Origin of the sequence: Motiliproteus sp. MSK22-1, from assembly GCF_001968815.1 — a bacterium.
In the GTDB taxonomy this organism is placed as follows: domain Bacteria; phylum Pseudomonadota; class Gammaproteobacteria; order Pseudomonadales; family Balneatricaceae; genus Motiliproteus.
On sequence record NZ_MIEQ01000017.1, the window covers coordinates 1 to 57,671 of the forward strand.

Annotated in this window: 50 protein-coding genes (1 of these 50 running past the window's edge); 20 read left to right on the forward strand and 30 right to left on the reverse strand. The window is 45.6% G+C overall.

What is annotated here, in order from left to right; all coding sequences use genetic code 11:
• A partial coding sequence (locus BGP75_RS27685) for a transposase (RefSeq protein ID WP_143820948.1) occupies nucleotides 1-92 on the reverse strand: 92 nt, incomplete at its 3' end.
• Nucleotides 93-246: 154 nt separating this feature from the next.
• On the opposite strand from BGP75_RS27685, the gene BGP75_RS00625 reads away from it, so the two are divergent.
• The 4 genes from BGP75_RS00625 to BGP75_RS00640 all read left to right on the forward strand — a co-directional run bounded on the left by BGP75_RS00625 (nucleotide 247) and on the right by BGP75_RS00640 (nucleotide 6,997).
• Nucleotides 247-1,599: a hypothetical protein gene (locus BGP75_RS00625; protein ID WP_076714012.1), complete on the forward strand. Its 1,353-nt coding sequence runs from the start codon at nucleotides 247-249 to the stop codon at nucleotides 1,597-1,599.
• Between the two features lie 9 nt (nucleotides 1,600-1,608).
• Nucleotides 1,609-4,143, forward strand: a complete 2,535-nt coding sequence (locus tag BGP75_RS00630) for an ATP-binding protein (RefSeq protein WP_076714014.1) — start codon at nucleotides 1,609-1,611, stop codon at nucleotides 4,141-4,143.
• Nucleotides 4,140-5,900, forward strand: a complete 1,761-nt coding sequence (locus tag BGP75_RS00635) for a hypothetical protein (RefSeq protein ID WP_076714016.1) — start codon at nucleotides 4,140-4,142, stop codon at nucleotides 5,898-5,900. Before BGP75_RS00630 ends, BGP75_RS00635 begins: the two co-directional genes overlap by 4 nt.
• A 308-nt stretch (nucleotides 5,901-6,208) precedes the next feature.
• Entirely contained in the window at nucleotides 6,209-6,997 is a 789-nt protein-coding gene (locus BGP75_RS00640; RefSeq protein ID WP_076714019.1) for a hypothetical protein, read from the forward strand.
• A 307-nt stretch (nucleotides 6,998-7,304) separates the two neighbouring features.
• On the opposite strand, the gene BGP75_RS00645 is transcribed toward BGP75_RS00640, so the two are convergent.
• Nucleotides 7,305-9,188 carry a TniQ family protein gene (locus BGP75_RS00645; protein ID WP_076714021.1) on the reverse strand — a complete coding sequence of 628 codons (1,884 nt, stop codon included), beginning with the start codon at nucleotides 9,186-9,188 and terminating at the stop codon, nucleotides 7,305-7,307.
• Nucleotides 9,185-10,129 (reverse strand): TniB family NTP-binding protein, encoded by a 945-nt coding sequence (locus BGP75_RS00650; protein WP_076714023.1) that lies wholly within the window; start codon nucleotides 10,127-10,129, stop codon nucleotides 9,185-9,187. The genes BGP75_RS00645 and BGP75_RS00650 overlap by 4 nt, the downstream gene beginning before the upstream one ends.
• A gap of 129 nt (nucleotides 10,130-10,258) precedes the next feature.
• On the opposite strand from BGP75_RS00650, the gene BGP75_RS00660 reads away from it, so the two are divergent.
• A protein-coding gene (locus BGP75_RS00660; RefSeq protein ID WP_143820942.1) for an IS3 family transposase occupies nucleotides 10,259-11,334 on the forward strand; the annotation gives its coding sequence in 2 pieces (ribosomal slippage) (nucleotides 10,259-10,508 and nucleotides 10,508-11,334; 1,077 coding nt in all).
• 437 nt (nucleotides 11,335-11,771) lie between these two features.
• Here BGP75_RS00660 and gyrB read toward each other — a convergent pair.
• The 4 genes from gyrB to dnaA form a co-directional block, all read right to left on the reverse strand.
• Nucleotides 11,772-14,195 carry a DNA topoisomerase (ATP-hydrolyzing) subunit B gene (gene gyrB / locus BGP75_RS00665; RefSeq protein ID WP_076714030.1) on the reverse strand — a complete coding sequence of 808 codons (2,424 nt, stop codon included), beginning with the start codon at nucleotides 14,193-14,195 and terminating at the stop codon, nucleotides 11,772-11,774.
• Between the two features lie 2 nt (nucleotides 14,196-14,197).
• Nucleotides 14,198-15,304 carry a DNA replication/repair protein RecF gene (gene recF / locus BGP75_RS00670; protein ID WP_076714032.1) on the reverse strand — a complete coding sequence of 369 codons (1,107 nt, stop codon included), beginning with the start codon at nucleotides 15,302-15,304 and terminating at the stop codon, nucleotides 14,198-14,200.
• 58 nt (nucleotides 15,305-15,362) lie between these two features.
• A complete protein-coding gene (dnaN, locus tag BGP75_RS00675) occupies nucleotides 15,363-16,469 on the reverse strand; it encodes a DNA polymerase III subunit beta (RefSeq protein ID WP_076714034.1) in 1,107 nt (368 codons plus the stop codon).
• A gap of 113 nt (nucleotides 16,470-16,582) precedes the next feature.
• The gene (gene dnaA / locus BGP75_RS00680; RefSeq protein ID WP_076714036.1) at nucleotides 16,583-18,301 is read right to left on the reverse strand and encodes a chromosomal replication initiator protein DnaA; all 1,719 of its coding nucleotides are present in this window, start codon (nucleotides 18,299-18,301) and stop codon (nucleotides 16,583-16,585) included.
• Between the two features lie 533 nt (nucleotides 18,302-18,834).
• On the opposite strand from dnaA, the gene rpmH reads away from it, so the two are divergent.
• From rpmH to mnmE, 4 genes are all read left to right on the forward strand, one after another.
• Entirely contained in the window at nucleotides 18,835-18,969 is a 135-nt protein-coding gene (rpmH, locus tag BGP75_RS00685; RefSeq protein ID WP_076714038.1) for a 50S ribosomal protein L34, read from the forward strand.
• A 28-nt stretch (nucleotides 18,970-18,997) separates the two neighbouring features.
• A complete protein-coding gene (rnpA, locus tag BGP75_RS00690) occupies nucleotides 18,998-19,396 on the forward strand; it encodes a ribonuclease P protein component (RefSeq protein WP_076714040.1) in 399 nt (132 codons plus the stop codon).
• 83 nt (nucleotides 19,397-19,479) lie between these two features.
• Nucleotides 19,480-21,168: a membrane protein insertase YidC gene (gene yidC, locus BGP75_RS00695; protein WP_076714042.1), complete on the forward strand. Its 1,689-nt coding sequence runs from the start codon at nucleotides 19,480-19,482 to the stop codon at nucleotides 21,166-21,168.
• 97 nt (nucleotides 21,169-21,265) lie between these two features.
• On the forward strand, nucleotides 21,266-22,633 hold the full coding sequence (gene mnmE, locus BGP75_RS00700; protein ID WP_143820943.1) for a tRNA uridine-5-carboxymethylaminomethyl(34) synthesis GTPase MnmE: 1,368 nt from the start codon (nucleotides 21,266-21,268) through the stop codon (nucleotides 22,631-22,633).
• Between the two features lie 109 nt (nucleotides 22,634-22,742).
• Here mnmE and yeiP read toward each other — a convergent pair whose 3' ends face one another.
• The 8 genes from yeiP to BGP75_RS00740 all read right to left on the reverse strand — a co-directional run bounded on the left by yeiP (nucleotide 22,743) and on the right by BGP75_RS00740 (nucleotide 30,557).
• Nucleotides 22,743-23,318: an elongation factor P-like protein YeiP gene (yeiP, locus tag BGP75_RS00705; RefSeq protein ID WP_076714044.1), complete on the reverse strand. Its 576-nt coding sequence runs from the start codon at nucleotides 23,316-23,318 to the stop codon at nucleotides 22,743-22,745.
• A gap of 270 nt (nucleotides 23,319-23,588) precedes the next feature.
• On the reverse strand, nucleotides 23,589-24,890 hold the full coding sequence (locus BGP75_RS00710; protein WP_076714046.1) for a TRAP transporter large permease: 1,302 nt from the start codon (nucleotides 24,888-24,890) through the stop codon (nucleotides 23,589-23,591).
• Nucleotides 24,887-25,564 carry a TRAP transporter small permease gene (locus BGP75_RS00715; RefSeq protein WP_083704546.1) on the reverse strand — a complete coding sequence of 226 codons (678 nt, stop codon included), beginning with the start codon at nucleotides 25,562-25,564 and terminating at the stop codon, nucleotides 24,887-24,889. Before BGP75_RS00715 ends, BGP75_RS00710 begins: the two co-directional genes overlap by 4 nt.
• 80 nt (nucleotides 25,565-25,644) lie before the next feature.
• On the reverse strand, nucleotides 25,645-26,664 hold the full coding sequence (gene dctP / locus BGP75_RS00720) for a TRAP transporter substrate-binding protein DctP (RefSeq protein WP_076714050.1): 1,020 nt from the start codon (nucleotides 26,662-26,664) through the stop codon (nucleotides 25,645-25,647).
• 241 nt (nucleotides 26,665-26,905) lie between these two features.
• The gene (locus tag BGP75_RS00725; RefSeq protein WP_076714203.1) at nucleotides 26,906-27,766 is read right to left on the reverse strand and encodes a LysR family transcriptional regulator; all 861 of its coding nucleotides are present in this window, start codon (nucleotides 27,764-27,766) and stop codon (nucleotides 26,906-26,908) included.
• A 299-nt stretch (nucleotides 27,767-28,065) separates the two neighbouring features.
• A complete protein-coding gene (locus BGP75_RS00730; protein ID WP_076714052.1) occupies nucleotides 28,066-28,794 on the reverse strand; it encodes an ABC transporter ATP-binding protein in 729 nt (242 codons plus the stop codon).
• The gene (locus BGP75_RS00735; protein WP_076714054.1) at nucleotides 28,794-29,549 is read right to left on the reverse strand and encodes an ABC transporter permease; all 756 of its coding nucleotides are present in this window, start codon (nucleotides 29,547-29,549) and stop codon (nucleotides 28,794-28,796) included. The genes BGP75_RS00730 and BGP75_RS00735 overlap by 1 nt, the downstream gene beginning before the upstream one ends.
• A gap of 18 nt (nucleotides 29,550-29,567) precedes the next feature.
• A complete protein-coding gene (locus BGP75_RS00740) occupies nucleotides 29,568-30,557 on the reverse strand; it encodes an ABC transporter substrate-binding protein (protein ID WP_076714056.1) in 990 nt (329 codons plus the stop codon).
• 276 nt (nucleotides 30,558-30,833) lie between these two features.
• Between BGP75_RS00740 and BGP75_RS00745 the strand changes: the two genes are divergently transcribed.
• From BGP75_RS00745 to BGP75_RS00760, 4 genes are all read left to right on the forward strand, one after another.
• Nucleotides 30,834-31,523 (forward strand): response regulator transcription factor, encoded by a 690-nt coding sequence (locus BGP75_RS00745; protein WP_076714205.1) that lies wholly within the window; start codon nucleotides 30,834-30,836, stop codon nucleotides 31,521-31,523.
• 241 nt (nucleotides 31,524-31,764) lie between these two features.
• Nucleotides 31,765-33,906, forward strand: a complete 2,142-nt coding sequence (locus BGP75_RS00750) for a NosR/NirI family protein (protein ID WP_083704548.1) — start codon at nucleotides 31,765-31,767, stop codon at nucleotides 33,904-33,906.
• 77 nt (nucleotides 33,907-33,983) lie between these two features.
• Nucleotides 33,984-35,147 (forward strand): alcohol dehydrogenase-like regulatory protein ErcA, encoded by a 1,164-nt coding sequence (gene ercA, locus BGP75_RS00755; RefSeq protein WP_076714058.1) that lies wholly within the window; start codon nucleotides 33,984-33,986, stop codon nucleotides 35,145-35,147.
• Nucleotides 35,131-36,819 (forward strand): NahK/ErcS family hybrid sensor histidine kinase/response regulator, encoded by a 1,689-nt coding sequence (locus tag BGP75_RS00760; protein ID WP_076714060.1) that lies wholly within the window; start codon nucleotides 35,131-35,133, stop codon nucleotides 36,817-36,819. The genes ercA and BGP75_RS00760 overlap by 17 nt, the downstream gene beginning before the upstream one ends.
• 39 nt (nucleotides 36,820-36,858) lie before the next feature.
• On the opposite strand, the gene BGP75_RS00765 is transcribed toward BGP75_RS00760, so the two are convergent.
• From BGP75_RS00765 to pqqA, 10 genes are all read right to left on the reverse strand, one after another.
• Nucleotides 36,859-38,790, reverse strand: coding sequence for a prolyl oligopeptidase family serine peptidase (locus BGP75_RS00765; protein ID WP_076714062.1), 1,932 nt, complete (start codon nucleotides 38,788-38,790; stop codon nucleotides 36,859-36,861).
• Nucleotides 38,787-38,996, reverse strand: coding sequence for a hypothetical protein (locus tag BGP75_RS27145; RefSeq protein WP_076714064.1), 210 nt, complete (start codon nucleotides 38,994-38,996; stop codon nucleotides 38,787-38,789). The genes BGP75_RS00765 and BGP75_RS27145 overlap by 4 nt, the downstream gene beginning before the upstream one ends.
• A complete protein-coding gene (gene pqqC, locus BGP75_RS00775) occupies nucleotides 38,996-39,838 on the reverse strand; it encodes a pyrroloquinoline-quinone synthase PqqC (RefSeq protein ID WP_083704549.1) in 843 nt (280 codons plus the stop codon). Before pqqC ends, BGP75_RS27145 begins: the two co-directional genes overlap by 1 nt.
• A gap of 30 nt (nucleotides 39,839-39,868) precedes the next feature.
• A complete protein-coding gene (pqqB, locus tag BGP75_RS00780; protein ID WP_076714212.1) occupies nucleotides 39,869-40,786 on the reverse strand; it encodes a pyrroloquinoline quinone biosynthesis protein PqqB in 918 nt (305 codons plus the stop codon).
• A gap of 200 nt (nucleotides 40,787-40,986) precedes the next feature.
• Complete coding sequence (locus tag BGP75_RS00785; protein ID WP_158070044.1) at nucleotides 40,987-41,895, reverse strand: hypothetical protein; 909 nt, start codon at nucleotides 41,893-41,895, stop codon at nucleotides 40,987-40,989.
• Nucleotides 41,896-41,971: 76 nt separating this feature from the next.
• Nucleotides 41,972-43,120, reverse strand: coding sequence for a 3-phosphoserine/phosphohydroxythreonine transaminase (gene serC / locus BGP75_RS00790; protein ID WP_233152810.1), 1,149 nt, complete (start codon nucleotides 43,118-43,120; stop codon nucleotides 41,972-41,974).
• Between the two features lie 51 nt (nucleotides 43,121-43,171).
• Nucleotides 43,172-43,672: a urate hydroxylase PuuD gene (locus tag BGP75_RS00795; RefSeq protein ID WP_233152813.1), complete on the reverse strand. Its 501-nt coding sequence runs from the start codon at nucleotides 43,670-43,672 to the stop codon at nucleotides 43,172-43,174.
• Between the two features lie 197 nt (nucleotides 43,673-43,869).
• Nucleotides 43,870-45,153 (reverse strand): pyrroloquinoline quinone biosynthesis protein PqqE, encoded by a 1,284-nt coding sequence (gene pqqE / locus BGP75_RS00800; protein ID WP_076714070.1) that lies wholly within the window; start codon nucleotides 45,151-45,153, stop codon nucleotides 43,870-43,872.
• A complete protein-coding gene (gene pqqD / locus BGP75_RS00805) occupies nucleotides 45,122-45,418 on the reverse strand; it encodes a pyrroloquinoline quinone biosynthesis peptide chaperone PqqD (RefSeq protein ID WP_076714072.1) in 297 nt (98 codons plus the stop codon). The genes pqqE and pqqD overlap by 32 nt, the downstream gene beginning before the upstream one ends.
• A gap of 133 nt (nucleotides 45,419-45,551) precedes the next feature.
• A complete protein-coding gene (pqqA, locus tag BGP75_RS27690) occupies nucleotides 45,552-45,626 on the reverse strand; it encodes a pyrroloquinoline quinone precursor peptide PqqA (protein ID WP_076714217.1) in 75 nt (24 codons plus the stop codon).
• 329 nt (nucleotides 45,627-45,955) lie between these two features.
• Here pqqA and BGP75_RS00815 point away from each other — a divergent pair, with 329 nt between their 5' ends.
• Complete coding sequence (locus BGP75_RS00815; protein ID WP_076714074.1) at nucleotides 45,956-46,429, forward strand: cache domain-containing protein; 474 nt, start codon at nucleotides 45,956-45,958, stop codon at nucleotides 46,427-46,429.
• A gap of 250 nt (nucleotides 46,430-46,679) precedes the next feature.
• On the opposite strand, the gene BGP75_RS00820 is transcribed toward BGP75_RS00815, so the two are convergent.
• The 5 genes from BGP75_RS00820 to BGP75_RS00840 form a co-directional block, all read right to left on the reverse strand.
• On the reverse strand, nucleotides 46,680-47,318 hold the full coding sequence (locus BGP75_RS00820) for a hypothetical protein (protein WP_143820944.1): 639 nt from the start codon (nucleotides 47,316-47,318) through the stop codon (nucleotides 46,680-46,682).
• Nucleotides 47,319-47,387: 69 nt separating this feature from the next.
• Nucleotides 47,388-49,166 (reverse strand): PQQ-dependent methanol/ethanol family dehydrogenase, encoded by a 1,779-nt coding sequence (locus BGP75_RS00825; RefSeq protein ID WP_304441967.1) that lies wholly within the window; start codon nucleotides 49,164-49,166, stop codon nucleotides 47,388-47,390.
• A 374-nt stretch (nucleotides 49,167-49,540) separates the two neighbouring features.
• The gene (locus BGP75_RS00830; RefSeq protein ID WP_083704550.1) at nucleotides 49,541-50,491 is read right to left on the reverse strand and encodes an ABC transporter substrate-binding protein; all 951 of its coding nucleotides are present in this window, start codon (nucleotides 50,489-50,491) and stop codon (nucleotides 49,541-49,543) included.
• A 36-nt stretch (nucleotides 50,492-50,527) separates the two neighbouring features.
• A complete protein-coding gene (gene pedF / locus BGP75_RS00835; RefSeq protein ID WP_076714078.1) occupies nucleotides 50,528-50,953 on the reverse strand; it encodes a cytochrome c-550 PedF in 426 nt (141 codons plus the stop codon).
• Nucleotides 50,954-51,122: 169 nt separating this feature from the next.
• Entirely contained in the window at nucleotides 51,123-51,596 is a 474-nt protein-coding gene (locus BGP75_RS00840; RefSeq protein WP_233152811.1) for a copper-binding protein, read from the reverse strand.
• Between the two features lie 214 nt (nucleotides 51,597-51,810).
• On the opposite strand from BGP75_RS00840, the gene BGP75_RS00845 reads away from it, so the two are divergent.
• From BGP75_RS00845 to mnmG, 6 genes are all read left to right on the forward strand, one after another.
• A complete protein-coding gene (locus BGP75_RS00845; protein ID WP_076714080.1) occupies nucleotides 51,811-53,034 on the forward strand; it encodes an ABC transporter substrate-binding protein in 1,224 nt (407 codons plus the stop codon).
• Nucleotides 53,031-54,002, forward strand: coding sequence for a YVTN family beta-propeller repeat protein (locus BGP75_RS00850; protein ID WP_083704551.1), 972 nt, complete (start codon nucleotides 53,031-53,033; stop codon nucleotides 54,000-54,002). The genes BGP75_RS00845 and BGP75_RS00850 overlap by 4 nt, the downstream gene beginning before the upstream one ends.
• A gap of 10 nt (nucleotides 54,003-54,012) precedes the next feature.
• Nucleotides 54,013-54,810 carry an ATP-binding cassette domain-containing protein gene (locus BGP75_RS00855; RefSeq protein WP_083704552.1) on the forward strand — a complete coding sequence of 266 codons (798 nt, stop codon included), beginning with the start codon at nucleotides 54,013-54,015 and terminating at the stop codon, nucleotides 54,808-54,810.
• Nucleotides 54,807-55,589 (forward strand): ABC transporter permease, encoded by a 783-nt coding sequence (locus tag BGP75_RS00860; RefSeq protein WP_143820946.1) that lies wholly within the window; start codon nucleotides 54,807-54,809, stop codon nucleotides 55,587-55,589. The genes BGP75_RS00855 and BGP75_RS00860 overlap by 4 nt, the downstream gene beginning before the upstream one ends.
• A 174-nt stretch (nucleotides 55,590-55,763) precedes the next feature.
• Nucleotides 55,764-55,988, forward strand: coding sequence for a hypothetical protein (locus BGP75_RS00865; RefSeq protein WP_076714082.1), 225 nt, complete (start codon nucleotides 55,764-55,766; stop codon nucleotides 55,986-55,988).
• 649 nt (nucleotides 55,989-56,637) lie between these two features.
• Nucleotides 56,638-57,671, forward strand: the 5' portion of a protein-coding gene (mnmG, locus tag BGP75_RS00875) for a tRNA uridine-5-carboxymethylaminomethyl(34) synthesis enzyme MnmG (protein WP_076714086.1). 862 nt of this gene lie beyond the right edge of the window; the window shows 1,034 of its 1,896 coding nt (coding positions 1-1,034); its start codon is at nucleotides 56,638-56,640; the stop codon falls past the right edge of the window.

Genomic DNA, 57,671 nt, shown 5'->3' on the forward strand with positions numbered 1-57,671 from the left:
GAAACTTCAGCTATCGATGCATCTGGTTGAAGCGCTAATGAAACGGCTTCGCGCTTGTACTCTTCGGAATATTTTCTTCGTGTATTAGACATGTAAAAACCTCGTTAAAGTAGATTATCTACTCTTAACTAGGTGTCCGACAAATCGGGGTAAAACCAATATTACCTTTCAGAATAGGTAAATAACCTGGTTTAGAATCAAAATAAAGTATATAGTAAACAACAACTTTTCAAGTACTGATAGCATATGGAACTTGCACTTCGCGCATACAAAGAAGACCCAATCATTGATAGCCTCATTGCAATACAGGGGCAGCAAGATGAAGAATTTTGGTCTTTCAAATCACATAGTCGTAGAAAGGGGGCTCACTCCTTAATTCACTATCCCGCAATGATGGTTCCTGCATTGCAAGGAACACTTATTGATGCCCTAAATCAGCATATGCCAATCCAGGAAGTTTTGGACCCTTTCGTGGGTTCTGGAACCGTGATGGTTGAATCGATGAACAGGGGCATGAATTTTACAGGTGTAGACATAAATCCTCTAGCAGTGCTCTCGTGTCTTGTGAAGTCAGGGCCGTACTATGACTCCTCTCTATCAAAAAAAGCAAATAGCTTACTTGCATCAATAAAGTCAGATTCAGGTACTTACAAAGTAAGAGAGTTCTTTGGTCGGGATAAATGGTTCCATAAGGAAATTTCGCAAGATCTTGAGAAGATATCTGCTAACATAAAAAAAGAAAAATCTTTATGGGCTCGGAGGATTTTTTGGCTTGCTCTATGTCGAGTTGTAAGATCGACTAGCAACTCCAGATTATCGACCTACAAGCTACATAAAAAATCAGATTCCCAAATATCTGAGAAAAAGCCTCCTATCCCACTATTTGAAAAATATTTAAAGGATATTTTTTCTTCGATTAGCGATCAGAAACACTGTTTTCAAGAGAACGGATTAATAAGCAAAGGGCGGCATTTAGGGAAAACGTCAATATACCTTTCAGATATCAGAGAAGCTCTAACAAAAAACAATAAAATTAAAGACTTTGATTTAATAATGACCTCTCCACCATATGGTGATAATCAAACAACTATACCATATGGACAGTTCTCATATTTACCGTTGAACTGGGTTGATTTAGAAGATATAGATAAAAATATAAATAAAGACATTCTTCTAAGAACCAATAGTATTGACAGCGCAAGCCTGGGTGGATCACTTAAAGAGTCAAAGGAAAAAATTGAATATTTGGCCGAAAACTATCCTTCCGCAAAAAGCTTTATAAGTCAAATAATGGATAGTGAAAGTGGACTTAAGAGATTTTCTTCGTTTTTTATTGATTTGGATAATACTATAGATCTTCTAAGTAATAAGACAAAGAACAACGGATATCAGGCTTGGACTATTGGAAATAGGCGCATAACTCAACAGCTAGTTCCAATGCATGAAATTTTAATTGAAATGTTAGATAAAAGAAGTCTTATTGCAATAACTTCAATCGAAAGAAAAATTGCATATAAGAAGATGGCTAAAAGAAATAACATTTCGGACACGATGGACTCTGAAAACATAATAATTGCCAAAATGGACAGGCAAACATAAGGCTCAATTATGGAAGAAGCTAATAACTCCAACAAAGATAATAAAACAGAGCCACTGAAGCTAAAAATTGACGCACATGTTGTCACACAACTAGGTGCAGAATTGATTACAGGCCCTGAGATTGCTCTCGTCGAATTAATAAAAAACTCATATGATGCAGACGCAAACTACTGTGATATTGATATACAGCCCGAAGCAACTGAAGTAGTTGATGGAACAACTTATCATGGAAAAATTGTAATTAAGGACAATGGCCATGGTATGACGAGGGATACCATTAATAAAGCTTGGCTCACTATTAGTCACTCAGAAAAAAGGGAAGCGAAAAGAGCAGGTTCAAAAACTACTAAGTACTACAGAAGCTATACTGGCGATAAAGGGTTAGGTCGCTTAGGCTCTATGCAGTTAGGGGATGTATGTAGAATAAATACTAATACATCATCAGCAGAATCTGAAGGTATTATAGTAACCTTTAGATGGAGTGACTTTAAACCAGGAACCACCCTAGACTCTGTAAAAATTACAGAAAGAAAAAGTGACATTAATAATAAAGCAGGATCTGCAATCGAAATAATCGGATTGAATGATCTTGGTTACTGGAAAGATGAAAAAAAGCTTACTAAGCTAAAGTATAAGCTATCATCTATGGTGTCACCATTTGGACATCTAAAAGACTTTAAATTATATCTAAAGGTATCCGGTGCTTCTGTATCACTAGAGACCTTTAACGAAAAGATTTACGATCTGTGTTCTAGTGAATATTCCTTTGAGTTAGATAAAAATACTATAATTGTAAAGGGAAAATTAAAGCTTAGTGGCTTTGAACCATCTACAAAAGAAGAAAAGGAATTATTTAATAACTATATTTTATCTGATCAAGGGTTTAGTCTTTTAGAATTCTTGAGAGGATCAAAAAAGCTTAGTGATTTTAGCCAAAACAAATCAGATGATGAAAAATACTTCATAGAATTCAAAAGGGAAATCCAGCTAGACGATATAAGTGCAACAAAAAAGAATTTCAAAGCAATAAAAGATAAAGAATCTAATTTCACAAACCCTGGTGATTTTGACGGTAAGATTTACCAGTTTGTATTCAGAAAAAATTCTCTTGATTTAGATGACACCAAAATATCATATACAGAAACCAAGACCCTTATTCAAGAATTAACCGGAGGGGTTGCTGCGTACCGTGATGGCTTTAAAATTGGGTCCAGAAATGTTGATTGGCTAGGACTAGCCTCTGAGATGACAAGCGGAGCGGGGGGGTACTCTCTTAGGCCTTCAAACGTAGCAGGTTTCATAAACTTAACTTGGGATAACAATAAACAGCTACAAGAAAAATCTGATCGGGAAAGCTTTGTTGATAATGATGCTTATGATGGGTTTTGGATAATTTGTCAGGAAATCATTAAAAGCATAAATAACTATTTAAATACCTCTAGAAGAGAAAGCTTACAATTTATAAAAAACAACAAAGATCAGAGTTTAGGAAAGCCTAAGACATACTCCGCTCAACATGCTCTCAATGAATTAGGCAACCTATCTAAGAGTGCCTCTACTGTTAAAAATAGAATCAATAAGGAAACTATTAAAACAAAGAGAGAGCTAGAACAGTCTATTTCGTTTATTGATGAAACGATCAAAACTAATGAAAAAAGTCTAATAAGCGACCCTCTTTTTGGGAAGCAAATGCAGGCGCTGAGAGACAGAGTTGATTCGCTTGAAAGGCAATTCAACGATTATGCTAAACAATACTCATTCTTTAGTGAAGAACTATCTGATCACCTTAGGTCAGTAGAGAGGATAGAGGAAGAAATTGAGGGCTATGAACAGCAAATTTCTGACTTCTATGATCATGTTGCCATTGGTATTTCAGCAGAAGATTTAGCACACGAAGCTAACTCACAGCTAGGCAATATAGCTTTTCACTTAAATGCCTCAATTAATCGCGTAAAAGATCTAGGCATACAAGATAAAGATCTCATGAGGCACTTATTATCGATAAGAAGCGATACAGGTGTAATTTCTAAAACGATATCCTCTTTGAACCCTCTTGTAAGGGCACAACGAAGCAGTATTGATACATTGCATTTAAGCAAGCAAATTTCTGAGTACTTTGATCTTAGAAGCTCTTACTTTAAAGATAATCAAATAAATATAGTTATTAAAAGTGATGGAAAGGATAAGCCTATTCGCTTTAATAGAGGTAAGCTATTTCAAGTAATAGATAACTTGGTCAGAAACTCTCAACACTGGCTAGAAGTTTTTAATACTCATAATCCGAGTAATGAATTATATATTAATGTTGAAGTTACAAAGAATACCTTTACGATTTATGACTCAGGTAAAGGAGTGAGAGAAGGTATTGAAAATAATTTATTTGATATGTTTGTATCAGACAAAGAAAAAGGCCAAGGCCTAGGGCTTTATATTACAAAACGGCTTCTAGAAGAACGGGGCTGCTCAATATTTTTAACTCAAGAAAGAAATAAATTCGGCAGACGTTTTAAGTTTAAAGTGGATTTAATTGGGGCAACGGAATGACGAATACACTAGAGAGCTTTCAAAGCAATGTATTCAATGCTATTAACATTAGCAATATAGTGTGGATTGATGATTACTTTTCCAAGGGATTAGAAGAAGAGCAATTCATAGACAAACTAAAGACAGAAATTACTTTAGCCCATGAGCTAGAAGAAACAGAAAACCTTCGTAATATAGAAGAGCTATCCGATATTGATTTTGATGATCCGTTAGATGTTATCTTGGATAGCCTTCCATCTGACTCTGCTACTGTTCTCCAAATATTAGATAAGATATCAACAACACCCGAACTAAACCAAGAAGCTTTTGATAAATTCTCTGCTTTATTTAATAAACATGCAAATCTTGAGAAACTATCTTTAGATGAATGGAATAAAGAAAAAGAAGTTCTAATAAAAAAAGATGATTGCTTATTCTTTATTGATCTAGACTTTAGTAATGAAGGCGCGGCTAAAGATTACGGAAAAGAAATTTTAAAATATATCCTTAACAATTCAGATAATGAACCTTATTGTGTTTTATTTACGCACAATTGCCTTCATGGTGCTGAAGAAGAACAACAGCGCTCTGATATTATTAATGGTTTTAATGATGAAACTCCAACAAACTTTTCCGTTCTTTCTAAATCAATCTTTAATGAAGGTGATGATTTAGAGATAGATTTTAAGGCCCCAGAAATATTAAAAAGAGCCTATATTAGAAAGCTATGTCATGATTTATCAAATTCAATATCAGATGAGCTAAAGTCTAGTATAGAAGAGGTCACTGAAAGCCTAAGCCAATGCTCGATTTATGAGATTGATTTTTCAATATTTAGAAAAACAATATCAGAAGGTGCTTCTGAGTTTGACGTTCTGCATAGAATCTACTCTCTTAACCAGAAAAAAGTAATTTCCAACCTCATAAAGGATGGGTCTCCATTAGTTGAAAGAATACGAAACTTAAGAAAAATTGAGTCTATTAATTTTCAGCCTCAAAACAGGGACGAAAAGCCATATTTTCTATTTTATAAAGACAACAGCACTCCTGGCGATTTCTTTAAGAACCTAAGAAACCGAGAGATGTGGAGTGATGGTAATTCTATTAATAGAATCCATACTCCGATAAATACAGGCGATACATTTTACTTTAACAGCGGCGGAGAAGAATACAACTATGTTCTCTTAGAGCAATCATGTGACTTAATGATAAGAGATGATGGAAGCAGAAAACTTAATGAGGCAGTTCTTATTCCTTTCGAGTCTAAAAAGTTTAAGAAGAATGACCCAAAGCTAAAAGAATACCAGGGCCTTACTAAGAATCATGTATTTCAAAGCCCTCTTGATAGAGAAGTCTACTTTGTATTCGACTTCTCGAAGTCTATTAATACAAACATCAATTATTTGGACTTATGTGTATTTAATTCAAACGGAGAGTTAAGCTTACACTCTGAAGACGAAGAATGCTCTCAGCTTGTCTTTAATGATGGACTTCTAAAAAAGTACAAAGAGCTACGTGACAAATTCTTCAGCCCAATAGGTAGCTTCTATTTATTGATGCCTCCTGAGAATATATGTCATTCAGTATCCAATATGACTATCAACGGGGATACTTGCATTAAGGTATCTTTTGATCGTGACTCAGACACTGTTTCTGTTAATGGTAAAAGGGGAGATCGTCTAAACTCCCCATTTACAGATATTCTACTGAATAAGCTGTATCAACATAAAACTCGTCCACCTCTGAGCCATGATTTTTCAGACACTAGTTTAGCCTAAAAAAAAGCAGCCATTTGGCTGCTTTTTTATTCACCTATCATTTCAATTGAGACACCGTAGCAAACTTCTGAGACGGGATCTCATCCGATATGAGATTTGACAGATCTGTATGTCAGATCTCATTTGAAATGAAATTTGGAACTCCGATTCTATGGGGGATTTCATACATTCCAAGATTTTCTATACCGTTGGAATCTCATTAGTAGTGAAATACACTGAGCAAAATCTCATTTATCGTGAAATATACATAGCCAACATCTAATTATTTGGAAGCATTATATAGCACAACACATTGCTAAAAGGAAAAAATGGAACTCTCCAGCATAAATCTAGAAATGGATATAGAAAAACGAGCCAAAGAGTTGGGTAAATTAAAGTTTGTCACAGCAACCAGTGATGACACTACGCTTCTTTATGCTTCACAGACTTACCACTACGAAAACAGTAAATTCGAGTACTTTGCTGTTAGGCTAGCTCCCCTTGGCAAAATCGTTAGCTCAAAGAGCACAGTTCACACTAATTTTGTATCACATAATATGCCTCAACTGCCTAACAGCTCTTTTTCTCTATGTAATAATGCGGTTCAAATAGTAGTGGATAAAAAAAACAGTAAAGGAAAGTTTGGGCCCAAAGGACAAATCAAAATTCTAGAGCCGGGCTATGGATTGGGCAGCTACGCACTTGCTAAAGTCATCGATTGGCTCATAGTCGAACATCCTGACGTAGCAGTTCAGGCTGGCGATTTATCAGAGCACGACGCAGTCTCTGAAAATAGTCAACGTAGACATCGGTTCTACAAAGGAAGAGGTTTCCACGTCAGTTATTCCGATGAAAGAGGTAACGGTTCATTTTGGGCTAATAAAGCGTCAGAGTTAAAACCAATATTCAATCAAGAAAAAATTTCGGAATTAACGTACGCAGAGTTTGCTACTGAGTATTTGAAGAACGTCCAGAAGATCTCAAATTGCGAACATTTAATACTCAACCTTAAACACCATAATAAGTATCTCAAAGAGCACACTGTAAGCAACTATAAGAAATGGCTGACGATATCAATTCTAATAAATATTTCTCTAATATTATTTTTTTGTTATTAATAACTGGCCGAGTAGCCCGAAGAAACCTCCCGTTAAGGCTCTCACATCCCCCTCTCATTAAGGCTGTGCATACAATGAATGATCAATTGATACTTTGGTACCCCTCCACCAAGTTGTAGCAAAACTAGCCCTCAACGAGGTGGTTTTCTCGTTTTTGGATGATAAATTATGAACTAATTGTTAATTCAACCCCAAAATGCAACACTCGCTTATGCAGCCAGACAGCGTTCCTCAAAAACTTCTTTCGGCTGATAAGAACTCCCTCTTTACACAAAAAGCGAACAGCCTTAATGCCTGAAGCTTTGCATTAAACCATGTAATCCCAATCACCCATAGTCCCTACCAAAGACGAAATTTCTTTTATTTTTACCAAATCATATCTATGAAAGATCCGGTTCATAAAGCGCTCCTCTTTAGGCAGATTTTTATCGATAGCCTCAATACCTTGCATCTTGAATAGAATCCTAAGCTCATGGAACGTCATACCACTCTGTTTCGAGAGTTTCGTGAACAACACATATTGCTCTTTAAATGTGTCTACAGATTTTGCCGGTATATATCGACTCTCTTTGACGTTTTTCTTAAATGATAGGAGGAGCCCTTTCTGAATCAGCTGCTTTATCAGCTGATTACTAACTCCCATAGACTTGCCTAGGTCAGAAATTGTGTACAAGCCCGATCTCTTCTCATTGACCTGAACGCCGTACCAGTCTAGTAGCTGCTGTTCCGATACACATAAACTTCTAAAACCAACATTTCTAATATTCTTTCTAGTCTTAATCTCACCAGCTTCAATCGCTCTAAGTAGCGCAACCAAGGGGTTTTCGATACGGTTACCAATCTTTCTTAGGGCATCAGGGAGGGGGATATATTGGTCTTCCAAAACAGGAATGTGATGGCCAAATCGCTCTAGGAGACTGTGAAGTTTTGAGCGCTCAAATGACCAGCTAGCTCCCGTTTCTTCAGAAGGAGCCTCTCCCTCGAGATACTCACTTTCTAGCAATTGATAGAACTGTTTCTTAGTCACACCAAGAATGCTGGCAGCCATAATACCGTTAACCTGTTCAGCTTCCTGACTGATGTATTTCATTACATCGGGTACATAAACTAGCGTAAACGTCCTATCAGTCTCTGAATAATACTGCTTCTCTGATTTTATCTGTCCAAGATTAATCGCTCTATTGAGTACAGATTTACCAATTTCGTAACGTTTACTGGCAACCTGCAGCGGTATCCAAGGATGATGCTCAATCATAGTGTCTGAAAAGAGAGAATTTTTTTGAGTTAACGCATAGTGCCAGTTGTTGTTTACATAACTATTCAATGCGAAATAAAGCGGTTCTATTTCGCACCCAATATATCGGTAATAAAACTTGTAGAACCGCTTGAACAGCTTATCTCCATCTTTCTGATCGACGTAAACATGGTGGTGAATACTCTCTAGAAAGTGCGTAAACCTGTCAGGTTCAGAAAAATAAGTTTCGGCGAGTGACAAAAAATAAGGGCGAGCGGTCTCCATATTTGTGAATCCCGCAAATGTGCCGGTTCTATCAAACACATTCCCCTCAATCGGTTGCCATTGTGCAAAGGCCTTAGCGAGCTCAACACGACAATTCAACGACATTTCAGAAGGACATAAGGCATTTGCCAACCAATATTTGTCATTCTGATAATAACTTTTAGCACCATCAACAAACTGTTGATATCTAACAACATTATCAGATATTTTTTGAGTATCAGCGGATGATAAATTGCTTCCGCAATGGCACTCTGTAATCGATATTTTGTTGCCGTAGCTCTGCTCAGCCCCACACTCTGCACACGTATCTACCAACCAACATTGGTGTTTTAAGCAAGCGGCTGAACAACGCAAATGCCAGTGTATTCTATAGTAAGGTTCTTCTTCTAAACACTTAGGGCAGAACCTCAATATTGAGTAATTCAGATCCGCCTTCTTAAGCTCACAATAAGACTTAAGATAAGCCTTTGCCTTATCAAATCCACTCCAGGGAGAGTCCACTAAACGTTCCAGAATATCCTTAGGATGAAGAACAAAACGCCCTCCTTCCTCTGGGTATAACCATCTGATATTTTTGAACTTGTTCTTCTGACTGACCCGAATAAGATACCCTACTGGCGACTCATCAGAATACCCTTGTGGATAACAAATCGGTTGAATGAGTGCAGTCATACATCAAGCTCCTTAGTCCTAGCAGCGTGAAAAGGCATACCAGGCTTAATCAGCCTATTGAAGCCAAAGTTTCTGTTAAAGGGATTCAGCTTTCCTTCACCTTCAGACCAAATAGACTCAGTAAACGCTTGCTCTAAGCATTGCTGGTGAATCGATTTATACCCCTCCCGTTGTGCTATTTGATATGCGGAAACGATTAGGTTAGTCATGTGAGCAATGATACCGTTAGTGGCAAAGTGCCAACGTTTGAATAAATCCTGGTCAATATCTCCAGACAAAGGCATGTCTGCTGTACGATATAGCCCTTTCAGAACTTTGATAAACTCTCGAAAGCTATTGCTACAAACCATCGAGAAGGGTTTCAGATTAACTCTTCGACTAAATCGCCGACGCAACTGCTCATTAATTCGAAGTATGTGTTCACTTTGCTCTAACCCCATGAGTACAGAAGAAGCGCCAGATTGATCGATCAACGTTTTCAACCAATCAGATACCTGGCGAGGTGCTGCTCTATTCCCTTGGTCTATGAAATGCTGTAGTTCATCAAAGATAATCAGTTTCACCTCACACTGTTTGATGTAGTTGAGAATCCTCCCTGTTTTCTCAACCGCTGATCCCTTGTTAAAAGTCGAATCACCTAACTGGAATAACATAGCCTCAGCCATGTTTTTCACGGTAGGTAAAGAGGGTGTATCAATCACAAGAACCGGTACAATTTTTTGATCTTTGGTGTAGTAAACCGGGTAGCGTTCTACAACTTTACGCTTAAGGGTAGATTTGCCCGTACCAGACATACCAATGCAAATCAGGTTAAGTTGAAAGCCTATCTCATCATTCAACTGATAGGCTTCAACAATCTTATTTAGAGCCGATTTGAATTGAGGATGTTGAATAACCAAATTATTGAATCTGGATAAAACCTCAGATTGATCCTTATTCATTTATCCAGCTCCCAGTCCATATCAAACTCGTCCAAATCATCCATGTTCAGAGTGACCTTTCCCCCAAATTTAGAACCATGACCTCGATGAGATTTCCAGATAGTCTACGATCTAAACGGAGATCTCACTATGAAGAAGCGGTACACGGAAGAGCAAATCATTAAGGCGATCAAAAGCCACGAATCTGGCGTAAAAGTCGAAGACCTATGCCGGGATTTAGGCGTATCAACGGGCACATTCTATAACTGGCGCAGCAAGTATGCGGGTTTAGAAGTTAATGAAGCTAAGCGGTTAAAAGAGCTTGAGTCGGAGAACAACAAGCTTAAAAAGCTCTTGGCAGAGAAAATGCTCGAAATCGAAGCCTTGAGTGACGTCGTATCAAAAAAGTGGTGAAGCCAGCCAGCAAAAAGCAGGTTGTCTCACACGTTATCAAGCAGTTCAAATTCAGTGAGCGAACAGCCTGTAAGCTGGTTGGTGTAAGTCGAACAGCATACCGCTACAAGCCCGTAGTGAATGATGACGGTTCACTAAGAGTCCGTCTCAAAGAGCTAGCCGCAGAGTACACTAGGTACGGCTACCTGATGTTACATGGTCTGCTCAAGGCTGAAGGCTTAGTTGCGAACAAGAAGCGAACGTACCGTGTATATATGGAGGAAGAGTTACAAGTTCGTACAAAAAAGCGAAAGAAGTTACAAAGGCCGAGAATGCCGATGGAAATGCCTTCGGCAGTCAATCAGAGATGGTCAATGGACTTTGTATCCGACCAGCTGAGCACCGGCCGCCGTTTTCGTGTCCTGAATATTGTGGATGACTACTCACGAGAAATAGTAGGACAGCTGGTATCCGTTTCCATTTCAGGCGCTCGAGTTGCACGTTTTCTTGATGAACTTAGAGACAATCGAGGACTGCCTAAAAGTATTGTCTGCGATAACGGCACGGAATTTACCAGTAAGGCCATGTTCTTTTGGAGTAAAGAAAATGGCACCAGACTTAGCTTTATTCAGCCAGGAAAACCAACGCAGAATGCTTTTGTAGAGAGCCTAAATGGGAAGTTCAGAAATGAGTGCCTGAATCAACATTGGTTCAGAAGCATGAAAGAAGCAGACTGGGAAATCAGTCAATGGCGGCACCATTACAACCATATCCGCCCCCACAGCTCACTTGGATATATTGCTCCAGTAGCATTTAAGAACCAGGCGGCTTAGGATGAATAATCTCATCGAAGGATTGGTACTAAGACAGGGGAAAGGTCAGTTTTCAAAATCAAAGGTTAAAAACATGAGATTATCGAACTATTCTTCATTCTCAATTAATGTGGTCTCAGTGCGATGTGTGCGGGCTCATTCTTAATACAACTGGGTCCATTGGCAACTAATGTGGGCCCAGTGTTCTTCTTATTATCAATTAATCTGGTCCCAAAAATCTCGATGAATTCGGGTCCGAGCTTCGATGTATGCGATCCCTTACACCTAGATAAAATGGACTCTAAGTTTTCTAAAAGTTAATCAAGTATAGGTATCAGCAAGAACAAAAAAGCAGCCAACTGGCTGCTTTTTTGTTCCCATTTCATTCTAAATGAGACGCCATTTCACAATTATGAGACGGCGTTTCAATTCAAATGAGATTCGACAATCTGTAAAACCTAAATATCCAGGTTAGTTACACTTAGAGCATTGGTTTCAATAAAGTCCCGGCGCGGCTCTACTTCATCACCCATCAGAGTGGTGAACATCTGGTCTGCTGCAATGGCATCTTCAATGGTGACTCGCAGCATTCGGCGGCTATCAGGGTCCATTGTTGTTTCCCACAGCTGTTCCGGGTTCATCTCACCCAGCCCCTTGTAGCGCTGAATATAGTAGCCTCGCTTGGCCTGAGCCATCAACCAGTCAAGGCCTTCGTCGAAGGATTCTATTGGTTTGATGCGCTCACCCCGACGTATATAGGCCCCCTCTTCCAACAAACCAGAAAGCGCTTTACCTAATTGGGCAATTGCTTTGTATTCCGCCGATAAGAAGAAGTCATAACCAAATACATGTTCATGGGGAATGCCATGAGAGGTCAACGTGACCAGAGGCAGGAACAGGTTTCTCTCCTGGTCTTCTGCCACTCCACTCTCAAACGTACTCGCGGCGCTGTTCTCAATGTCAATAGAGGCAACCAGATTGCGTGTCCATTCCACTATCTTGTCTCTGGACTTCAGATCATTTTCAGATAGCTCAGGCAAATAAATCAACCGCTTAAGCACATCTTCAGGATACAAGCGGGAAATACGCTGTATCAGTGCCTTAACGCCTCTGAATTCGTTAATCAAAGACTCCAGCGCCGAGCCGTTAATCGCCGGTGCATTAGCATTCACATACAGGTGCGCATCATCCAGTGCTGCCTGAACCATAAAGGAGTCCAGCGATTCATCATCTTTCAGATACTGCTCCTGCTTACCCTTCTTGATTTTATAAAGTGGTGGTTGCGCGATGTAAATATGTCCACGCTCAACCAGCTCTAGCGTCTGACGGAAGAAGAAGGTTAACAACAGGGTACGAATATGTGATCCATCTACATCCGCATCGGTCATGATGATAATGCGATGATAACGCAGCTTATCGGCATTAAACTCTTCACGACCAATACCACAGCCTAAGGCGGTAATCAGTGTGCCGACTTCCGCAGAGGAAAGCATTTTATCAAAACGCGCTTTCTCAACGTTTAGAATCTTACCCTTGAGTGGCAGGATTGCCTGGGTTTTTCTGTTTCTGCCCTGCTTGGCAGAACCTCCTGCGGAGTCACCCTCCACCAGGTAAATTTCTGAAAGAGAAGGATCCTTCTCCTGACAGTCTGCTAGTTTTCCTGGCAAACCGGCAATATCCAAGGCACCTTTACGGCGCGTCATTTCCCGTGCTTTTCGGGCTGCTTCACGGGCACGAGCCGCATCAATCATCTTGCCGACTATTGCCTTGGCTTCGTTCGGCTGCTCCTGCAGAAACTCAGTGAGGTGCTTATACATCGCCTGTTCAACAGCGGTTTTTACCTCAGAAGAAACAAGCTTGTCCTTGGTTTGCGAAGAAAACTTCGGGTCAGGCACTTTGACCGAAATAATGGCAGTAAGTCCTTCCCGGGCATCATCACCTGAGGTCGCAACCTTCGACTTCTTCTGTACACTCTCTTGTTCAATATAAACATTAAGTGAACGAGTCAGTGCTGAACGAAAACCGGATAAATGAGTGCCACCGTCACGCTGTGGAATATTATTGGTAAAACAATGTATTCCTTCCTGGTAACCATCATTCCACTGCAACGCAACTTCAACACCAATGCCTTCATCATTGATATCAGTAAAGTGAAAGACTCGGTTAATAGTGCTCTTGTTCTGATTCAGATACTCAACAAATGCACTGACACCACCCTCATACATGAAAGTCTCATCTTTACCACTCCGCTCATCTTTCAAAACAATGCAGACACCGGAGTTAAGAAATGAAAGTTCACGAAGCCTTTTTGCCAGAATATCGTACTGGAAATGGATATGAGTGAAGGTTTCTGCGGCGGGCTTAAAATGGATCCGGGTTCCAGTGCTCTGGGTTTCTCCAACAATCTTCATTGGTCCATCGGGAACACCATGAGTATAGGACTGCTCATGAACACTACCTGCCCTTCTGATCGTCATTTTGACTTTTTCTGACAATGCATTAACGACCGAGACCCCCACCCCATGTAAACCTCCTGACACCTTATAGGAGTTGTCATCAAACTTACCGCCGGCATGCAGGACTGTCATGATAACTTCTGCTGCAGATACCCCTTCTTCCTCGTGGATGTCCACTGGAATACCGCGGCCATCATCCGAAACACTAATGGTTTCATCAGGGTGTATAATCACTTCGATTTTACTGCAGTGACCCGCCAATGCCTCATCGATGGAATTATCCACTACCTCGAATACCATATGGTGCAGGCCGGTACCGTCATCGGTATCTCCGATGTACATACCCGGACGCTTTCGCACCGCATCCAGGCCCTTCAGAACCTTGATACTGGATGAATCGTAAGCGTTGTTATTTCCGTCGCTCATTCTTAGCTCCCATAGGCATTGTCTGACACGAGCCTTCCGTTTCTTATATGGAAGTCCCGTACTTCTGATTCCTGGTTTAAACAACCATCAAAGGCGCTTGCCTCGACACAGGTAAGCAGCAATTGACTATTCATTTCGATCAATAGATTACACAGTTTTTGGCGATGATTACGATCCAGCTCCGCTGGCAGGTCATCAATTAAATAGACACAGTCTCGGCCAGAAAGCTGTTTAAGAATCAGCCCCTGTGCAACTTTCAGTGCACTAACGACCAGCTTCTGCTGGCCTCTTGATAAAATTTCGCTGGCCGCAACCCCCCTTACCTTGACCCGAAGATCTGCACGCTGCGGCCCTTGCTGTGTAAAACCAAGTCCCTTATCGCGTTCAAAGCCTTCTTGAAGAACCTGGTCCATCGTTCGCTTACGGTCCCATCCCCGATAGTATTGGAGACTGAGATCTTCGATCTCTATCAGTCCGGAAAGTACCTGAGAAAAACAGGGCAGAAGTGTATCTATATATGCCTGCCTGAACTCGTCCAGCGCCTCTGCGTGACGAACAAACTCGCGATCCCAGGTAGCACGCTCGCGAGGGTCAAGTTTACCATATTTCAATAAACTATTGCGCTGTTTGAGAGCCCGTTTAACGGCTTTCCAGGTCGCTAAAAAGCGAGAATCCGAATGAAATCCCCCCCAATCTACAAATTGACGCCGAATGGACGGGCTGCCCTCCAAAAGCAGGAAGGTATCGGCATTAATCAGCTGAACCGGGAGCAATTCTGCCAGCACTGAAGCACTGTCTATATCCTCTCCGGAAACCCGTATTCGTAATGCTCCGTTACGGTTACGCTGCAATCCTATCGGTATCGATGAACGAGCAGCTATAGAATCGATTTCTGCAAATAGGGTACAGCTTTCCAGATCATGATTAATGTAATGTTTGTACTTTATTGTTCTGAAGGAACGCGCCAGACTAAGCAGATTCGTTGCTTCAAGGATGCTGGTTTTTCCACTACCGTTGGAACCGTAGAAGATATTCACCCTTGGAGAGAGATCAAGCTTCAAAGATTGGAAATTACGAAAGCCACTGAGAGCCAGTGATTTAATCGGCATGGGTGAGGTGTATAACCTAAATAGAGGAAGGGCCCGCTTAATGGCGGGCCACCAACCACTACATACGCATCGGCATGATAACGTACAAACTATCGTTATTATCGACAGCCTCTACGAGAGAACTACTGTTTGGATCAGTCATAGAAACACGAACCATTTCCTCTGACGAAAGGATAGAAAGGACATCCAGCATGTAATTGACGTTAAAGCCAATTTCCAACGCAGGCCCCTGATAATCCACTTCCAATGTTTCTTCGGCTTCTTCCTGCTCTGGGTTATTAGCAGTAACCTGAAGATAACCCTCGGTTAACGCTAAACGAACGCCCCGATACTTTTCATTGGAAAGTATTGAAATACGACTTAATACCTGACGCAATTCCTGTCGATTAGCGATAATCTGCTTATCGCCTCCACGAGGAATGACCCGCTCATAATCCGGGAACTTGCCGTCGACCAGTTTTGAAGTGAAAACATAATCACCGGTGTTAACTCGAATATGATTACTACCGATCACCAACTGAGCTTCGTTATCACTATCCTCCAGCAATCGGGCCAGTTCAAGAATACCCTTTCGCGGAACAATGACCTGTTGTTTAACACTCAACTCCTGCTCTACCGAGCAAATGGAGGTAGCCAGACGGTGGCCATCAGTAGCAACGGTACGAAGCTGGCTGCCATCCAGCTCAAGTAACATACCGTTCAGGTAGTAACGTACGTCCTGTTGTGCCATGGCAAAACCGGTACGCTCAATCAAATGGCGTAGCTTGCCCTGTGGAATAGGAATTTCGAGGGTTCTGGGACCGTCTTCTATATTTGGAAATTCTGATGCAGGCAGAGTTGCCAGAGTAAAGCGGCTACGCCCGCCCTTAATGGTCACTTTCTGCCCTGTCAAAGTGAGCTCAACATCAACATGATCAGGGAGCGACTTACAGATATCCATAAGCTTCTTCGCAGGAACAGTAATGGAGCCTGGTTCAGCCTCCTGCTCCAACTCAACACGCCCCACCATCTCAACTTCAAGGTCTGTACCAGTCAGCGATAAGCGATTTCCTTCAACAACCAATAATATGTTGGCGAGGACTGGTAACGTCTGACGACGCTCCACCACCCCAGCAACCAATTGCAGGGGTTTTAAAAGTGCTTCTCTGGATACGGCAAATTTCATCTATTCCTACCCTTCTAATAAAGAGCCCTAGTTATACAACAGGGTCCTCGGCCTGACCTCCTAATAAACCATCCTCAGCTTATGGTTTATCCTGTGGCTTCTCTATGTTCCCATCAGGAAGACAATAGTCTCAACAGATTCTTATAGTCTTCTCGAATATCGGTATCGCTTTCTCGTAATTCTGCCACCTTCCGCCGTGCATGCAACACTGTTGTGTGGTCGCGGCCGCCAAAACTATTACCGATTTCCGGTAAGCTGTGATTGGTCAGCTCTTTTGACAGAGCCATAGCAACCTGTCGTGGTCTGGCCACCGAGCGGCTTCGACGTTTGGAGTGCAAATCAGAGATCTTAATCTTGTAATATTCTGCAACAACCCGCTGAATATTATCGATGCTAATCATTTTATCTTGAAGAGCCAATAGATCCTTCAACGACTCTCGAATAAATTCAGTGGTAATACTGCTACCGGTGAAGTGAGCATTCGCTATCACTCGCTTCAGCGCTCCTTCGAGCTCTCTAACATTAGAGCGAATCTTTTGAGCAATAAAGAAAGCTGCATCGTGAGGCAGACGGATACGAGCCTCCTCCGCTTTTTTCATCAAAATAGCAACGCGTGTTTCCAGCTCCGGAGGTTCAATCGCTACAGTAAGACCCCAGCCAAAGCGGGATTTCAAACGATCTTCCAACCCGCTGATCTCTTTGGGGTAACGATCACAGGTCAGAATCATCTGCTGTCCCCCTTCCAACAGTGCGTTAAAAGTATGAAAGAATTCTTCCTGGGAACGATCCTTACCAGCAAAAAACTGAATATCGTCAATTAACAGCGCATCAACAGAGCGGTAATAGCGCTTAAAGTCATTAATCGCATTAAGCTGCAATGCTTTTACCATATCAGCAACAAAACGTTCAGAGTGTAAATACACTATCTTAGCGTTGGGGTTACGCTCCAGCATTGCTGCACCCACTGCATGCATCAAGTGAGTTTTACCCAGCCCTACACCACCATAAATAAATAAAGGGTTATAGGAACCGCCCGGGTTTTCAGCCACCTGCTGAGCCGCAGCTAAACCGAGCTGGTTTGATTTACCCTGTACAAAGGTATCGAAAGTAAACAGCTTGTTTAAATGGGTCTGATGTCGAACCCCACCTTCAACATCAACCTGTCGCTTTTTCCTGTTAGGGCCATCACCGGGCTTTAGCTTCTTCTGTAAAGGCTTTGTCGACTGCGGCGCCAATAGATCCTGTTGCATAGGAGCGCCAGGTTCAGAAGAAGTTGTTTTTGAATAGTTTTGACTTATTGACCTCTGATCCAGAGGGCTGGAATCCAAGGAATGCCCTAACGACACAGAGTCTGAACCAGAAGAACCATGGTATAAAGGTTCTTTATTTATGGAGTTATTTGCCGTCGAAGAACCCTGTATATCAGTTGCAGCGCCCGGTGTGTCAGATGCTGATGAGTTATGACCGGAAGAACCTGGACTTGATACACTTACAGTGGAGTGATCGGTATTCTGAAATTGATCTGAAGCTTGTATCTGCCGCGATAAACGTCCAGCAGAAGCAGCCCCAACGCCCTGGCGTCGACCATTAGCACCCACTTCCAGCAAAACTTCATAAACGCGATCCTCATCGACTTCTGACAGCAGTTCCTTTATTCGTTTTAGGTACTTATCAGAAACCCAGTCCATAACAAATCGATTTGGGGCAAGTAACCGCAATTGGCTCGGGCTGCCAGCTTCCGCCCGAAGGGGACGTATCCAGGTATTATATTGCTGCGAGGGGAACTCCTCTTGAAGATAGCTTAGACATTTCTGCCAAAGATCGACTGGCATGCAGAGGTTCCCAAATTCAGTGGTTACAAACAGTTGGTAGGTGAGTCCTGCATTCTATCCTCTCAGGAGACGGTTATCCACAGAACTATTCGATGAAATTGAAAAAATAACTGCAATAAATAATCTTTATGAAAACAAGGCCCCGCTTGGGCAGCGCCTTATCGGTCAGCAGAAATCTGGGGTAAAAATAAACAACCCTCTATCTATCCACGGGCTATCCAAGCTTTTCAAACAGTCTTTATACAACCTTACAAACAGGGTATTTATTTGTAATATTTGACTTTTTAAAACTTATCAACAGAATTTATTCTGAAATAAATGCAGAACAAAGTGGCACTGCTGCCGGACAACCAAACAGCCCGCCAGAAGACCTGTTTAAAAGGAGATATCCCGTACTTTTTTAGGAAAAAATTAGAATAAGCAACTAAATAGTTAAAGAAGCAATTGAAGTATCGACAGGAATTCTCTAAAATTCCGCTCTTGATTTTACCCGGTGGGGATTTCAAGTCCCTTGTTTAACGTAGGACAGTGCAATGAAAAGAACATTTCAACCTAGCGTTTTGAAGCGCGCCCGTAGTCACGGTTTCCGTGCACGCATGGCTACTAAAAATGGCAGCCAAGTAATTCAGCGCCGTCGCGCTAAAGGTCGCAAGGTTTTGAGCGCGTAATCACGCTCAGAATATTGTTGACAGCTCTTTGAAGACCGAATTCCCGTTTCCCCGCAGCTCACGATTGTTGAATGCGGGGGACTACAAAACGGTCTTTGATGGGGCAGAAGTGAAAGTATCGGATAAGCATCTGCTTATCCTGGCACGCCCGAACCAACTCTCCCACCCACGAGTCGGACTGGTCATTGCGAAAAAGCATATAAGACTGGCCGTCCACCGTAATAGGGTGAAGCGCGTAATTCGCGAGTCTTTTCGGTTAACAAGTTCCAGACTTCCGAATCTGGATATTGTTGTACTGGCAAGAAAGGGCATGGGTGAGTTGGACAATCGGTCTTTACATCAGTTGGCTAACAACAGTTGGACGAGGCTGGTTAAATACTCGCGTAAACGTCTGGGCGCATCACTTAACACGAAAACGTCAAGCTGATCTTTTGCCGTTTTGGGTTAAATAGCGCAGTATACGGTTTGCTCAATACCTCCTATCATTTTCGGCATCGGCAGATTTAGACAATGGATATCCAACGTATTATCCTGATTGGCGCCCTCGCAGTAATTTCTTACATCATGGTTCTCCAGTGGCAAAAAGACTATGGTGCGCCAGAACAACCGGTTCAAGCCACGACCGTGTCTTCACACAGTGCGGCACCGGAAATTACCACGACGACGGAACAGCTGGGAACCGATATTCCAAGTGCTACCAGTACTGTTCAGCAAGGCAATGTTTCAGATAGTCCGGTAGAACAGCAAGCTTCAGCTACAGATGCTGGCCAACTAATCCGTGTAAAGACAGATGTCCTTAATCTGCTTATCGACCCCTACGGCGGCGATATCATCCACGCAGAACTCAATGAATACCTGGCTCAGCTTGGAGCCGAGCAAAAGCTTGTCGTCCTTGAGCAAAATGATAATCGCAGTTATATCGCCCAGAGTGGTTTGACCGGGAAAAACGGTCCTGATGCCTCTGGAGGGCGTCCTCGCTATCAGGTATCCAGTGCTGAATTTGAAATGGGTGACAGCGATCAACTTGTCGTTGATTTAACCCTCACCCAGGAAAGTGGCGTCAAGATCACCAAACGCTTTACCCTGACCCGCGGGAAGTACCAGATTGCTGTTGACTATCTGATCGAAAACAACAGTGATCAACCTTGGCAGGCAAGCCTGTTTGGACAGATTAAACGTGATAACAGCGATGATCCCTCTTCGCAGACCAGCATGGGTATGCAGTCTTATCTTGGACCAGCCTTCTCCAGTACTGAAACCCCTTATAACAAAGTTAGTTTTGACGATCTTGATGATGCCAAATATGCGGACAAAACCCAGGGCGGCTGGGTCGCAATGCTGCAACATTATTTTGTCAGTGCCTGGGTACCCAACCCAGAAACCAGCCATAGCTATTTCGGTAAAGCCCGTAACGGTAACTACTTTGCTGGTTTTGTTTCTCCGGCATTGTCCTTGGCAGCCGGTGAAAAAGGCTCTACTGGAGCAACATTCTATGTCGGACCAAAAATTCAGAAACTGCTTGAGGAAACAGCACCGAACTTGGAATTAACCGTCGATTTCGGTTGGTTGTGGTGGATCGCGTTACCATTATTTATCGCCTTGGACATGATTCAGGATGTGGTAGTAAACTGGGGCCTCGCGATTATTCTGGTCACCCTGGCGGTGAAAGCGCTGTTCTATCCTTTGTCAGCCAAAGCCTATACCTCCATGGCAAAAATGCGTAGCGTTGGCCCGGAACTTACCCGCCTGAAAGAACTTTATGGCGATGATCGACAAAAAATGTCGGCAGCCATGATGGAGCTATACAAGAAGGAAAAAATCAATCCATTAGGCGGTTGTTTGCCCATCGTTATCCAGATGCCTGTGTTTATTGCTCTGTACTGGGTACTGCTTGAAAGTGTTGAATTACGTCATGCTCCATTCGTTTTATGGATCCAGGACATGTCAGTAATGGACCCTTATTTCGTCTTACCGATTATGATGGGTCTCACTATGTTTATTCAGCAAACACTAAACCCGACCCCTCCCGATCCAATGCAGGCCAAGGTCATGAAGATGCTTCCTATTGTCTTCACGTTCTTCTTCCTGTGGTTCCCGGCAGGTCTGGTTCTGTACTGGGTAGTGAACAATATTCTCTCTATCCTTCAGCAGTGGATGATTACTCGAAAAATTGAAGCGGCGGGTCTGGGGAAGAAATAATTCTCTGACGGTCCGAATGTGAATATCTCAAAGGCTCCGCAAGGGGCCTTTTCTATAATAGGATTCAAATCAAAGAATGAATCCCATAGGCTGAACCATGACTTTACTGGATACCGATACTATCACTGCCCTGGCAACTCCTCCTGGTCGTGGAGGCGTCGGTATTGTACGGGTGTCAGGCAATAAAACTCAGCGAATTGCCGAAGGGATACTGGGGCATATCCCCGAAGCACGCCAGGCATATTACGGCCCTTTTAATGACGCAGATGGTCAACAGATAGACCAGGGCATCGCCTTATATTTCAACAACCCACATTCATTCACTGGGGAAGATGTCCTCGAATTGCAAGCTCATGGTGGCCCGGTTGTCCTGGATTTACTGCTCCAGCGAGTGCTGACTTTTGGTGCACGACTGGCTCGACCCGGTGAGTTTTCTGAGCGTGCCTTCCTGAATGATAAGCTGGACCTGGCACAGGCAGAAGCAATAGCCGATCTGATTGACAGCTCTTCGGAACAAGCAGCCCGCTGCGCTTTAAGGTCCCTTCAGGGGGAGTTCTCTCAACGAATTCACAGGCTGGTAGACTCACTCGTACATCTGCGTATCTACGTTGAAGCAGCTATAGATTTCCCGGAAGAGGAAGTGGATTTTCTGGCCGATGGTAAAGTTGCCTCAGATCTGGAGCACATTTCCAATGACCTGAACGAAGTCCTCGCCGAGGCCAATCAAGGGGCTATTTTACGAGAAGGGATGAATGTCGTTATTGCAGGTCGGCCCAATGCAGGTAAATCCAGCCTGCTAAACGCACTGGCAGGCAAAGAATCAGCCATCGTTACAGACATCGCAGGCACCACCCGAGATGTTCTGCGGGAGCATATCCATATTGATGGTATGCCACTGCATATTATCGACACAGCCGGCCTTAGAGAAGGTGCAGACGTGGTTGAACAGATTGGTATTGAAAGAGCCTGGGATGAGATCCGAAATGCCGACCGCGTTCTACTGATGGTCGATGCATCTTCAACTTCAGAAACAGCTCCTGAACGGATCTGGCCCGACTTCGTCAGTCACCTACCCGACCTCGATAAAATTACCGTTATTCGCAATAAAATTGATCTAAGTGGCGAACAAGTGGGTATCGACAATGAAGAAGAATGTCATCTGATCCGTCTAAGCGCTAAACAGCAACTGGGCACGGATCTGCTGCGGCAACATCTCAAACACTGCATGGGCTACGAATCAGCCGGTGAAGGGGGATTTATGGCCCGTAGACGGCACATAGACGCCCTGCTCCGTACCCGAGAATATCTGAACACAGGAAGCCAACAACTCAACAGCTACGGCGCAGGTGAGCTATTGGCAGAAGATTTACGACTAGCCCAGCAATCGCTCTCAGAGATTACCGGTGAGTTCACTTCAGATGATCTGCTTGGAAAGATCTTTTCCAGCTTCTGTATAGGGAAGTAATTTTAAAGGAAACACAACGAAGGGTTCTAGAGACGGGTGGCCACCTGACTTCCTGCTTAAGTTTAGCAACGCTCACGTCCCTAGCCTTCGTTCTTTTGCAGTTTTAAGCTTATTTGGACTCGGCACGACCGCCAAATTTGCGCTCTTCCACATTCACCTTGATTCTTTCCCCGGATGAAATATGTTCGGGTACTTGTACCGTTAAACCGGTTGAAAGTACGGCAGGTTTCGTTCTGGCTGTAGCAGAACCGCCTTTAAGAGAAGGGTCAGTTTCGACTATTTCAAGCTCAACGGTGGAAGGCAAATCCAGTGCAACCGGTGCCTCATTCACGATAACGACCTGTAAGCCTTGAGTATCTTCACCAATGAATAGTAGCTCATCTTCAATGGTATCTTTATTCAGGCTGTATGAAGAATAATCTTCAGTGTCCATAAATACATATTCGTCGCCATCAGAATATGAAAATGTCACAGGTCGACGGATCAGATCAGCAAGGGTCAACATGTCTGAATCTTTATAGGTTTCATCTATCTTGTTATTCGTTGCAGCGTTATACATACGCATACGATAGATACTGCCACCGGCACGACCCTGTGGGACAGAACGTTCGATGTCACGAACAATATAGGCTTCGCCGTTAATTTCGACTGCTGTATTCTTCTTTATTTCACTTGCTTTTGGCATTTTCCAGGCTCTGATATAAAAATTTGTCAATATTATAATCAGGTATTTCACCCATTGATAACGCTAAATGAAATGAACCTGATACAAGCTGGACGGCTGATGAAAAATCAATGCATGCCACTTTCTCTTCAAAGAGCATGCACTGAAGCCTAAAGAAGTTCAAAAAGGACTCATTGTTGCACTACGCTGTCTTTCGCGCATTTAACCATTCCAGGGCTGGCTGAAAAGATGATGGGCTTACTTCGCAGGTTCCCTAAAGTATTGATATGATTAATAACCCAGTAGCAGCCTCGGTAAGAACAGAGAAAGCTCAGGAAGAAATGTCACCAGAAAAACCATTGGCAGATGCCCTAAGCAAAGAAACTTAAGGGTTGGTTTAATATATCGATCCAATGATAGTTTGCTCACACCACCAGCCATATAAAGCATGGGGGCACAGGGCGGAGACACATTGCCAAGTCCCAGATTAACACCCACCACCGCAGCAAAGTGGATAGGATCAATCCCCAGCTCATTAACGACTGGCAGAAAGATAATGGCAGCTAATACACTGCCGGAAATATCGTCGACAATCATTCCGATCAGCAATAGCAGTATATTAATCAGCAGAAGAATCACATATTTGTTTTCCGAGACCTGTAGCAGTGTCTCAGCCAACTCTTTAGGCACCTGCTCCAGAATCATTGCCCGACTCATAATAAACAGGAAAAACAGCACAGCCATAATTGAGCCAGTCATGGTAACCGCCCGAACCGTTACCGTACCCAGATTTCTCAATGTCATCCCCTTGTAGATAAACAGACCAACGGGTATCGCATAGATCACTGCAATGGCTGCTGCTTCCGTCGGTGTGGCGATGCCACTATAGATAGCCCCCAGAATAATCAGCGGCATCAGCAGGGCGAAAGCAGCACTATAACCGGTGCTGGCAACCTGTTTAGCAGCCTGTTTAAATGGCAATGGAGCATCGACCTTAATATTACTGTTATCCCGCAGGAACCATATATTCAACCCACAATAGAGCAGCGTAAGCAGAATACCGGGAATTATCGTCGACAGAAATGCTGCTCCTACCGATAAACCACCCGTAATCGAAAAGATAATCATCGGAATACTAGGAGGGATCAGCAATGCTAACACCGATGAACAGGCTACCAATGCCGTTGCATGGCCTTCTGGATAACCTTCCTTAACCATCCGGGGAATCATGATCTGACCAACTGCAGCAATGGCTGCTGAAGAACTACCAGAAATAGCACCGAACAGTGCGCAGGTCAGTACGGTGACTGCCCCCAGCCCCCCTTTAATTCGACCCACAAAAGAATTAACAAAATTCAGCAGGCGCTCAGATATACCACCCTCAGCCATCAACAGACCGGCAAAAATAAACAACGGTAAAGCTAACAAAGCGAAACCACTGGCGGTTTTAAAACCGTGGGGAACCAGGAAAGAGATATTATTACCGGTGGTGTAGGCAAACAATACAGCACCGATACCGAAGGCGAATGCTACCGGAATCTCCACCAGAATTAAGATTACGACAACAAGCATTGCCAATAAAAATAGACTCATAACCGGTTACTCCCTGGATTACCTTTATAACGAATCCGTCGCAAACTACGATATTCGTTAATGGCCTCTAGCATGAAATAACCGACCATCATTCCAAAGCCGACAATCATACTGCCGCTCCATAAGCCACGAGGCCATTGCAGGTTGATACTCATCCTGCCTTTTTCAATAACAAAAAATGCGTACTTACAGGCAAAATAACCAAATACCACCGCTGCAAGCATGCTGATCAGAGAACCAAAAAAACGAATTAGCCCCACTTTGAACGGATCAGAGACCAGCAGGCTGACAATACCGCCATGAATGTGTTCTCTCTCACGGGTGGCATAGCCCATACCCAAAAAATAAATCCAGACACCCAATAGCACTGCTGCTTCTTCGATGCCAGTAAAAGGAGACTCCAATAAATAACGCATAATAATCTGACCGAACATCAACCCTGCCAGAGTAAGTCCGACACACAACATCATCGCCCGAAAGAGCCAGTCAAGCGCCTGCTCAAACTGCAGCAGTCGCCGTTCAACACCACTTTGATGCTGGGGCTCACTTCGTTGATCAGTAGCAATAGCGCTTAAATCTGCAGGTACTGGCTGATAACTCAGCTCAGGGTCATAATCATAGGTTTTAATATTGGTTTTAGTATTTTGGGGACTGGTTGAAGAGGGTTGTTGCATAACTGTCATCCTCTAAAAAACTGTAACGATGAGGTCGCCTCTGGCGAGGCGACAACGGCTTTATCAGTCATTAATCGGATTCAGTTGATACCGGCAATATCTCGCATCATTGCCATAATTTCAGCGCCAACCAGTTTCTCCATAAACGGCCATTCGTTGGCGTAAAGGGTTTTCTTGGCTTTGGCCAGCTGTTGCTGATCCAGTTCGACCACCTTGATACCATAGTCTCGAACTTTTTCCAGATAGCTGTTATCAATTGCCTGAGCTTCGGACCAGGCCCAATCCAGGGTTTTGTCCGCTGCAGCCTGAATTTTATTCCGTTCATCCGCCGGCAGGTCTTCCCACCAGTCTTTATTAACCAGCCAGAATGCATGCTCAAAGTAATCTCGAGTCAGGATGTAACTTTCCAGCACATCACGCATCTGCCAAATTTCAACAGCAGGTCCAAACGCACGGCCATCAACAGTGCCTAATTGCAGCCCGGTATACAATTCAGAAAAAGGCATTGGAACAGCAGAAAAACCCCAATTCTTGAAACGCTCAATTCCTAAAGGGGTAGGAACGACTCGCATTTTGATACCTGCAGCATCCTCCGGGAAGTTAGTAGGAACCTTGCCTACACCGTTTCGAATCGTGATCGAACCGAAACCCGCAGGAATAAGACCCAGAGCAACAAGATCATTATCTGCAAGAATCTTGTTATACACATCCAGCATCGGGCCGTTGGGGCCATAGGCTTTACGCGCCGAATCCCAGCTGTCAACAACATAACCGAGCCAGGTCAGATCCAGGCGACCGTCAAATTCTGATGCGCCGTAAGTCATCGTCATGGGAATAACGCCCTGCATGGCCTGTTCGAATTGCGAGGTCCAGTCCCCAAGATCACCACCAGGATGGTAGTCAACAGAATAGTCGGATTTTTGGGCCTTTAACTCCTCTATGAACTTCTCAGAAGAAGCGTGAAAAATATGATCAGTAGTCATCGCTTGGGCGAGGATAAAATCATCGCCCGCCTGAACAAGATCAGTTAGAGGAATAGCCAAAGCGGCAGTAATAGCGGTTGTAGATATGAGGGATTTGAATGCTCTTTTGATAGTCATAACGACCTCTAGTATTTTTTATAGTCATTCGATAGCACGTATGCAGAGCGCGTAAATCAGCGTCCAGCGAACGTGGCCAGAGATTCTGATCCAAACATTAAGTTTCTCAAATATGAAATAGCTTTAACTAAGTTCAGTAATCACTTAACTATAAGGTTGAGGTCGATCGGGAAAAAACAGCCACAAAGCAGATCTGCTCCAAGCTGCAATCAGTCTTTCTCTGCTGAGCAAACATAGACAGTTATTCGTTACGGATCAGGTGACCCATATAGGTTTCAAGTACCAGATTGGGTCTGGCTCCCTTGCGGGTGATTGCAGAAAACTGAGTGGTATAGTGATAGTCATCCGGCGAAATAGCTCGCATACGGCCTGCTTTTACCCACTGGGCCGCGACATGATCAGGCAAATAACCAATGTAGCGCCCGGTGAGTATAAGAAAAGCAATTCCCTCCCGGTCGGTAGCCGTTGCAGAGGCCGCTTTGAGGGGTTGATAGTGGGCCTTTATTGCTGCCGTCTGTGCGTAAGCCGGTAATACTGCATCCCACTCTCCCACCTGTATGTCAGTGTCTGGCATAAGATATACCGGATGGTTGTCTGAGCAATAGAGCTTAGACTCCTCATCATATATCTCCTGATATTCAAGCCCGGAAAGAACCCGGACTGTTGGCACAATACCCACATGCAAATGACCATCCAGTACACCAATCTCCACCTCATTCGGCGGCATCATACGGATGTTGACGGCGACATCCGGGCCCTGTTGTTTCAGCGCCGCCAGAGCGTCTGTAATCTTCATCTTTGGCATTGTTACCAGGTTATCGGTAATACCGATATTCAGCTCACCTTTGAGGTTGGTATGCAAGGTATTTACCTGGGTACGAAAGTCCTCGATGGAGGAAAGAAGCTGCAAAGTATAGCTGTAGATATGTTCTCCCTCTTCGCTAAGAGAGAAGCCGGAACGCCCCCGTTGGCAGAGCCGGAAACCCAAACGGCTTTCAAGATCTGATATGGCCATACTGATCGCTGACCGAGTGATATTGAGCTCAACTTCTGCCGCAGCAAAACCACCAGATTCCACAACAACTTTGTAGATTCTGAGCATACGCAAGTCGATATCACTGAGTTGCCCCTTAAATTCACGTTTTTTCACAGCTGCCCTACCTGAACCGTTTGGATGTTACTGACAAACGCTCTTATAGTAAGAAGATCACTGATACCAACACAAGGGGGAATTTAGTCACTCGGATGCCAGTGGGGAACGGATCAATTCCCTGTCAACGGCAGTATAAATCGGTAGATGAATACAAATAACCCACAAAACAATGACTTGTTTTAGTTATTAATTACAATAGGTTAAGAACTTACACACAGCTAATTAACAAAAACAGTTCTGCACCTGAATTATCCCATCGCAGTGAGTTCTCTCGCCTTAGGGACAACAAGCTCATCAGCTTCCATCTTTTGATAGAAGGCTAATAACTTCTTCTCTTCAGCCTGTTCAACGGCTCCGTCCTTCTGCTCTGGAAAATACTCACAGATAACCTCAGTGGGCTGATTGCCCAATACCAGTATTCGATCAGACAATGTCAGTGCTTCCCGGATATTGTGGGTAACCATTAAAATGGCGACTTCCGGGCGCATTTGTCGAAGGCGCTCCAGTACTTCTCCCAGGCTCGCTGCTGTCGGAGGATCGAGTGAAACAAAGGGCTCATCCATCAGAATAAGATCCGGGTCATTGATCAGCGTTCTCGCTAATGCCACCCTCCGAGCCATCCCAAGCGATAACCTTCCCGGGTATTGGCTGGCTACATCTCCCAGGTCCATCAAACTCAGCAACTCATCAATTTTCTGTTGCTGTTGACTATCAGCAACCAACGCCAGGTTCTGTCGGACCGTCCGCCAGGGTAATAGGCGTGGCTCCTGAAACATATAACTAATACGATAGTGACTGGAGTGAAGTGCGCCTGAATAGTCCCTATCCAGTCCCGCTAGAATATTAAGCAACGTGGTTTTTCCGCAGCCAGAAGGACCTAACAGGCACACCAGTTCTCCTGAGTCCAGGGTCAGCGACAAAGCACCTATTACAGGAGCATCACCATAGGCCTTTCGATTTACAGTCAGCTCAATCATCAGCAGGCCTCTTCACGCCAGCGCCGCTGGTAACGTTCCCAAGGTTGTAACAGCAGCCATTCGATAACCTGCACGACCAGGATAAAAGCAAAGCTATAGGCCAGAATCATGGCAACATCGAACATCTGAAATGCCAGGTGTAGTTGGAAACCTACTCCATCGCTACGGCCTAAGAGTTCAACCACCAGCACAATCTTCCAGATCAGTGCCAGACCAGATCGCGAAGCCACCAGAAAGTAAGGAGCCAGCTGAGGAAGGATCACTTCAGTCAGCTGACGCCAGTAACCCACACCGTAGACCCTGACTAATGCCTGATACTGTGGATCAAGACTTCTGGTACCTTCACGTAAAGTCACCGCAACATTCGGCACCTTATTAATCACTACTGCGGCAATGGCAGCTGCTTCAATCAGTCCACACCAGATATAGAGTAAAATGATCACCACCAGAGCAGGCATATTCAGCAGCATCACTAAAAGCGGATCCAGCCACTGGTTTATTCTTGGGTTAAGTCCCATTAGCAATCCCAGTAATGTTCCCAACCCCATAGCGGCAATAAAACTTATAATCACTCGACTTAACGTTGCCCGCAGATGTGGCCACAGCTCTCCGGATGACCACTCATCCCACATCACTGCCATAACCTGCAACGGGGACGGCAATAACTGCAATTCCAACCCCACCGCTACCAATTGCCAGACCACCAGCACCATTAGCAGCGATAATAGTTGAACTCGCAGGGATTGAGCCAGCATGGTCAGATACCTCGGCCTTCAGGGTTGCTGCCAAAACGTATTCTGATTCAGAGTACGACTGTCCCCAACCAGCTTCTTACCACCAAGCTGAGCCAAAAGACTGAACATTTGCTCGGCATCAGTGATTTGCTCCCGGACCAGAGGGCTGGGGGTACCTGCCAAATATCCCTCACGCAGATATCTGAATACCGAATCGCTTTCTGCTTTCATCATAGGACGCAAGCGTTGCCAGGCATTGGGCTGCTGTTGTAAAAAATCCTTACTCTGACGAGATGCCGCCTGAAGGGATGTCACCAGATCGGGACGGTCTTCGGCCCATTTTTGATGGAACACATAGCCAAGCATAGGCAACTCTGACTTCATCCCCAGCAACTGACTGACCTGTTTAAGATCATGGAGAGCAGGATAACCCTGACCTTCCAGACGGGCAGCATAATGCCAGAAGGTCACGACGGCATCGATCCGCCCCTGCTCCAACGCCGCATTCAGCAAGGGAGGTGCGCCGTACTGCTGTTCAGTAATAGCCTTTAAATCAATGCCCTGTTGCTTTCCCAGGGCTCTCAATAACAACCAGCCCTTACTGGTGGGACCACCGGCAATACCAACCTTTTTACCCTGAAGGTCTGCCAACTGTTTAACAGAAGAATCCTTTGCCAGCATTAGCTTACCCACAGAAGAGGAGTAAGGGATAAACTGTAATTGGTGCCCTTTGTCCCGCTGGCGGCTCACCCACATCCAATCTGCAACAATGACATCCGCAGAGCCGCCCAACAGTGCTGTACGGGTAGCGGTCATACCCGCTAAGGGTTGCACTTTCAGTGAGAACCCATTTTGTTGATCAAACCCCTCCTCAACCATCGTACTCAGTTCCCAGTTCACCGTCCCGTACTTAAGCACTGCCACCTTTATAACATTCTGCGACCAGCTCGGAGCGCTGATCACCATCCAACTCAGTAGCATCAGAATTCGGCAAAAGCTGCGCCGAAAGCTAGAATTAGAAGTATTCATAACCCACCTCATATTTTGGGTTGAAGGTCTTCTTTTCAGAGTAAGTCTGTGCCGGATAACAAAAAACAGTACTTTCGGCCCCTTTTTGAAGGTCCAAGGTCGAATAGTCTTATTGCTCTCAAGGGAGTCCAATAGAACCATAGAATAATAAAGGAGTAGAAGAAGATGTTGACACTACCCCAGCATTCCACAGCAACACCCGGACCGCTGTTTTCAGATGGCTTATCCGCTTCAGACTCTGCAAAACAAAATCTGGTCAGTGATGACAGTGACAGCATGGCCATCACCGATTCGGATGTTTATAAGTTGCTGATCGCCGATGATCATCCCCTGTTTCGCGAAGCAATCGCTGATGTCATTCGTGCCCGTTACCCTGACGCCGATATCCTCCAGGCGGAAGATCTTGAAACAGCAGTAGAGCTGGCAGACAGCTTTGATGACTTAGACCTGATCCTGCTGGATCTCAATATGCCGGGAATGAACGGCTTGAATGGGCTTATGCAGCTTCGTAATGAGTTTCCAGCCATCCCCGTGGTGATCATTTCTGCGGAAGAGGATAAAAGCGTCGTATTACAGGCTATGACCTATGGTGCGGTTGGTTTTATCATCAAATCTCTGCCACGGGAGAAGATGACAACAGCATTAGAGCAGGTACTGGCTGGCCAGGTTTACCTTCCCTCAGATGTTATCCGTGCCGATAACACTCGCTCTCGACAAAACCGACGACCAGAAGAAAATCGTATCCCGCCAGAAATGCTGAATAGTCTGACCCGACGCCAGTTACTGGTCCTTGAGCGAATGACGAACGGTGAATCAAACAAACAGATCGCCTACAACCTCTGTATTGCAGAAACGACGGTGAAGGCTCATGTATCAGCCATCTTACGAAAGCTGAATGTCCACAATCGTATTCAGGCAGTATTGTCCGCCGGAAATATAGATTTCAATCAATATCTAAAGCGCTGATTAAAAATAATTCTCTGTCCAAGTTAACTAAGGGGCCATAAATATACACAGGGCCCCTGGATGCCCTTTTGTCAGAATTTTAAATCAAAGTGGTTGATCAACATTTAAATCAACGATAAAGGACAAATGAATTTATTATTTAAAATTCAACCGGATAGAAGCGATCATCTTCTCTCGAAGTAGCATTTTCTGACTTTAAAAAAACCCAGCTGGATATACAAGGACGAGTCGGAGACCCGTAATGAACAGATCCCCCCTGGCCGCACTGCTGCTGTTTTCAGTATGCTGGTTATACAGCTCCCTCTGTTCTGCGACCTTATCCAGCAACGAGCTGACTATCGTCCAGAGTTTTTTCCCCAAAGCAACCCGAATAGACGAGAAGCTTGCAGATTTTCCTGTTTACCCGGTCTATCAATTACAGCAACTTTTAGGGTACGCCTATGAGTCAGCGGACTTAACCGATCTACCTGGATTTTCCGGTAAGCCAATCAGGCTGCTGATTGGCCTGGATACCAGCGGACAATTTACCGGAGTCCAGGTCCTTGAGCATCATGAGCCGGTATTTCTTCATGGTCTTGGCCAGGCACCTTTGTATCGGTTTATCAGTCAATATCAAGGTCGGCATCTGACCGAACACATTGTCGTCAACAGCCGCAAACAGGGCACCAGTTCAGGAAACAAGGGCCCGGTGTACATTGACGGGGTAACCAAAGCGACGGTATCAGTCATCATCATCAATGATTCCATTCTTTCCTCTGCCCTCCAGGTGGCTCGCAACAAGCTTGAAGGTTTTACTCAGGCACCTGCTGTCAGAGCCCGTTCAGATCTCTATCAACCGCTGGGTTGGCAGCAACTACGTGAAAAAGGCTATGTCGGTCGTTGGCAACTTTCACAACCTGAGGTGGAAGCAACACTGGGCCAGTCGATAAGCAACTACCCAAATTTTGATCAACTCGATGATAGCGAATACTTCAGTGAAATCTTCTACGCCTACCTCAATGCTCCCACTATTGGTCGTAATCTGTTAGGGAGGACTCACTATCAGGAGTTGATGAACAGTCTGAAACCCGGCGAACAGGTTTTTGCAGTCATGTCACGGGGGGCTTTCCTGCATGTACCGGATGGTTTCAAGCCCGGCACGGTACCTGGCCGGCTTTCCTTGGAGCAAAACCAGTTGGCAATTGAGCTACGAGACCTGGATGCACTGGATGAGTCGTTTCGTTTTCAATCCCCGGAAACTCCTGAATTCGACCGTATCAACCTCTTTCGGGTCAAGGGACACGCCGGGTTTAACCCAGGTGAGGATGCCACCCTGCAATTGAATGTTGAACTTAATCGAAACCACCTGATTCAGGACCAGGCCACCTTCAGCACCCCCATCAGACTGCCCCAGGAGCTATTTGAAACGGTTGCTGTCGCTCCAGTCCCGGAAAGGGATAGCGCTCCCTTATGGCTACAACTATGGCAAGAGCGCTGGGCAGAAGTTGCTATTCTGATTATTGCTCTGACGGTACTCAGTCTGTTCTTTGTACGCCAGCGCCACTACAGCCGCAATGCAAAGCGACTACATCGGTTTCGCTGGGGCTATTTGTGGTTCACGCTGGTGTTTATCGGTCTGTATGCACAAGGACAATTATCAGTGGTAAATATCTACACGCTGTTGCTATCGATCTATGATGGCTTTGATATCCGTATATTCCTGCTGGACCCGATTATATTTACTCTCTGGATTTATTGCTTTTTATCACTGTTCTTGTGGGGACGGGGCCTCTACTGCGGCTGGCTATGCCCTTTTGGAGCCCTGCAGGAAATGCTCTCATGGCTGGCCATGCGCCTGAAACTGAGACAGTGGCGATTGCCGGACCCTTGGCATCGGCAGATGATTTTAGTGAAGTATCCAATTTTGCTGGGTCTGGTGATTACCTCATTCTATTCCCTGACGTTGGCTGAGCAGCTGGCCGAAATTGAGCCCTTTAAAACAAGTATGACTCTGTTTTTTGTCCGTAGTTGGCCATTCGTACTCTACGCCTTGGTACTGCTGGGCTTAGGGCTATTTATGCACAAGTTTTATTGTCGCTACCTCTGTCCTCTGGGAGCAGCTCTGGCGGTAATTGGCAGACTGAGACTGTTCAGCTGGCTGTCCCGAATCGAACAGTGCGGCAGCCCCTGTCAACTCTGTAAACGGCGTTGTGAGATCAACGCTATTCGCCGCGATGGCAGTATTGACTACGATGAATGCATCCAATGCCTGGAATGTGTCGCCATCCTGCAGGACGAAAACCAGTGTGTTGCCACACTGCAACGTCGCAAACGGAGCAGGTCCATACCGGAACGAATTGCCTCAGACAGAAACCATCAAGCAGATCAGATTACCGTAGCCTGATGGATACTTTGCCTGTTTCCGGATAATAACTACTGCTATATTGTCTATAAACGACATAAAAAGAAATAAATCCTCCCATGAATACCAGTCTTTCCAATCTAAGAAAGTTTGTCTCTCCAGAAATAATCTTCGGGGTCGGGGCGCGTAAGACCGTCGGAAACTTTGCCCGCAATTTTGGTGCTCACCGGGTATTGATCGTCTCTGATCCAGGGGTATTGGCAGCAGGCTGGGTCACGGATGTGAAACAGAGTCTGGAGGAGATCGGTATAGATTATCGGCTCTACACCGATGTCAGCCCTAATCCCCGCGCAGAAGAAGTCATGCAAGGGGCGGCATTTTACACGCAGGAGGGATGCGATGTAATTGTCGCCGTGGGGGGTGGCAGCCCCATGGACTGTGCTAAAGGAATTGGGATTGTCAGTGCCAACAGCGCCAATATCCTCAGTTTTGAGGGAGTCGACCAGATTCAGGCTCCGGTTCCACCACTGATTTTTATTCCCACGACAGCAGGAACCTCCGCAGACGTTTCTCAGTTCGCCATTATTTCAGATGAGGACAGCCGAACTAAAATATCCATTATCAGTAAGGCAGTGGTACCTGATGTGTCTTTGATTGATCCTGTAACCACAACCACCATGGACCCGTTTTTAACAGCCTGTACCGGAGTCGATGCCATGGTGCACGCGGTGGAGGCCTATGTGTCAACGGCTAGCGGTCCACTCACCGACATGTACGCATTGGAAGCGATCAAACTGATTAACACTAATCTGGTTGCGCTGGTGGCAAATCCCAGTGACATCCAGCTACGTGAGCAAATCATGCTTGGCAGTTTGAAAGCCGGGCTGGCCTTTTCCAATGCAATACTCGGCGCTGTCCATGCCATGGCACACAGCCTGGGAGGATATCTGGATCTTCCTCACGGACTCTGTAATGCCATCTTGCTGGATCATGTGATCGATTACAATTACAGTTCGGCTGAAGATAAGTTCCGTATCATTACCGATACGGTGGGAATCGATACAAGGGGCCTGAACTCTCAGCAGATCAAGCAACGTCTACTTGACGGTGTCCAAGACCTAAAACAGCAGGTAGGGCTGACCATGCGACTTAAAGAGGCAGGAGTCAGCAGCTGTGATATTCCAATCCTGTCAGGCCAGGCCATCAAGGATCCCTGCCTGCTCACCAATCCCCGCAAGTCCAATAAACGTGACGTAGAGGTAGTTTATGAGGAAGCGCTCTAACTCTGCACCTCAGCCGTCCAGCGATGATAGCTCTCTGATACAAGATCTTATCGGACTTGGAGATTTTTCTGCCCGCAAGAGCTATTACCCCGAGCTGCTGGAAAAAGTAGATGAGCTGGAACAGGAAAAAGAGCGCTATAAGTGGCTGTTTGAAAACGCCCTGCATGGTATTTTCCAGGCCCGTATTGATGGTGCAATCACCGCTGCAAATCCCGCTATCGCCCGTATTTGCGGCTACGGCTCTGCCGAGCATATTCAGAAGTCCGTTACTGATATCAGCCAGCAATTATTTTACCAGCCTGAGGATTATCGCCGACTCTTAAAGCTACTTAGGCGCGACGGTCAAAGAGTCGGTTTTGAGACCCAACTTCGCACCGCCAACAACAAACCTATCTGTATCTCCATGAACGTGTTGCTTAAGGATAGCGAAAAAGGAATTCTCGAAGCCTTTGTGCAAGATATTACCGAACGTAAACGGGCACAGCGGCAACTGGCCCAGCTGAATACTGAATTAGAGCAACGGGTACAGGAGCGAACCCAGGAGCTGATAATCGCCAAGCAGGAAGCAGAAGAGGCTAATGCCAGCAAAGATAAATACCTGGCCGCTGCCAGTCATGACCTGCTACAACCGATGAACGCAGCTCGCTTGCTGGTTTCCACTTTACAAGAGCGGGACTTGCCGGAACAAAACCATCAACTGGTAGAACGTATCCACGTTGCACTGCTAGGTGCAGAAGAGTTACTCACAGATTTACTGGATATCTCCAGACTGGATGCCAATGTCGTTACGGCTGATCCTGACGACTTCAATATTGCCGGTCTGATCGAAAACCTGACCAGTGAGTTTCAACCTGTTGCCGCAAATGCCGGTTTAACATTCGAATCGGTAGCCTGCCATCAGACCATTCACAGTGATTCTCGCTTATTAATGCGAATCCTGCGTAACTTTATCAGCAACGCAATCAGGTATACCTCCAAAGGCCGCATCGCCCTCGGTTGCCGTCGCCGAAAAAGCGAATTAGAAATCCTAGTATGCGACACGGGCCCGGGAATAGCCGAGGAACAAAGACAGGCAATCTTTGAAGAGTTCAGGCAGTTGGATAATGCCCAGCCAGGACGATCAAAGGGGGTTGGCTTAGGACTGGCCATTGTTGACAGAATCGCAAACATGCTTGGCCATAAGATAGAGGTACGCTCCAATCCTGGAAGAGGTTCCTGCTTTTCGGTCAGAGTTCCTCTAGGCACTTCACATTTCCAGCAACCTGTTACCGATCCCTATTCACAGATAGCGGCTGCTAATTTTAATGGCGCCAGAGTCCTGGTACTCGAGAATGAAGAAGCCATTTTGCATAGCATGGAAACTCTGCTGAATGAGTGGGGATGTCTTGTCAGCACCGCAACAAATACGGAGCAGGCCCTTGAATCCTGTCAGCGTTTTTCTCCCGATATCGTTCTGGCAGATTATCATCTTGACAACAACCTGACAGGAACTCAGGTGTTACAGGCTCTGACAAATAAACTGAATATCAAGTTAAAAGCCATCATGATTACCGCTGATCGCAGTGATGAAGTCCGACAGGAATTTCAGGCTATAGGTGTAAAAAGGCTTAATAAACCCATCAAACCCGGCAAACTCCGTGCGCTTATGAGTCACTTGATACAGGCAGAATGAGCAGATGCTGTTTATTCTGCCTTCGGTAAATAGACACATTCAGCCAAGAAACTGACGGTAAAATTCCCACTCATGCTCCAGTACCCTGGCTCTGTTGCTCCCCTGTCGAAACCCATGACGCTCGTTAGCGAAAGATAGCCAGCCGACAGGCAACCCGGCAGATTTTAACGCTTGATACAATTGCCGGGTTTGAACGACAGGCACAACAGGGTCCAATTCCCCTTGAAAAAAAATCAGCGGCATTTTGAAGTTTTCATGATGGTGAATAGGTGATCGTTCAAGATACTCCTTCCTTGCCCGCTGTGGATCTCCAATCAACCAATGCAGATAACAGGACTCAAATTTGTGGGTTTGGCGATCAAGCAACAGTAAATCACTGATTCCATAATGACTGGCACCAGAACAGATTCCCGCAGCCTGAGCTCTGGGATCAGATAATGCCCGGAGCACGGTGTACCCTCCGGCACTGTTGCCCCTGATAAAAATTTTTCCACGCTCAGTCCAGCCTCGGCTCAGTGCATAAGCACAAGCCTGGTAGACATCTTCCAATTCCAGTTTCCCCCAATTCCCCTTCAGGCAATGCCGGTAATGACGACCAAATCCGCTACTGCCACGATAGTTAATATCCAGAATGGAAAAACCGCGCTGAATCCAAAACTGTTTCAATGGATCATAGCCGGTATCTGCCATGGAACTGGGACCACCATGGAGCTGAATCAGCAGAGGTGGAGCGGTTGATCTAACCCCTGAATCTAAAGACCAACCCTGAGCCGCATAGTAAAAACCATAAGCAACCTCTCCTGCTGAAGTTTCAAAAGAAACGGGTTCAGGCGCTCCGTTTAGTATTTCCTTTTGCCGCCATGTTTTATGTAAATCTGATGCTTCAGAGAAGCACTCTGTCGATTGAATTGATTCCAGCCTGTTGACTCTGCCAGTACGCTGATCAACCACCACCAGTCTGGCAGTTTCCACAGCCGTCTCAGCAATCAGATGTATATGTCCTTGCCAACAACTAAGCCCATGACAGCGCGACCAGACTCCATCCAACGGTTGCAATATCCCATGATCTGAATCCAGTATTCCCAGTCGGGTCTGGCCCTTATCAATCAGACTACAGACAATCTTATTGGCCGATAACAGGCAATAACTGCGCAGCCCTAACTGCCACTGTGCAACCCCAAACTCGGCTGCCATCGGTAACAAACAGGAGATCTCACCCTTGTTAAGCTGGTAAAGGTTCCACCAGCCCGTTCGGTCAGATACAAAATAAAGAGTGTCATCAAGTCCAAACTCCGGTTGAAAGATAGATTCATCATGACCGGCATAGTTTCCCGTTGTTAATTCCTGCTGTTCAACAGGTAACCCCCCAGCACCCAGTTGTGCCAAAGTCAGGCGCGTTGATAACCAGGGTTGGAAGGGGTGGTCCCAGCTAATCCAGGCCATCCAAGACCCACTTGGACTTATTCTGGGGCTGGCATAAAAGTCAGCTCCTTCGGCGATTATCTCTCGTCTGCCATCACCACAGTGAATCGCCACCAAGCGGTTAATAACGACTTCTCCGGCGCCGTGCACCTCCTCTACCGCCAATACCCGCTGATGGACCGGATCAAAGTTGAGATCACCGTAACGGTTGCCATTAACAGCACAGAGTCGCTGTATTCTTTGAGGGTTATCAAAGGAGAACTGATAGAGCCCCTGATCCGCCTCATTAACAAAAACAACACCTTCCTTGGTAAGACAGTAGGCTCCGCCACCATACTCATGAACCCGACTGCGGACGGAAAATTGCTCAGGAGTTAACCGCCGGGACGGCAGGTTTCCTTTCCGGCCCCGCAATCGTACAGAGCCCAGCTGCGGATCAAACTCCAACCAACAAAGCCAGTTACCAGCGCTGCGGACCTCTGACCATTGAAGCCCCTGTGCTGCTGCATTCAGAGCCGAGATAGGAGCAGGGGCCGGTTGACAATTCATTGGCTTTTAGCGATCAAATCCATCGCCTGCTGCGGATGATGGGTGATACCTGCTAACAGAGGATTCTCTGTTTCTCTGGTTTCAGCCGCGCTACCGTTAAGCCGAACCATTCCCTCTGAATAAAGCAGCACACAAGCTTTCTCTGCCTGCTCCCATTGAAAACGAAACAGCGAGTTCCTCACCGGTACCAGGTCACGGCTAATCATCAATAAATACCTCGGTGATAAGCGGCTGGTTGAACGATATTATGATAAGGCGGCTGCTTCTGCTGATAAGCCAAACTCATAGCGTCCAGCATTGACCAGAGTATATCGAGCTTGAACTGAAGAATATTCAGCGCCTCATTCTGCTGTTCTCGTGTCACAAAGTGATCCAGAGTGATCTGTAATCCGTGTTTCACATCCCGTCGGGCTTCGCTCAATCGATTACGGAAGTACTGCAGACCAAAACCATCAATCCATGGATAGTTTTGCGGCCATGTATCCAGCCTCGATTGATGAATCTCCGGAGCAAATAACTCGGTCAACGAGGAACATGCAGCCTCCTGCCAGCTGGCACGACGAGCGAAGTTGACGTAGGCATCAACGGCAAAACGCACCCCCGGAAGCACATTCTGCTGGGATAACATTTCTTCTCGACTTAAGCCACAGGCTTCCCCCAGCCGTAACCAGGCTTCGATACCACCAGGATTACCATTGCTATGATTGTCATCGTCTACTTCAGAGTCCCCATAACCATCATGATCAAGGATTCGCTGAACCCATAAACGACGCTCATCTCGATCCCGACAATTGGCGAGAATGTTCGCATCCTTTACCGGAATATTTATCTGGTAGTAAAAACGGTTGGCAACCCATCCACGTATTTGTTCGGGAGTACAACGCCCTTGATGCATGGCCTGATGATAGGGATGATGTATATGGTAGAAATCACCCTTGGCCCGGAGTCTGCGTTCGAACTCCTCTCGCGACCAGGGCGCTGTATCGGTGGCGTAGTGGTGATGACCTTCAATGGTTGGCGAAGTAGTATCGAATTCTAGCGTTGACATAGGCTGCACCTCAATGAGCTGAGAACGGATTTAAAGATCAATTTCCAAACCATCATTGGCCACTTCAATTCCCTGACGATTAAGTTCCGCCCGCTCAGGAGAGTCCTCATCAAGAATAGGATTGGTATTGTTAATATGAATCAAAATCTTTCGTCTGGCGGGTAATGGAAACAGTGTCTCAAGCATGCCACCCGCCCCTGACTGGGGAAGGTGGCCCATAGAAAGGCCGGTCTGAGTACCAACCTCCTGACAAATCATCTCATCATCACGCCAGAGGGTACCATCAACCAACAAACAGTCTGCACGTTCCATCCAGGGCAATAAATGAGATTCGATAGCCCCCAATCCCGGCGCATAGAATAACGAACCACCGGTATTAAGATCTTCGATAAAAACACCGATGTTATCCCCTTTGACCGGATTGTTCCGGTGCGGAGAGTATGGAGGAGCCTTGCTGGAAAGTGCTATCGCATGGATTCGAAGGTTATTGATAGCCGGTATTTCAAACCCTTTGTCGCTATCCAAGGACACTGGGTGTCGTTGTAAACCACCGTTCCAGCTCTCCAGCATCGGGAAAAGAGGAAATCCGCTACTGAGATCTTCATAGACAGGATCGGTACAGTAAACGTTGAGCGGACAGCCTTCACGGAGCATCAGTAACCCGCTGGTATGATCAATCTGTGCATCAATCAGCATTACTGCTTCAATACCCGTATCACGAAGTTTACGTGCCGGTTGTAAGGGTTTAAAGCTCGCCATTTGAGCACGAATATCGGGAGAAGCATTAAACAGCAACCAGCGCTCTCCGTCGCTGCTAATACAAATTGAAGATTGAGTACGGGCATGAGCATTGATTTGCCCTTCTCGATACCCCTTACAATTTCGGCAATTGCAGTTCCATTGCGGGAAGCCGCCGCCAGCAGCAGAACCCAGTACACGAATCTTCATGATCAGCCTCGCAATTCTTATTTCAGGAACGGGTATTTTCAGGACAAGGACTTTCAGAGCATGCACGCCCGATTAAGGTTTTTTTACTTCCTTCTCCCTGTTACCAGCATCGCAAAGTGATATTAACCATCCAAGACAACCTTAGAGGAGAATACAAGGGTCGGAGGTATTAGAACCAATGGCCTGTCAGGTTCTGACAATCAAAGCCTGGCCATATGACGGAGTCCCTTAACGATCTCCGGCCCTTCATAGATCAATCCATTGTGGATTTGAACCAAAGCCGCACCGGACCTTTGCCGTTGCTGGATATCCTTCTGTGACAGAATTCCGCCGACTGAGATCACCACCAGTTGCCCCTCCAGAAACTGATCCAGCCGGTTAATCAGTTCAGCCACAGACTGTTGCTGATTTTTATCCTCAGTAGTTGCAATAACTCCATCAAAGTGTAGTTGTTTCAGCAGTTTGACAACCCTAGGCAATTTCTCAGAGTTCAGGTCAAATTTGATCTTGGCAACAATAGGAACATAACGACCTGAGCACCGAGACAGTATTTTTTGCTCTTGTTTAATTCCGGTCAGAAAGTGCCAAAGCAGTTCCTGGTTACTATCCGTAAGCAAAGCGGCATTCTCTCTAGCAGTCATATTCAGCGCAACATAGTCTGCTTTATTCCATGCCGCCCTTAAACAGAGCAGAAAATCATCTAGACTCTGTTCCAGGGCGGTGCTTTTGTTTTTACCAATATTGATACCCATTATTGTCGAGTGCTTCAGACCCGCGGCATCGGGAAAGGACGATAAAATTGAAACCCCCTTGTTGTGCCCGGGCTCGGGCTTTGGTGTCAGTGTTCCAATCTCTACATAACCAAAACCCAAAGATCCGAACCGTCGGCCAATCCGGCCATGGCGATCAAATCCTGCCGCCACTCCCACAGGGTTAAAAAATCGCAAACCCATGACTTCAACCCCACCTGATTCCTCATTCTTCCGGTTTAGGGATATTGCCTGAACAATACAGGATCCCAGATTAAAACCTGCGTGGATCAAGCGCCGGGTCAAATTCGGGTATCGAGACATTAGCCTGGAGATTAACTGCTGGTACCTTAGACTCATAACAAGCTGCGCAACCCCAGGAGCCATTACCTTAAGAACAACAACCTTAGAAACAAATACTTTAAGAACAATTACTTTAAGAACAACAACCTTCGGCGAATTCCGCCATAAAATCAGCTAGTGCCAAAACACCCGATAGCGGCATCGCATTGTAGAGGCTGGCCCGTATACCACCCTTGGCAGAATGACCTTTTAGATTAATCAACCCCCGCGTGCCAGCCTGCGCCACAAACCTATCAGTCAGTTCCGCATCCACCAGGGTAAAACAGGGATTCATCTGTGAGCGATATGCCGGTGAGACGGCGCAGTGGTAAAAAGGGTTGTTATCAATAACTTCATACAGGAGATTACTTTTTTTCTTATTTAGGGATTGAATTTCAGATAACCCTCCTTGGGCCTTAAAGTATTTAAGAACCAAGCCAGCCAGATAAATACCATAAGTCAGAGGTGTATTGAAACGACCATTATTCTGCTCGATAACCTGGTAGCTGAAGGCACTGGGAGTGCTCGATAGAGGTTCTCGAATCAGATCCTCCCGGACGATAACAATACACAATCCAGCAGGACCGATATTCTTTTGGGCGCCGGCATAAAGTAATCCAATACCCTGAAAATCAATGGGCCTTGATAAAAAATCAGATGTCATATCCACCACTAAGGGAACATGACCGGTATTCGGTAACTCTGAATACTGCAGTCCATTGGCAGTTTCATTGCTGGTAATATGGCAATAGCTTGCCTGAGTGTTCAGCCGCCAGTCGGCAACGGACGGTATCTCAATAAAGTCAGAAGATCTTCCTGAAGCAGCAATATTTATCTGACAGTAACGACTTCCTTCAATAATCGCCTTTCGGGACCAGTATCCTGTTTCGATGTAATCCGCTTTTGGATCAGCACCCGTTTTCGGGTTACTCAGCAGCAGGTTCAACGGAACCAGTGAGAACTGCGCTGATGCACCTCCTTGCATAAACAAGATCCTGTAATGGTCTGGAATATTCAGTAGTTCCCGCAAATCCTGCCGCGCCTGGTCAGCAATTGCTTGAAAGTCTTGTCCAGTAAAAGGCATCTCCCATACCGATATACCGGTCCCATTCCAGTCGAGCATTTCCGCTTGGGCCTGCTTCAACACCGTTGGCGGCATCATCCCGGGGCCAGAGCCAAAGTTATACACAGCTTTATTAGCGGTTTGGGCAGGATAATCACTTGAAGAAGTTGTCAGGCTCACCTTTCTATCTCCGCTCTGACTCTCTATCTATTCACAGTTACCGATTGCTATTCACAGCCACAGATTGATGCCATGACTGCCCGCTGCCATAAAAAATAACAATGGCACGGACAAGATCGTATTGGTTCTGGAAGCCAGAAAGGTAATGCGAGAACAACGCACCCGTTCTTCATCTGAAGCGGCAACGAAACCTAATACCTTCTTCTGGTGTGGCCACATAATCAGCCACAGATTTAACATCATCAGTGTGCCAATCCAGGCCCCTACGCCAATCGGCGCTAATGAACCAGACAAAGAAAGCGCCCCCTCTAACCAACCCCGATACCAGAGCATTCCCATCCCTGTACACCAGACGACAATAGAGGCATAACGGAATGTGCCATGCTCTCGCTGCATTCGCTGCTCCATATCAGCGTTACGTGCCTGCTCACTGGTTTGCGGGTTAAAAGGTCTAAAACCTGGGTGCTGTATAAAGCTGGCATAGTTATGCCCCACCCAGACCAAGGCGAAAATCAGATGAAACCAGCGAAAAAACAGGTCAACGATTGGCATATCCACGATAGATACCTCTGCAGATAATGGAGATTTATCGACGCTGGAGACCTAAGGTCTGGTGAAAGTGCTGCTACCAAAAGACAGCAACACTCAGATGGAGGATCGCACCAGTATCTTCACCACCAGAAACAGTATTAGCGTCAAAATAACGCCAGCAGCTAGCGTACCGGTTGCACTATCCTGGGGTAACTTAATCATTCGACAGCCTCGCCATCTGAAAGCACCCTACTTTTACAGCTACTTTCTTTCCTGCAGGTACTCCCTGTGTTGTTAACACATTCAGCCTCTTCTGATGCAACTCTGTTTGCGGCACTCATTTTACTGGCCCGCTTGATTGCAACGACGCTGTTAGCTTCACGAACAAGCAATGGCTGCTTAAGCTCCCGGGCAAGCTCGGCCGACTTAATGGCCTGCTGGACAATATGATGGTGAGGGGATTTGCTACAGGCGGGATCGGTATTGTCAGCGTCACCGGTCAAGGCTAAGGCCTGGCAACGACAACCACCAAAATCCTGCTCTTTCTCATCACAGCTACGACAAGGCTCCTTCATCCATTCATTACCGCGATAGACCTTGAAGGTCGCTGACTCCTCCCACAGCCATTGCAAGCTGTGATCCCTGACACTGGGAAACGTCAACGTTTCCAAAGAACGAGCCTGGGAACAAGGTAATGCTGACCCGTCCGGAGCAATCGTCAAATGGATTGATCCCCACCCGTTCATGCAGGCTTTCGGGCGACCGTCAAAGTAATCAGGAATCACAAAGTAGATAGTCATCTTGTCACCGACCCGCTCTCGGAATCGGTTAACCTCTGCTTCAGCCCACTCAAGTTCTTCACGACTGGGCATTAACTGATCACGATTAACCAGTGCCCAGTTGTAATACTGAACGTTGGCCAGCTCCACATATTCTACTCCAAGCTGCTCAGCCAGTTGCAGAATCTCTGGAACCTGGGGAAGATTCTGACGTGTTACCGGAATATTCAGAACCATGGGGAAACCCAGCGCCTTAATTTCCTGAGCAATAGCCAGCTTCTTGCGATAGCTGTTTAGTTTGGCACTATCCACTCCTGCCAAGGTATTGGCGACATTCTCATCACAAGACTGAAACCCCAGTTGAATGTGCTTTAATCCGGCTGCCTTTAACACCTTCAGTCGTGTAGCAGTAAGTCCTATACCTGAGGTAATCAGGTTAGTATAAAATCCAATCTCATTCGCATAGCCAACCAGCTCCTCCAGATCTTTTCTCAGGGTAGGTTCACCCCCGGTAAAACCGATCTGCATGGCTCCCATGTCTCGGGCCTCACGGATAACTCGCTTCCATTCTGCAGCACTCATCTCACCCTTTTGGTAACTTTCAAAATCCAGGGGATTACTACAGAATACACAGCTTAGGGGACACTGATAGGTGAGCTCCAATGAAACCCAGATAGGTTTGCCGTCACCGTCAATCGATAATTCTGATCCAGCCTTTGTCACGGGAAGCCTCCAGGAATTTCACAACGCTTTGAGTAATAACCTCGCGGTCAGATTGACCAAACTCCGCTACCAACCGATCAACAGACTGATCCACCGTTAATTCACCAGTACAGTGTTTGAGAATTGCAGCCGCAGTTTGATTAAGTTTGACTACACCTTCAGGATAGAGCAGCACATGAGCATCCTGAGATTCCTCCCAGCGAAACAAAAACACCGGGTTGATAATGTAGCGCTCTTGCAGCAACACTTGATTAGTTGATTCCATCACCGTTACTCCTTGGAAAGAACATTCAATCCCGCTTTGGCATTATCTGTCGTTGTATCTTATATAAATGGGTTATGGCTCTTCACAAATTACGTATCGGGACCGGAAATATTCCGATCCCGTCGGCTTCAAATCAACGTACGTAAACGTAGGCGGTGACTTCGAAACCAAGACGCAGATCGCAAAACGCTGGGTCAATCCACTGCATGGGTATCTCCTAATTATGATTATCATTTATATGGATACTGCACTATCGATACTAACGATATTTTGACTAACAGAGCAGAGCACTTTGGTACTGAAAAAAGGGTCTTTAGTCGCAAGCTTTTTGGATGGTGTACAGGTCAATTAATGTCATTTAACCGACAAGATCTTTGACTGCAAACGACAACCGCTACGGAGTCAGCCCCTTAATGCTTAGAGACCGAAGTCGTAGACAATCAGTCATATAGTCTTATTTCTCCTCTTACCGGACAGTCGCAAGCTGATAACTCTATTTGATACCCTTTTACCCATGCCGCCATAAAGGAGACTCACATGGCCAACACTAAAACTCTTAGCCAGGCAATTTGTCTACTAACCCTGGTTCTATTCAGTTTTGCCAGTTCAGCTGCTGACCGAGGAACTTCCCAACAAGCCAGGGAGTTGCTGGATAATGCTGTCCAGGTATTAAAAAACCAGGGCCCTGAACAGGCTTTCACTGCCTTCAATAATCAGCAGGGAGGATATGTGCAAGGCGATCTCTATATTTTCGCCATTGATATGAAGGGCACCTACTATGCTTCTGGAGCCAATCCGAACCTGGTAGGTCAAAGTCTCAGCGAGACTTCTGATGCAGCCGGTAAACCTATTGGTCAGGAAATTTTAAAGCTGGCTGACCGTATCGGTTACGGCATCATTGAGTATGAGTGGCTCAATCGGGAAACCAACGATATAGAGCACAAATTTTCTCGTATCCGCCGGGTTGGTAATTATGTTCTGGGGGTTGGTTTCTATTTACCCGAAGAATAATCAAAGAGAAGAATAAGCAAAGCTTCAACCTGAAGCGCCCTGTTGCCGGTGGTTATTGAGACCAACACTGATCAGGCCCGAACAGGTCCCCTGCGCTTAAGGGAGCCAGCCACTAAGCTATCTCCCTGATTAAGCTATCTCCCTGATTCTCCCCAGGTTTTGTCCTTCCCTGTCTGTCAGACCTTGCCAATATCCTGACTCACCTTCTACCCAGCCTGTTAGCTTCTAATTTCATTACCGATTCACCGACTTACTCTACAGCCCTTTTGCGAATAACCAACCTTGGTAACCAACGCTTTGCCAGATCAGCCTCTTCCAGATCAAACTCGCTAACCGGGGGCTGATCAAGGTTATCAGGGGGTGAAGCCAGCATATTGAGATCCAGTGCATGAGCAGTGCCGGTGAGCTGCCCATTATTAACGCTGAGCTTGTAATAAATACCATTCCAGAAGTTTGCACCGAACTCAGCATTGCGTTTAAACAAAAACAAAAGGTCATGCTCCAGCCATCGCTGATCCTTGCTGTTTACAATGCGGGGGTTTTTATAGGGATAAGGTATATGGCACCAGAGTTCAGGTCCCTCCAGACACTTCATTTCCTTCATCGATAAGAAATGATCCTGAAAGCGATGGTGATCTAAAATCAGTTGGTAACCCACGGCTTGATCATTGCTTCCTTCCGAACCATTCAGAGGCTCTGAAGGGGAAAAAATCACTCGGCCAATAGGATAACCAATACCCTTGCTATCAACCAGTTCGATAGTCTGTGTACCAGAAAACACGCCCTCTGCCATTACTGCTGAAGTCATCAGATGCAGACCCAAAAAGACCATCCACCCGGATTTTGTCAGGCTCAAAAGACTTATTCGTTGATTTCTTAGCTTAGCCATAACCAGTGCTCCTGAAATAAAAAAAGCCGGGACCAGCCCGGCTTTAAAACCTTTGAACATGTTGAGAACTTAGTTCTTAGCCAATTCGTTTTTAGCCGGTAGTTTAAAGGTCCACACGGTTCCTCCCTGATTCAGGTGCTTAACTCTTTTTGCAACTTCTCCACCCCAGAGTGGCACAGCTCCGCCCCAACCGGATACAATCGACAGGTACTGTTCACCATCCTGCTCCCAGGTAATCGGTGAACCGACAATACCTGAGCCGGTGTTGAAGCGGTATTTAATCTCACCGGTTTTGGCATCAAATGCCATCAGGTAACCTTCGGGGTTACCGGCAAAGACCAGTCCCCCTGCCGTTGCCAGAACACCACCCCACAAAGGTGCGTTGTTCTCATAACGCCACACTTCCTTACCGGTTTTTGGATCAATGGCGCGTAATACTCCAATATAATCCTCATTAATCGGTTTAATGGTGAAACCAGCCCCCAGATATGCAGCTCCCTTCTTGTAGGCTGTAGGCTCGTTCCAGATATCCATCTCCCACTCATTGGAGGGTACGTAGAAATAACCGGTATCTTGAGAGAACGCCATTGGCATCCAGTTCTTACCCCCTAGAAATGAAGGGGCTGCGACAACCGTACTACCTTTCTTGCCATCCGCAGCAGCTGATGGATCACCGGGACGGAACTTTTCGTTGTATATGGGCCGACCTTTGCTATCCAGCCCCTTGGCCCAGGAAATCTTATCGACAAAGGGAAAGCCCCGGATAAAATCACCGTTAGTACGATTAAGCACATAGAAAAAGCCGTTTCGATCGGCTGTAGCCGCGGCTTTAACCGTCTTGCCACCTTCCTTGTAATCAAAGGCGATCAACTCGTTAACACCGTCATAATCCCAGCCATCATGGGGGGTTGTTTGAAAGTGCCAGACAATCTTTCCGGTATCAGGATCAATGGCTAAACGAGACGAGCTGTAGAGGTTATCACCAGGGCGCAGGTGAGAATTCCAGGGTGCTGGATTACCGGTACCAAAAAACAAAAGGTCGGTATCAGGATCGTAAGTACCTCCCAGCCAGGTTGCCGCACCACCAGACTTCCAGAGATCACCAGGCCAGGTTTTTCCTGCTTCACCTCCGGTAATGCCATTTTCCTTACCGTTCAGATAGCCCATATGGCCTTCAACAGTAGGCCTGACCCAGACCACTTCCCCGGTCAGGGCATCACGGGCTTCAACCTTACCGACAATACCGAACTCACCACCAGAAACACCGGTAATCACCTTACCTTTTACCAGTAATGGTGCTGCTGAAATAGAATACCCAGCCTTGTAGTCGGCAATCTTCTTTTTCCATACCGTTTTACCGGTGTTTTTATTTAATGCGACCAGCTTGGCATCAAGGGTGCCAAAAATAACCAGATCACCATAAAGAGCGACGCCACGATTAATGACATCGCAACAGGGCATAATATTTTCCGGCAAGCGGGCATCATACTGCCACAACTCATCACCCGTTTTGATATCGATGGCAAACACTCGAGAATAAGAGGCGGTGACATACATCACCCCATCTTTAACGAAGGGCTGGGATTCCTGTCCTCGCTGCTTCTCCCCGCCAAAAGAGAACCCCCAGACAGGCCGCAGGTCCTGAACCGTATCACCATTTACTTTTGCCAGGGGGCTATAACGCTGGGCACGCGGTCCCAAACCATTACTCACCACATCCTGAGTTGTTGATTGATCGTTAAGGATGTCCTGGTCTGTCACACTTGCATAGGTTGGACTCGTCATGGCCATAGCGGCTACCAACGAGGTCACGGCCAACCCTTTCAGGCCATATTGATCTTTCATCATGATCTCCTTTGTAAGGATGTTCTTATTCAAACCGAGGCTGCAAGCAGTACTGACCCGCCTTTTTTGACGGTTTCAGCCTGCCTGGCCAGCATCGGGCCAGAAAGGCTCGATGATGATTTCCATTGTTATTTTCAGCGCTGATTTCAACAATCCGACGAGAGAAGCGGTTTACTAGTGCCTTAGTACTAATCCTCGATTCAGCATTTACCCGGGCGGACTCACTAACCCATATTTTGATTGGCGTAGTGGGATCAGGCCATCAGCACTGGCCAGATAGAAAAACGGTTTTATCAGGTAAACATTCGGAACAAAGAGCGAGCGGAATGCAGCTCCACAAGGGCTGACCTGGCTGGAGAAATCGTCAGCAAAAGTGACTACTGCTCCAGCCGGTATCGATCTGGTCGAAGGTAATTGATCCCATAAGATTGATACAGTCGCTCCATCTGTCCAGAATAAACCATTGCATCAATAACATCTTCAACCCGATAGGCCAGTTGACGATGAGCATCCTTGAGCGCCATTCCCACATCCCAATACCGCTTGGTCAGGTTAGGAAACGGAATATCAGCCAACAGAAGGTGCTCTCTATTATCAAGCTGAAACTGCCCCCACTGAAGCTGAGACTGCATCCCCATCACTGCGGACACCCCCTGCCCGTTCATATCCATAAATGCTGCGATCAAACTGGGAAAATGTTCCACGTTATTACGCAATCGACCTCGAAATGCACTGCTCAGATAAAAGTCCGGCAAGCTATCAATCTCTACCCCTATCCGTTGGTACTGAAAGACAGCCAGGTTCTCAAACGGCTCCAGCTGACGACTGTCATAAGCCAGAGCCCAGCGCTCGCGTTGATAGGGCGCAAAGAAATGCACCAAATCATTGATCACCCGACCATCAGGGTCCAGCTTAAAAGCGAACTCACGATCATAAGGCACTCGCATCATAATATCGGCTACCTGCCTCTGTAGCATTGGGCCGTCTTCTTTTCGTGCTAGGTAATGACCTTTCCAGACATGATTTCGCAGGTCATCTCCAAGGTTTTCATCGGCAATCATCCAGTGTAGCCGGAGCTTCAGTCCCAAACCCTCAGCCAGCGCTTGGGCAATTTCCACATCAACACCCTTCGCTTTGTCATTCACCTTATAGGCGTAGGGCGGAAAGTCGCGATAAACAGCAACGCTAAGGGTCCCGTCTGCTTGCACATCTTCCCAGGATCGACCATGAACCTGAGAAACCGCTAATGCCAGCAGAACGGAAGCGCTAACCAGTACCCTCAGGTATCCGGCAGCAACCAAACTCAAGCATGCAACTCTCAGATCCAAGAATCTAACCCTCAGGAGTCTATACAAATCTTTCACCTACTCTACAGGTAGACTTTCCAGCCAGGCACGGATAGACCACAAGGCCTCCTGGCTCATAAAATCAGCCATTTTCGGCATATAGGGAACGCCATTTCGAACGGCCCCGTTGATAACCCGATAGGCGTACCACTCATCACCCTCCAGCCCCGGTTCCAATTCTCGAAGATCAGGAGCAATCCCCCCGGAAATCGCATCCAGACCATGACAACGGGCACAGTTTTGAGCGTAAGCTGATTTACCAATCTCGATAGCCAGCTCATTGTTACGGAAAGGATTTTCTTCACGCCACTCCTCTCCCAAAGATTCCAGCCCTGAGATGTCGACATTCTGAGGGGTCACATCACCATGGGCCCAGAGCGATCCGGATACCGTCAACACTCCAATCATCAACAAGCCAGTATGCAAGGAACCAATTTTTTTCATGACTTTCACCTACGTATTGTTTTTATCTTCATTCCATTCTAGGAAGCTGGATCAGTGTCTCCCAGAGCACTTTGGTGCTCGATTTTTAGTTCCTTGGTATTAATCCAGTCAGTCGCCCTCGTCCCAGTTTCAAATTCAAAATGTAAAAAGAAAACCCTAAACAACAGGATTATCGAACGACAAACTCACCAACCATTCCTTTTCCTTCCAGACCACGAGAATAGAACTTAAAATCACCGGGTTTTATCGGCACGAAAAAAATCTCAGCCTCACCTTCTTCTTCAAATTCAAGCTGCACAAGACTGGTCGCTTTGATTTCCATCCCCCCTGCTTCCACTTTGCGTAAGTAAATGGCGGTAAAGAATTCGGGTGCCTCAATGGCATATTCCTTTAATCCTGAAGAAATGATCTTCAGTTTATACGCCTGTCCTGTTTTCAACTCATAGCGCTTTAACGACATGGCGTAATCACTGACATCTGATCCCAAACGTAGATCCGCGAGTGCAATTGGTTTGCGAGTCAGGTCTCCCTGTGCTTCGGCAGAAGTCAACAAAGAGAAATAAATCAAAGGAATGGCACATAAGCTCGCTAATCGATGCTGCCATTTTTTGCTACTGAAGTTTGGTTTATAAGATTTCAACATTGAAAGACTCCTCATGTTTGCAGGGAATTCAATGTCTATGCTATGCCCTGTTTGGAGCGGCAAATATAGTACTAGAGGAGGAATTAACAGCTACTTAAAACCAATTTATATCCAATCCTATTGCTTTTAACCTAACAACTAAAGGTTCAAATAGAGCGTTAAATAAAGAGTTGATCAGCCCTCCATAACTCTACTAGAAACAGGAGTGCCCAGGATGCCATTCAAGCCAATTCAACTGCTGATAACTTTTATCATTACGCTAATCTTCGGAGTTGCCGCCTCTGGGATTGCGTTTGCTACACAAAAGGTATCGATCACCTACTTGGAACTTATAGTGGATCGTCCGCCGTTACTTTCAAATGTACTTCCAGAACCAGAAGACAGCGGTTTACAGGGAGCACGACTGGGCACTAAGGACAATAATGCAGGGGGTCGCTTTTCGGGCCAGCAATACAGCTTAATCGAAACTCGCAGCAATGATCTCAGCGAACTAATTGAGCAGGCTGAGACCTGGTACCAACAAGGCCACCGATTATTGCTGGCAAATATGCCTGGCCCTGCTCTCAAACAGTTAGCCAGAAAATTTAATGACCGCGACTTGTTAATTTTCAATACTGCCGCAGCCGATAATCAATTACGTACCTCCGATTGCTTTAACAATCTACTCCATACACTGCCCAGTCGAGCGATGTTGACGGATGCACTGGCTCAATGGCTGGTCGCTAAAAAACTAAAGCGCTGGTTACTCATTACCGGCCCCCGCAATGAAGACTTAGCCTGGGCTACTTCAATAAAACGAGCCGCAAAGCGCTACAATACCACTGTCGTCGCAGAGAAAGCCTGGACATTCAATACAGATCTGCGACGTACAGCCCAAGCAGAAGTCCCCCTGTTCACCCAGACTGATGAATATGATGTGGTTGTCGTAGCAGATGAGTTGGGAGATTTTGGCGAGTATTTACTCTATAACAGTTGGTACCCACGGCCTGTTGTTGGTACCCAAGGACTCACTCCCACCGCCTGGCACAGAGTTGTAGAACAATGGGGAGCTGCACAGTTGCAGCGACGTTTTGATACTCTGGCAGGACGCTGGATGACTGCAATCGATTATGCCAATTGGGCCGCCGTTCGTTCAATAGGAGAAGCGGTCACACAGCTGGCAGCATCCGATAATTTTTCAGTATCCAACAGTGCTGCTATTCGCCAGCTACTACTCAGTGATCACTTTCAACTGGCCGGATTCAAGGGTCGTAAGCTCAGTTACCGTCCCTGGAATGGTCAACTACGCCAGCCTATCCCCCTTATCCATCCCCGAGCACTGGTATCTCAATCACCCCAGGAAGGTTTTTTACATCCAAAAACAGACCTGGATACCCTGGGTTTTGATCGCCCTGAGAGTCATTGCCGTCTACAACAAGCTGCTGGAGCATCATTATGAATATCCGCAAAGTATTTTTTCTTCTGACGACCTGCGCCAGCATGATGGCGACCCAGGCAATAGCTTCCATTGCCTACATATCAAACGAGAAAGATAACACCTTATCACTCATTGATTTGGATACCCTGGAAGTGATCGACACCGTAAATGTCGGCCAGCGTCCCCGTGGCATAGTGTTCAATAAGGATTTTTCCAAGCTTTATATATGTGCCAGTGATGATGACACAGTCCAGGTGATGGATGTTGCCAGTCATAAAGTGATTAATGAGCTTCCTTCCGGAGAAGATCCGGAGCAATTTGCTCTTCACCCTGACAATCAGCGACTCTACATCTCTAACGAGGACGATGCACTGGTAACCGTAGTAAACACCGATAATCGCACAGTTATTGCACAGATCGATGTTGGGGTAGAGCCTGAAGGAATGGCCGTGAGTCCAGATGGCAAAATCGCCATCAATACATCAGAAACCACCAGCATGTTGCATTGGATTGATACCGAAACCAATACCCTGATTCACAACACAAAAGTTGATCAAAGACCACGACATGTGGAATTCAGCAAAGATGGCCATCAATTATGGGCCAGCGCAGAAATCGGCGGCACTGTCACCGTACTGAATGTCGACAACAAGCAGGTTATCAAGAAACTTGAATTTAAGATTCGTGGTATTCATCCAGACAAAATACAGCCTGTTGGAATCAAACTGACTCGCGATGGACGCTACGCCTTTATCGCCCTCGGACCTGCAAACCATGTCGCTGTGGTTGATGCCAAAAGTTATGAAATCATTGATTACTTACTGGTAGGCCGCAGAGTCTGGCATATGGAATTCAGTCCTGATGAAAAACTGTTGCTGACAACTAACGGCATTAGCGGTGATATTTCAGTCATTGATGTAGACAATCTGAATGTCACCAAATCCATACGTGTGGGTCGCTACCCCTGGGGTATCGCCATCAGACCCTGAGGTGAAAAGAATGTCGACTATCCTGAAAAACACATCTCAATCAGAGACAGGAAAATCCTCCGGATCAACCCCTCCCTTGTTACAGGTTATCGATCTGGGATTTTCCTATGGTGCCAAGCAGGCACTCAAGAATATCAACTTTGAACTGATAACAGGCCGCTTTCATGCCTTGCTGGGACCCAATGGTGCCGGTAAAACTACTCTTTTTGCCCTGATAAGCCGGCTTTTTAATCTACAGGAAGGTGATATTCTGCTGGATGGCTGCAGCCTGAGAAAAGCACCAGCCCAGGTATTGAGCAACGTAGGCATGGTCTTTCAACAAAGCACTCTGGACCTTGACCTGTCAGTAGCAGAAAACCTGCACTACCATGCCTCGCTTCACGGTATCGGAGAAGCACGTCGTCGCCAAAGAATAGCAATAGAACTGGCGCGGGTAGAAATGGAAAATTATCAGCACACCCGTGTCAGAACACTCAACGGAGGTCATCGACGACGAATTGAAATCGCCCGGGCACTTTTACATCAACCACGCTTACTGTTACTGGACGAAGCCACTGTAGGACTCGATACCCGAGCACGAACTGAGATTAATAAACATGTGCGCAAGCTATGCATGAATCAGGAAGTCGGTGTCTTATGGGCCACTCACCTGATCGAAGAAATCGACCCCAATGACCCTGTAACACTGCTCCATAAAGGGCAAGTGCTGGCGAACGCCAACAGTCTGGAAATATGTCAACGTAGTGGTCATGCCAACCTGGTGGAAGCGTTTGAGTCATTAACCCGTCCACAGCAGGTTAAGACGTGAATCTGCTGGCCTATGGACATGTTTTTTACGGAATCCTCCTACGTGAGTTGATGAAGTTTATTCATCAACGCAGTCGCTTTTTTAGCGCTCTGGTGCGCCCTCTGGTATGGCTTGCAGTATTCGCGGCCGGGTTTCGGGCCGCACTGGGTATTTCGATTATCGACCCCTATCAAACCTATATCACTTATGAGGTTTATATCACCCCCGGATTGATTGCTATGGTATTGCTGTTTAATGCCATGCAGAGTTCCTTATCAATGGTCTACGATCGAGAGATGGGCAGTATGCGAGTACTACTAATGAGCCCTATGCCCCGAAGCTATCTGCTGCTGTGCAAGCTAATGGCAAGCGCCATTGTCTCCCTTCCCCAAGCCTACGCATTTTTGCTTATCGCACGATTATTTGGAGTAAAGCCTCCCCTCGAAGGATTTTTTTGGTTAGCACCGGCATTGCTGATCAGTGCACTCCTGTTAGGTGCGTTAGGACTGTTTATATCCAGCTTTATTCGTCAGTTGGAAAACTTTGCCGGCATAATGAATTTCGTCATCTTTCCTATGTTTTTTATGTCTTCAGCCCTCTACCCTCTGTGGAAGATGCAGGAGGCCGGAGAATGGCTTTATCGTCTATGTGTTTTCAACCCCTTCACCTATTGTGTCGAGTTAATCCGCTACTCGCTCTATGGACAATTTAACAGTGAAGCTCTGCTCATCGTTCTAACATCACTGATTTTGTTTATTTTTTTATCCATACTTTGCTTTAACCCTCAACGAGGACATTAACACTCACTGCTAAGGAACCTATAAACAGGTCCCTTCGGCCCACAGAGAACACAATGGACTTAATTTTATAGGTTCCCTAACCGACATCCAAAAAACAGGCTGTCATTAATCTGTCATTGATGGTCGTTAGGCTGGTGCAAAGACTTAATAAACAAAAATCAAGAGACCCAAATCATGCTGGAAATTAATGATCGTTGCCGACTGGTAAAACACAGTGGACAGGAAACCCAATACTGGGTTGCTCAACAGTTGTTGTTGGAAGAAACCAGCCATCGAAGAGATATCTGGAAGCCAATCAGTCTTTTGCTTACAACCTCACAGGCAGAATCCTGGCTGGCTGAATACGATGCTCCTCAGGGCACAGTGATGCGTTTCAAAGAAGTCGCTGGTAATAGCTAAATCGGCTTGAGCTCATCCACAGCAGCAAAGCGGAGAATAAAATTCTCGCTTTATTCACACCTCCCACCGCAAAAATACACTTCCTAATGCTTCATTTTGTTGAAAAATCCAGTGAAAACACTGGAATTTCAACAATGCATAAAAATAATTTTTCATTAAGAAGCCACTAAGAAACCTTCAAAGAAAACACGTAACATATTGTTTTATAAATGAATTATTAGGCTTAAAAATTAAACACAACGTATTAATCCAAAAATACTTATCCACACCAACCTGTGCACAATATGTATAAGTGTAAGGGTGTAAGCTAGAGAAGATTCTGTGGACAGTTTTCCTCTGTTGATAAGTTCAAAGTTTATCCCAAACTTATCCGCAGCAACCAAGCTCCTGAACCAACACCTTGGATAACTACTTTCAACACCAATAAGCCATTGTTTTTTATTATAAATAATAGGTTACAAACAGGTTGGTATCTTTCTAATAGTAACAACAATAATAAACATTCTTTATACATATACTTAATTTTAATATTTATCAGTAAACAGAAAATATCTGATTTCCAAAGGCAGCTTTCTAAAGAGCGGTTCAAAAAGCTATAATCACCGCCTTTCAAAGACGTCGTGCCTTAGTGCACGTGTGAGGTTCTAAGGTGGATTTTCCCGGTAAGTTTGACGTTATTGTCATTGGTGGTGGTCACGCAGGTACAGAAGCGGCATTGGCCTCTGCTCGTATGGGCGTCAATACTCTCCTGTTAACTCAAAATATTGAGACGCTTGGACAAATGTCCTGTAATCCTGCAATAGGGGGTATAGGTAAAAGTCATTTAGTCAAGGAAATAGATGCCTTGGATGGCGCTATGGCTGTAATAACGGACAAGGCCGGTATTCAATTTCGAGTACTGAATTCCAGAAAAGGCCCGGCAGTCAGAGCGACCCGTGCTCAAGCTGATCGACAACTGTATAAAGCGGCTGCACGCTCAATATTGGAAAATCAACCTAATTTGCAGATTTTTCAACAAACTGCAGATGATCTGATCATGGAGGGAGAGCGTGTCACCGGCGTTGTGACTCAAATGGGGTTACGGTTTTTTGCCAAAAGTATTGTATTGACCACGGGTACTTTCCTCGGTGGAATCATTCATATCGGAATGGAAAATCATTCTGGTGGTCGAGCTGGAGATCCGCCTTCCAGTACGCTGGCTCAGCGCTTAAGAGCTACATCATTGCGAGTCGATCGATTAAAAACGGGAACTCCGCCCAGAATTGATGCCCGCAGTGTTGATTTTACAGTTATGCAGGAACAACCGGGTGATACACCATTACCTGTTATGTCATATCTTGGTTCAATTGAAGATCATCCCCGGCAGATCAGTTGTTATATTACCCATACCAACGAACAGACCCATGACATTATCCGTGGTGGAATGGATCGCTCACCCCTGTACACCGGGGTTATTGCCGGTGTTGGCCCCCGTTACTGCCCTTCCATTGAAGATAAAATTGTTCGTTTTGCAGATAAAAACTCCCATCAGATATTTGTAGAGCCTGAAGGGCTGACAACCAATGAGTTGTATCCCAATGGGATTTCTACCAGTTTACCGTTTGATGTGCAGATAGAACTTGTCAGGTCCATGAAAGGGTTTGAAAATGCTCATATCACCCGTCCCGGTTATGCGATTGAATA

Coding starts and splice junctions, on each gene's coding strand:
- BGP75_RS00840 (WP_233152811.1), bottom strand. CDS start 51,596: ATGTTGAAATCTTATAAACCAAACTTCAGTAGCAAAAAATGGCAGCAT.
- BGP75_RS00855 (WP_083704552.1), top strand. CDS start 54,013: ATGTCGACTATCCTGAAAAACACATCTCAATCAGAGACAGGAAAATCC.
- BGP75_RS00650 (WP_076714023.1), bottom strand. CDS start 10,129: ATGAATAAGGATCAATCTGAGGTTTTATCCAGATTCAATAATTTGGTT.
- BGP75_RS00740 (WP_076714056.1), bottom strand. CDS start 30,557: ATGAATACTTCTAATTCTAGCTTTCGGCGCAGCTTTTGCCGAATTCTG.
- pqqB (WP_076714212.1), bottom strand. CDS start 40,786: ATGAAGATTCGTGTACTGGGTTCTGCTGCTGGCGGCGGCTTCCCGCAA.
- recF (WP_076714032.1), bottom strand. CDS start 15,304: ATGCCGATTAAATCACTGGCTCTCAGTGGCTTTCGTAATTTCCAATCT.
- BGP75_RS00745 (WP_076714205.1), top strand. CDS start 30,834: ATGGCCATCACCGATTCGGATGTTTATAAGTTGCTGATCGCCGATGAT.
- pqqC (WP_083704549.1), bottom strand. CDS start 39,838: ATGTCAACGCTAGAATTCGATACTACTTCGCCAACCATTGAAGGTCAT.
- BGP75_RS00735 (WP_076714054.1), bottom strand. CDS start 29,549: ATGCTGGCTCAATCCCTGCGAGTTCAACTATTATCGCTGCTAATGGTG.
- yeiP (WP_076714044.1), bottom strand. CDS start 23,318: ATGCCAAAAGCAAGTGAAATAAAGAAGAATACAGCAGTCGAAATTAAC.
- BGP75_RS00750 (WP_083704548.1), top strand. CDS start 31,765: ATGAACAGATCCCCCCTGGCCGCACTGCTGCTGTTTTCAGTATGCTGG.
- mnmE (WP_143820943.1), top strand. CDS start 21,266: ATGACTTTACTGGATACCGATACTATCACTGCCCTGGCAACTCCTCCT.
- BGP75_RS00785 (WP_158070044.1), bottom strand. CDS start 41,895: ATGAGTCTAAGGTACCAGCAGTTAATCTCCAGGCTAATGTCTCGATAC.
- pqqD (WP_076714072.1), bottom strand. CDS start 45,418: ATGGAATCAACTAATCAAGTGTTGCTGCAAGAGCGCTACATTATCAAC.
- BGP75_RS00815 (WP_076714074.1), top strand. CDS start 45,956: ATGGCCAACACTAAAACTCTTAGCCAGGCAATTTGTCTACTAACCCTG.
- BGP75_RS00820 (WP_143820944.1), bottom strand. CDS start 47,318: ATGGCTAAGCTAAGAAATCAACGAATAAGTCTTTTGAGCCTGACAAAA.
- BGP75_RS00845 (WP_076714080.1), top strand. CDS start 51,811: ATGCCATTCAAGCCAATTCAACTGCTGATAACTTTTATCATTACGCTA.
- BGP75_RS00730 (WP_076714052.1), bottom strand. CDS start 28,794: ATGATTGAGCTGACTGTAAATCGAAAGGCCTATGGTGATGCTCCTGTA.
- dctP (WP_076714050.1), bottom strand. CDS start 26,664: ATGACTATCAAAAGAGCATTCAAATCCCTCATATCTACAACCGCTATT.
- ercA (WP_076714058.1), top strand. CDS start 33,984: ATGAATACCAGTCTTTCCAATCTAAGAAAGTTTGTCTCTCCAGAAATA.
- BGP75_RS00850 (WP_083704551.1), top strand. CDS start 53,031: ATGAATATCCGCAAAGTATTTTTTCTTCTGACGACCTGCGCCAGCATG.
- BGP75_RS27145 (WP_076714064.1), bottom strand. CDS start 38,996: ATGATTAGCCGTGACCTGGTACCGGTGAGGAACTCGCTGTTTCGTTTT.
- BGP75_RS00865 (WP_076714082.1), top strand. CDS start 55,764: ATGCTGGAAATTAATGATCGTTGCCGACTGGTAAAACACAGTGGACAG.
- BGP75_RS00645 (WP_076714021.1), bottom strand. CDS start 9,188: ATGACTGCACTCATTCAACCGATTTGTTATCCACAAGGGTATTCTGAT.
- gyrB (WP_076714030.1), bottom strand. CDS start 14,195: ATGAGCGACGGAAATAACAACGCTTACGATTCATCCAGTATCAAGGTT.
- dnaN (WP_076714034.1), bottom strand. CDS start 16,469: ATGAAATTTGCCGTATCCAGAGAAGCACTTTTAAAACCCCTGCAATTG.
- BGP75_RS00795 (WP_233152813.1), bottom strand. CDS start 43,672: ATGCCAATCGTTGACCTGTTTTTTCGCTGGTTTCATCTGATTTTCGCC.
- BGP75_RS00635 (WP_076714016.1), top strand. CDS start 4,140: ATGACGAATACACTAGAGAGCTTTCAAAGCAATGTATTCAATGCTATT.
- BGP75_RS00825 (WP_304441967.1), bottom strand. CDS start 49,166: ATGATGAAAGATCAATATGGCCTGAAAGGGTTGGCCGTGACCTCGTTG.
- BGP75_RS00710 (WP_076714046.1), bottom strand. CDS start 24,890: ATGAGTCTATTTTTATTGGCAATGCTTGTTGTCGTAATCTTAATTCTG.
- rpmH (WP_076714038.1), top strand. CDS start 18,835: ATGAAAAGAACATTTCAACCTAGCGTTTTGAAGCGCGCCCGTAGTCAC.
- BGP75_RS00630 (WP_076714014.1), top strand. CDS start 1,609: ATGGAAGAAGCTAATAACTCCAACAAAGATAATAAAACAGAGCCACTG.
- BGP75_RS00725 (WP_076714203.1), bottom strand. CDS start 27,766: ATGCTCAGAATCTACAAAGTTGTTGTGGAATCTGGTGGTTTTGCTGCG.
- BGP75_RS00715 (WP_083704546.1), bottom strand. CDS start 25,564: ATGCAACAACCCTCTTCAACCAGTCCCCAAAATACTAAAACCAATATT.
- BGP75_RS00640 (WP_076714019.1), top strand. CDS start 6,209: ATGGAACTCTCCAGCATAAATCTAGAAATGGATATAGAAAAACGAGCC.
- BGP75_RS00765 (WP_076714062.1), bottom strand. CDS start 38,790: ATGAATTGTCAACCGGCCCCTGCTCCTATCTCGGCTCTGAATGCAGCA.
- BGP75_RS00625 (WP_076714012.1), top strand. CDS start 247: ATGGAACTTGCACTTCGCGCATACAAAGAAGACCCAATCATTGATAGC.
- yidC (WP_076714042.1), top strand. CDS start 19,480: ATGGATATCCAACGTATTATCCTGATTGGCGCCCTCGCAGTAATTTCT.
- pedF (WP_076714078.1), bottom strand. CDS start 50,953: ATGAAAAAAATTGGTTCCTTGCATACTGGCTTGTTGATGATTGGAGTG.
- BGP75_RS00760 (WP_076714060.1), top strand. CDS start 35,131: ATGAGGAAGCGCTCTAACTCTGCACCTCAGCCGTCCAGCGATGATAGC.
- dnaA (WP_076714036.1), bottom strand. CDS start 18,301: ATGCCAGTCGATCTTTGGCAGAAATGTCTAAGCTATCTTCAAGAGGAG.